Here is a 57537-nt window from a genome sequence, read left to right as displayed (position 1 = left end):
AGGTGTAAATGGATAATAAAAAATAAACCTATTTCAATTCACATAAAAAAAGCCCCAACCTTTCGGTTGGGGCTTTGAATTTCCCGATAGATAAGTATCGTGCTAGCGAAAACCTATCTCAAACTAATGCTTACTTATTATGCGTTAGCTTTTTCTTTTTTAGCTTTTGGTGCTGCTTTTTCTTCAGCTGGCTTTTGGTCAGCTTTCTTCAAAATTACAGTCGTACCTTCAAAAGTTTCACCTTCAACGTATGCTTTACCGAAGTAAGACGTTGTTAGAACTTCTTTAAGCTCAGTGATTAGAGGGTAACGTGGGTTAGCACCTGTACACTGGTCATCGAACGCTTCAACAGCTAGCTCGTCTAGTTTAGCGATGAAGTCAGACTCGTTAACACCCGCAGCCTGGATAGACAGTGGGATGTCTAGGTCAACTTTAAGCTCTTCTAACCAAGTCAGTAGACGTTCAATCTTCTGAGCAGTACGGTCACCAGCTTGGCTTAGGCCTAGGTGGTCAGCAACTTCAGCATAACGACGACGTGCTTGTGGGCGGTCGTACTGAGAGAATGCAGTCTGCTTAGTTGGGTTATCGTTCGCGTTGTAACGTACAACGTTTGAGATAAGTAGTGCGTTTGCAAGACCGTGTGGTAGGTGGAACTCAGCACCAATTTTGTGAGCCATTGAGTGACATACACCTAGGAATGCGTTCGCAAAGGCAATACCAGCAATCGTTGCAGCGTTGTGTACTTTCTCACGAGCGATTGGGTCTGCTGAACCGTTTTTGTAGCTTGATGGTAGGTATTCTTTAAGCATCTTAAGAGCTTGTAGAGCTTGACCATCTGAGTATTCGTTCGCAAGAACTGATACGTAAGCTTCAAGAGCGTGAGTTACTGCATCGTAACCACCGAACGCTGTTAGAGACTTAGGCATGTTCATTACTAGGTTAGCATCAACAACAGCCATGTTTGGCGTGATTTCGTAATCCGCTAGCGGGTACTTAGCACCTGTTTTGTCGTCAGTAACAACCGCGAATGGCGTAACTTCTGAACCCGTACCTGAAGTAGTAGTGATACATACTAGCTCAGCTTTTTTACCCATTTTAGGGAACTTGTAGATACGTTTACGGATATCCATAAAGCGCATTGCTAGTTCTTCGAAGTGAGTTTCTGGGTGCTCGTACATAACCCACATGATCTTAGCAGCATCCATTGGAGAACCGCCACCTAGAGCAAGGATTACGTCAGGTTGGAAGCTCTTCATTGCTTCAGCGCCTTTCTCAACAACAGACAGTGTTGGATCCGCTTCTACATCGAAGAATACTTGAACTTCAATACCTTGCGCTTTCAGAATTTGTACTACATCGTCTGCGTAACCGTTGTTGAATAGGAAACGGTCCGTTACTAGGAATGCGCGTTTCTTACCTTCTAGGTCGCTCATAGCGATTGGAAGGCTGCCACGACGGAAGTAGATAGACTTAGGTAGTTTGTGCCACAACATATTTTCAGCTCGCTTCGCTACAGTTTTCTTGTTGATAAGGTGCTTAGGACCTACGTTCTCAGAGATAGAGTTACCACCCCATGAACCACAACCAAGAGTTAGAGAAGGTGCAACGTTAAAGTTGTACAGGTCACCGATACCACCGTGAGTAGTCGGGATGTTGATTAGGATACGAGCCGTCTTCATCTTGTCACCGAAGTAACGGATGCGATCTGCGTTTACGTCTTGGTTAGTGTAAAGACCAGATGTGTGACCGATACCACCGATTTCAACCATAGTTACTGCTTGAGCAACAGCGTCTTCGAAATCGTCTGCGCGGAATAGACCTAGAGTTGGAGACAGTTTCTCGTGAGCAAATTCGTCATCGTAAGAAACTTTACCAAGGCCTTCACCTACAAGTACTTTTGTATCAGCAGGAACTTTAACACCCGCCATTTCAGCGATTGCTGGAGCAGGTTGACCTACGATTTTAGCGTTTAGGTTGCCGTCGATAAGAAGAACTTTACGTACTTTATCTGCGTCAGCTTTAGATAAAACGTGAGCTTTGTGAGAAGCAAAACGCTCTTTAACTTCGTCATATACTTCGCTAACTACGATTGCAGCTTGCTCAGAAGCACATACAACACCATTATCGAATGTTTTAGACATAAGGATAGATGCTACTGCACGTTTGATGTCAGCTGTTTCATCGATAACTACAGGAACGTTACCAGCACCAACACCGATAGCAGGCTTACCAGAAGAATATGCTGCTTTAACCATGCCTGGACCACCAGTAGCAAGGATAAGTGCGATACCGTCGTGCTTCATCAGCGCGTTAGAAAGCTCTACAGATGGTTGGTCGATCCAACCGATGATGTCTTTTGGTGCACCCGCTGCTACAGCTGCGTCTAGAACAAGCTTCGCTGCGTCGTTAGTTGAGTTCTTTGCACGTGGGTGTGGCGAGAAGATGATGCCGTTACGTGTTTTAAGAGAGATTAGAGATTTGAAGATCGCTGTAGAAGTTGGGTTCGTTGTTGGAACGATACCACAGATGATACCTACAGGCTCAGCGATAGTCATCGTGCCTAGGCTTTCATCTTCATCAAGAATGCCACATGTTTTTTCGTCTTTGTATTTGTTGTAGATAAATTCAGATGCAAAGTGGTTTTTGATAACCTTATCTTCAACAATACCCATTCCAGATTCAGCAACTGCTTGTTGTGCAAGTGGGATACGAGCGTGGTTAGCAGCAAGAGAAGCTGCGCGGAAGATTGCGTCTACTTTCTCTTGAGAGAATGTTGCAAACTCTTCTTGTGCTGCTTTAACGCGTGCTACTAGAGCATCAAGTTCCGCTAAGTTAGTTACAGGCATGGTGGATCTCCTAAAATAATAAATATTAAAAACTTTTTATTAATTTCGCTGCTTGCTTTTAACCTCAAACAACAACGTTCTTAGTAAATTGCTTTCAGGACTGAGTATATTATTTCACAGTGTGAAAAAAATTGACCCAGATCAGTTACCCAAAAAGAATTAACCAAAAAGTAGTAAGGCAATCGCAAAAACATGCTTAAGATGATGATTTATATAGATTAAAATCACACTTTTCGTTAGTTCAAAAAACAAGCAAACAGACAAACTTTTTCTACATAGAGTCATAAACTGTAAAAAAGTTTCATTTTTAGTCAGTTAAATTACATGTATACAGCCATATTCGTGCTACTGAGAGTATATCCATACCGTTGCACGGGCTAGATTTTGACATAATTTTTATTAAATTCGTGCGGCAGTTAACAGTTACTCGATAATAAATTACAAAATGAAACACTAACAACCAACTCGCAACACCGCCAATACAAAAGTGATATTCAATTAGTTTTTCTAAAAATAATCCCCTATTTCAGGTTAGTTTTTTTCATTCGTGCAAATCCGATTTGTCCCTTACATTACGCGCTCAGACTATTCACCGAATCAAACCTTCAACCTTAAAATTCGCTAACTGGAGATCGCTCTCATGCAAGGCTTAGAACTCGCAATTTTTATGCAATTCTTCCTTGGGCTTGTTGCTGCCGTAAACCCAATCGGCATCATGCCTGTTTTTGTTTCCCTTACTGCACATATGCCGCCAGAAGAGAGGAACAGGACAGCCTTACAAGCCAACATTGCTGTTGCCGTTATCCTGATTGTGTCGCTTGTCGCGGGGCAAATGCTGCTTGATATGTTTAGCATCTCCCTGGATTCATTTCGTGTTGCAGGTGGTTTGCTATTATTGAGCATCGCATTTTCGATGATGAGCGGTAAGCTCGGTGAAGATAAGCAGAATAAACAAGAGAAATCTGAATACATCAGCAAAGAGCAAATCGGTGTTGTTCCTCTTGCGATGCCATTAATGGCGGGCCCCGGGGCAATCAGCTCGACCATTGTTTACGGATCTCGTTACCCTGCAGCCATTGATACTGTGGGAATTGGCATTAGCATCATCGCGTTTGCAACCTGCTCTTGGCTTCTGTTCCGTTCAGCGCCGGTTATCGTTCGCTTTTTAGGTCAAACGGGTATCAATGTGATCACGCGTATCATGGGCTTGATTCTTGGCGCATTGGGCATCGAGTTCATCGCCAATGGCCTACGTAATTTGTTCCCAGGTTTGGCATAACGTTTAACGGTAATCCGGTTGCTCTATAAAAGGCAACAATATTGCAATATAGATGAGGCGAGTAAAGCAATTGGGCTTTCACTCGCCTCGTTATTATGAAGCTTGTATAATGACTGTTAATGCATTTAACAAAAGATGAATCTCTCCCTATGTCACGCAAGCCACTCAAGCATCATTTGTACGTCATTATCTTTGGTACTCACACACCAGCCGGACGTGCATTTGATATTTCTCTGATCGTTGCAATCTTGGCTTCGCTATTGGTTCTGATCTTAGAGTCCATCCCTAATGTGATGAGCGAATGGTCACAGCAGCTGCGTTATATTGAATACACTTTTACTGCTCTCTTCACTCTTGAGTATTTGTTGAGGCTCTATTGTTCTCCGAAACCAAAATCTTATGCCACCAGCTTTTATGGTGTCGTGGACCTATTGGCGATTCTTCCGACCTACCTAGCGATCATCTTCCCAGGCGCTTCATTTATGGGTGTGGTGAGACTGCTGCGTGTGATGCGTATCTTCCGAATCCTAAAACTGGTTCGCTACCTACAAGATTCAAACATTCTGTTACGTTCACTGTTAATGGCAAGACGAAAGATACTGATCTTTTTCAGCACAGTGGGCATCTTAGTTGTTATCTTCGGCGCGCTTATCTTTGTTATTGAAGGGCCAGAAAATGGCTTTACAAGTATTCCCCACAGTATTTATTGGGCAATCGTAACCATTACTACGGTTGGCTACGGTGACATGATCCCTCAAACCGCGTTAGGTAAAGCGATCGCTTCTCTGACCATGCTATTGGGTTACTCTATTTTAGCGGTGCCGACAGGGATTATTACCGCAGAGCTCAGCAATGAGATGAACTCGCACAAAGAGTTGGTAAAGTGTCCGAACTGTAACCGCGCCGGCCATGATTCGGATGCTATGTATTGCAAACACTGTGCGAGTGAATTGGCAGACCCCGACAAGCGTGTCGTTACTGAAGAGAAATAAAAGCAGACACGAGATGCGAAGAGATTTAAGGGCAGTTTCGAGGGCCGAATAACGAGATATCAATAAACTAAAAAGGGTTGACGTTTATCGTCAACCCTTTCGGTTTATCAGCTAATAGAATTTAAGCAATCTTGCCGATTACGCTTTCTCCGCAAGGATAATGCGTAAAGTACGGCGTAGTGGTTCTGCAGCACCCCAAAGTAATTGGTCACCTACCGTGAACGCATTCAGGAAATCGTTACCCATCGACATCTTACGCAGACGACCGACTGGTACAGACATTGTGCCTGTTACTTTCGCTGGTGTTAGCTCCTGCGCAGTGATGTCTCGGTCATTAGGAATCACTTTAACCCAATCATTGTGCGTCGCGATGATCTCTTCGATCTCGTCCATAGGCACGTCTTGCTTAAGCTTAATCGTTAGTGCTTGAGCGTGACAACGCATTGCACCGATTCGTACACAAGTACCATCAATTGGGATTGGCTGTCCATCTAGGCCAAGAATCTTGTTCGCTTCAACGCCGGCTTTCCACTCTTCTTTGCTTTGACCGTTTTCACGCTTCACATCGATCCAAGGAATCAGTGAGCCCGCAAGCGGAGCACCGAACTGATCGGTTGGAAATGAAGATGAACGAATGGTATCAGCGACTTTCTTATCGATATCTAGAATTGAACTTGAAGGGTTCGCTAACTCAGAACTTACGCTGTCGTTGATCACACCCATTTGTGAGATCAGTTCACGCATGTTCTTAGCGCCCGCACCTGAAGCGGCTTGGTAAGTCATGGCACTCATCCACTCAACCATGCCTTTCTCGTATAGACCACCCAAAGCCATAAGCATTAAGCTCACAGTACAGTTACCGCCTACGAAAGTGTTAGTCCCGCCGTGGATGCCTTGTTGGATTTGAGCCAAGTTAACAGGATCAAGAGTGATGATTGAATCCGCGTCCATACGTAAGGTAGAAGCCGCATCAATCCAGTAGCCTTTCCAACCTGCTTGACGCAGTGCTGGGTATACTTTTGAGGTGTAGTCTCCGCCTTGACAGGTAATCACCGCATCAAGCTGTTTTAGGCTATCAATATCAAAAGCGTCTTGAAGTAGACCCGCATCTTTACCACCCAAAACAGGGGCAGGAATACCAATCTGAGACGTACTGTAATAAACAGGTTCAATCAAGTCGAAATCTTTCTCTTCAACCATACGTTGCATCAATACAGAACCAACCATACCGCGCCAACCAACTAGACCTACTCTCATCGCTCACTCTCCATGTATAAATTAAAAATTGCTCTCCCCCATCTATAAGTTTTTCAGAAACAGAACTCAAGTGCTTTTTGTCAAAAAGTGTAACTTTTTCGTTTCTTTTAAGTGAACGCAATGAATCGTGCAGTTATCCCTGTATCGACATTTAATATCCACCTCATTGATAAAACGCCCATTATCCTCAAATTCAAACATTTGCATCGCCAAAGCAGCTTAATCCTACTCGCGTCACAAACAGTAAATCCCTCTTTTTAATCAATACTATCTAGAATAATACTTCACAAAACGAAAACAACGTGCGACAAGTTTCAACATGTAACAACCATGAACTTAACAATATTTCAGATAATGAAACCATAATTGACTGCGTTAACAGTCAAATATCACAACTTGGACGTATTTTTTCGATATAATAAACTAATTACTGTAGTGTCCGTTTTGCACCACACACCAAAACGAAGCACTATAAATGCTCGAAATCACAAGAGGCTTTTATGAAGCAGAGTAAAACTCGCCTACCGAACCTATTGCAGGTATTCATCGCGTTAGGACTATTTCTATCCCTTGCTTTTTCCTTTACTGCAAAACTTGACCTTCCAATTCAACTTGCCTTGTATATTGGCTGGTTCATTATCATGGTTCTCGGTATTCGCCTTGGCCACGAATACAAAGACTTAGAAAAAGCGGCACTCAAAGGAATATCCAATGGCTTAGGCGCAGTTTTAATACTTTTAGCCGTTGGCGCTCTTGTTGGTACTTGGATCTCAGGCGGGATCGTACCTACTATCATTTACTATGGTCTGAAAGCAATCCACCCTTCTATCTTCCTTTTAGCGACCATGATTATCTGTTCTCTAACCGCATTGGCAACTGGTACTTCTTGGGGCGCCGCGGGTACAGCAGGTATCGCGATGATGGGCATAGGCCAAGGTCTAGGAGTTCCAGCACCGATTACTGCAGGTGCAGTACTGTCAGGCTGTTACTTCGGTGACAAGATGTCTCCACTTTCGGATTCAGTGATTCTGGCTTCTTCAATGTCTGGTGTTGAAGTGGTTGAGCACATCAAGGGCATGCTGCCAGTTGCGTTAATCAGCTACGTGATTACTGGCATCATGTTTACTGCGTTTGGTTTCCACTACGCGGGCAACGTTGACATGAGCCAAGTAGATTCTGTCATCAAAGCAATGGAAGTTCAGTTCTACATCACACCTTACTCATTTGTCCCAGTACTGATCGTGCTTGGTCTGTTGGCTTTCCGCATGCCTTCATTCCCGGTAATCAGCTTCGGTTCTCTGCTAGGTATTATCTGGGCAGTCATGATCCAAGATATCGATTTCCTAACGGCATTCAATACTGCTTGGGCACCGTTCTCTATCTCCTCTGGCGTAGAGTTTATTGACTCGATTCTTAACCGTGGCGGCATGTCTTCAATGCTAGGTTCGGTAGCGGTGATTGTGTTTGGTTTAGGTTTTGGTGGCTTACTGGATAAAGTGGGCGTATTAGAGACGATTGCTAAGGTGTTCGAGCGCCGAGTAAATAGCGCTGGTTCTCTAGCAACAAGCACGATAGGCACGGCCTTCATGGGTAACGTATTCGGTTCTGCAATGTACGTATCGTTAATCCTAACGCCAAAAATCTGTGCGAAAAACTACGACCGTTTAGGTTATCAACGTAAAAATCTATCTCGTAACGCTGAGTTCGGTGGCACGTTAACTTCAGGCATGGTTCCTTGGAGTGATAACGGTATCTACATGGCGAGTATTCTTGGTGTCGCAACGCTCTCTTACGCTCCGTTCATGTGGTTGAGCTTCATCTGTATCCTCGTGACTATCGTAACGTCTTACATGGGTTGGTTCGTTGATAAATGTGAACCAACAGCACCAGCGCTTGAAACTGAAGAAGCAGCTGAACTGAGCAAGCAACAAGCTTAAGCTAAGGCTTTAGTGCTTAAGCACAAAAATGTTGATGATATAAATGCCAAAAGAGCGCTCTAGAGCGCTCTTTTTTGATCTACTTAATTACTGAATTTATTTGTTGGCGGTTCGTTTACCCAACCAATAACCGATGCCTAACGGTGCAAAGAACACCACCAAGATAAACAGGATGAAGTAAATAATCACACCTTTGATTAAGTCCATCAGTTTATCAATAGCGAGTACCACCACCTCTTGAGAGACGCGATCAAGATCTTGTGTAAACAGTTCCCTTTCAGAAGTCACAATGCCTGCAATTTCAAGACGCTCTTTCGCAATCATCGCGACCAGAGCTTCTCTCTCTCGTGTCACCATTTTTTCTAAGGCTACACGTTCTTCAGTGAGCATCGCCAATTTTTGATCTGTCTTATCACTTAGGTCGTTGAGCAGAGGCTGCATTTCTGTCGACATAATAGAAGCCAATGTTTGCATGTACTCAGGGTTATTCTCAATGAAGTCCTGCATGCTTGCTGATGTTTGACGAAGGCTTTCCAGCGTCATCGATAGGTCTTCACCCGTTAGCGAGCTATTCATCGCCACCAACTCAGCTTTCCACGTCATCAATTTCGGTGTTTGGTCAGCCATTAGGCTTAAGCGGTCTGATGCATCGCCCATCGCCTCCGGCATGGTACCTAGGCTTTGAACGATTTGAGATTCGTCTTTACCAAGGTAACTTAGCCATTCACGGTAAGCGGGTGTGCTTCTGAAGGTAAGATCTTTAAAAGGATTGCTCGCGGCGAACTCTGCGACGAATGCTTTGCTCTTTTTGAAATCACTTGAGCTCAATACACCCTTTGCTAGCTTCTCAGCTTCTTGGTCAAGAGAACGAGCCGTCTCTACCGCATTATCCGTCACGAACAGATCCGCACCATCGCCTTGGCTATAAAACTGATTCATTTGGGCTGTGAAAACCCATGAGTCAATTAATGCTGACATTGGGGAGGTTTGGTACGCTGCTTGTTGTAAGCCCTGCTCAGCATGGATCTTCCAAAGCAACACATAAGATTGATGTAAGGTGTCATCAGCAGGGTAAGATTGCGCAATGAGATCGGCCGAGTCTTCTACTCGTGTAAAAAACATCTTGGCGTATTCACGCGTCATGATCCGAGCCTGTAACTCTTGCTGAGTAAGAGGCGTCGTTTGACTATCTAGCTTAACTTCCAAGAGAGAACAACCACTTAGCACAATGCTAAGCACCAACACTATCCAATTTCGACTCGAAAATCGTGACATATAAACCTCTGACAAAGACTAAGGGCGCGGATTGTATGAGCGCTTCGTCAGAGTATTGTCAAAAAACCTGTAAAAGTTAACGTTGGGTATTTAAATAGTCATGAGCAGAATCTACAGAGGCTTTTATCGCTAGCTCTAGTTCAGCTAAATCGTGCTCGCTGATGGCTCTGGACTGCTTCATTGTCATTTCAATAGTCGCTGCAATGATCGCTAGTCGAGACGCTTTGATGCTGCCAGCCACACCTTTTAAACTGTGCACAATGCGAGCAGCAGAGGTTTCATCCTTGGTGAGCAGAGATTTGAATCTGGTATAGTCATCTGCGTGATCTTCGACAAAGACCCCTAGCAACAATTCAACAGACTCGGTATCGCCATCAAGAGTCTCTAGCATCTCTTCAATATCAATCGCTGGCTTTGAATCCGTCACACTGGCAATGTGCTTCTCTGGCTCTTGCACTTGTTCTGGTGTTCGCTGAGTTGGGGGGTGCTGAATAGAGTTTTGCTGAACCGGTACTTGTGGAATAGGTTCTTGCAAAATCGGTTCTTGTGAAATAGCTTTCGGGCTTGTCGCACAAACACTCTGCTGAGGTTGAGCCTCTTCCTGACTTGAAGAGATAACTGGTTCCGATCTGAGTTCTTGTCCTACTTCTTTCTTCGATTTTTGGGACCTAACACTCCACAACACTAACGCAATCATTGCCACTAAGCTTAAACCTAGCATGAACAATAATAGGTTGTATTGACGATCATGGAACTCAGCTTCAAGTTTAATGATCTGTTCGTTTACTGAATTCTTCTTAATTTTATCGACTAAATAATTGAGCTGAGCGTAATCACTCAGCAATGCTGAAGCATCAGCCAGTAATTGTTGGAGTGCATCTTGCTCTTCGGATTTTAATGAATAAGATTTTTCAAGTATAGAATCAAAGGCGCGATAAGTTGCTGATGAACTTTGGTTATCGGAATACATCGCTTCAAAAACGACGACACCAAATTCGTTGAGTAGCGGCTTTAACTTAGGGGAAAGCTCAGTATCTGTGCGCAACACTTTGATGTTATCGACAATATCTTGCACCTGACTTTCTATCGGAATGAATTCATCAAATTTTTCTAAAAATTGATCGGCAACGTAAAGCAGTTGGTTCACATCAGGACGAAACAAGGCGTGTTGGAAATCAGATTCAATCTGCAGTCGGATCGAATAAACCAACTGAGCATCGAGTGCCAAATCATTAATACGAGAGACTCGCAGCGGCTCAGAGAAATAAAGCGATTGCCTCAGTTCATTAACGCGAATACCGAGTTCTTCAATTTGAGCGAGTGAGTGAGAGTAAGAACGGCTTAGATTAAGGAGAGCCAGTGAAGGAAGTAGCCACAGAGCCAAGAGTGCAACCAAAAAAGTGGCTGGTCTTTTAAAGCGATTGGGCTTTGCTACTGATTGTTCCATCGATATTCCTTGTTCATGCGAACTCTAAACCATTATGTTGCTAAACATAAACAAGCGACAACAACCGGCTGTCGCTTGCTACCTAATAACTTCGGACTATGACTTATTGCGAGTCAGTTGATCACGTAAGTTCGGTGGCGTCCCTTTAATGGTTAGCGTGTCTGTCTCTGGATCGTAGAAGATACGCTCACCTAAAAGCAGACTATCAAAACTAACATTCAAACCGCCACCAGCACCAACAAATTTTGTTAGTTTACGCATAGTTGCGCGGTCTGCTGGGAAGCTGTCTTCTAACTCGTAGCCTTGCTCACTAGTATAGTCAAAGAAGCTTGTACCATCTGTGCTTGCTGGCAATTCTCCAGAAAGTTCACGAACTTGAACTTCATCACCCGCTTTAAGCTGTTCGTTACAGTAATCCGCAACTTGTTTTTTATAGCTGATTGCTTCTTCTTTCTCTAATTTAGAGTCAGAAACAAAGTCTTCTACCGCTTGCATCAATACTTGGTTTTGCTGCTTAGCATCCAAGCCTACTTCTGCTTGAAGGAAGTCTAAGAAGAAGTCAGCGACTTTACGACCAACGCGCCCTTTAATATAAGTAAGGTAACGGTTTGACTCTTTGTCTGTGTCGTATGTTGAAAGATCAAGGCGCGCAACAATATCCATCTTCGAGATATCAAGGTAATCCGTCGCACTAATATCTAGCCCTTCGGTCACTTTCAAACTTTGGTTTGAAGGCAGTAGTCCGATGAAAAGGTAGTCTGTCGCCAGTGATTGATATTCAGCCAGTACCAAAGTTCCTTCATCAGCAAAAGGATACTTTGAAAGCTCATCTTTTAGACGTAGCGCACTTTTTTGAGAGAAATCATAAAAACTTTGTTCTCCAGCTCGAAATTCATGCAACGACTGCTGGAATTCGCTGTCGGATTTGAAAGAACCAAATCCTTTACCTGCTTTTGAATTAAAAACTCGGTGAAGTTCAGCGACTAGGTTTTCAGATGCAGTATCGTTTTCTAGAGATTCAGCACGATAGTTAACAATCAGCTCTTCCTGATCGTTCTTGCTTAGCTGGTGTAAAATTACGTTGGAAAGGTGAAGGCTCATAGTGAAAATATTACCGTTCAGGTTTCAGTTGTTGTGCATAGTAGGTTATCATAAGCCGCTTTTACTATCATTATTAGAGTCCTTATGCCGATTATATCTAAATACACAGATGATCAAGTTGAAAAAATCCTAGCTGAAGTAGGTGCTGTACTGACTAAGCACAAAGCTTCACCTGAGCTTTCATTGATGATCGCTGGAAATATCGCAACCAATGTCTTAAATCAGAACGTTGCTGCTTCACAACGCAAAGGAATTGCTGAAAAATTTGCCGAAGCTTTAATTTCTTCTCTTGAAGATAAAAAGTCTCACTAAGTTTGATTGACGGAAAAAGAATTATAAATGGTAGACAGCGCAAACTCATATAGCGATCGTGTATCTCGACTGGTAGGTTGGGGCCACTGGTTTGCATTTTTCAACATCATTGCTGCGATGTTGATTGGTACTCGTTATATTACTCAATCTGCTTGGCCGGAAACCCTATTGGGTCAATTCTATTTGGCTGCATCATGGGTTGGTCATTTTGGATTTTTGGTGTTCGCGCTCTATCTATTAGTGCTGTTCCCACTCACTTTTATTCTTCCGTCGAGGAAGTTATTACGTTTGGTTGCCGTTATCTTCGCAACCATAGGTTTAACTGTCCTACTGATTGATACTCAAACGTATCAAAATATAAACCTCCACCTGACACCTGTCGTGTGGGAGGTTTTATTCAGTGGAGAGGAGTCTGCACTCACTTCTGATTTGCAGCACCTCTTCATTGTAATGCCACTAATCTTCTTATTGCAGCTAGGTCTGTCTGAGTGGGTTTGGCGTAAGCAACGTAAACTGTCTCATAAACACATTGGCCGTCCTATTACTGCCGTCTTCTTCTTGTGTTTCATCAGCAGCCACTTGACCTACATGTGGGCTGATGCGTATTTCTACAACCCAATTACAAGCCAGAAAGCGAATTTCCCACTGTCTTATCCTATGACAGCAAAAAGCTTTATGGAAAAGCATGGTCTATTAGACCGTGAAGAGTATTTACAGCGTTTAGAAGCGAACCAAGAGAACGTAAACTTAGTTAGCTATCCGCTAGAAAAAATTCAATACAACCGCCGCAGTGCTGATCTTAATATTCTGCTTGTGAGTGTGAATAATCTTCGCGCCGATGCACTCAATAGCACTGCAATGCCAAGCAGCTATGCCTATGCACAACAATCGATCAACTTCACCAATCACTACAGTTCAAGTAACGACATGTTTGGTATTTTCGGATTGTTCTATGGCCTTCCTAGCAGCTACGCAAGCAGCATCAAAGCACAAGGTTCGAGCGCAGTACTGCTCGATGTGCTAGATCATCACAATTATACACTTGCCGCTTTTAGCGGTGATGACTTTGACGACGCCCTTTACCCGGAAGTCATCTTCCGAGGCCGTGATGCGCTCCCAGAGCAAGCAACAGATGATGACCAAAGCGCAATACAAGCTTGGTCTGAATGGCTTCAATCACCACAAGCAAAAAGCCCTTGGTTTAACTTTATTGAACTAACAACGCTCGATAACTTCTCTAGTTACGAAACAGATGTAACGTTGACTACCGCTGAACGTTTTACTGCAGACTACCAAAAATCGACTCAAGCGGCTGATGTTCAGTTAGCGAAAATCTACGCAGAGTTGGAGCGCCTAGATCTTCAAGACAACACAGTGGTTATCATTACCTCTAACCATGGTACTGAATTTAACGAGACGAAAACCAACAGTTGGGGTGCAAACTCCAATTACAGTCGTTACCAACTACAAGTGCCTCTTTTCATCAAATGGCCAGGTAAGTCAGCATCTGAATATACTCACCGTTCTAGTCACCTAGATGTGTCAGTCACGCTAATGCAAGAGCTATTAGGTGTATCTTCGAACCCTACAGATTTCAGTAGTGGACGTAGCCTGTTTGATGAGCGTAGAAGAAAATGGATTCTTGCAGGAGACTCACGTGAACTTGCTCTTGTTACTGACCAACAAACAACGGTGTTAGATAAGTTTGGTAACTACAAATTGTACGATCAGAATTACAAACGTCTGAAAGATGTAAGCCCTCGCTTGCCAGTGTTGATGCAAGGCCTTACTGAGTTACAGCGGTTCTATACCAAAAATGACTAAATGATCATCAAAAAGAAAAGGGAAGCCAATGGCTTCCCTTTTTTATTGCCGTGAATGATTAGAAAACAAGCAACAAAACAAAATTATGAAAATTAAGGGTTTACAAGATCCTCTGCCCCTTATATTATTCACGCCACTGGAGGGATGGCTGAGTGGTCGAAAGCACCGGTCTTGAAAACCGGCAACCGTTAATAGCGGTTCTAGGGTTCAAATCCCTATCCCTCCACCACATTAAAGAAAGCCGCTGAGAAATCAGCGGCTTTTTTGTATCTAAAGAAAATTCGAGTTTACCGGTCAAGTATTCACTGCTAGTGCGGCTTTCAAAAGCTGCATATGTATCGGTACCAAATCTTGATGTTCAGTTCGATATCCGCCACCGACTACACACGCCATTGGAATAGACTCTGATTTCGCTAATTCAATCATGAAACAGTCGCGTTCAAATATCCCTTTTGTCGAAACATTCAAATAACCCAGTTCATCGTCTTGATGGATGTCGATCCCCGCGTCATAAATAATGAGATCAGGTTGGTGATGCGCAATCGCCAACTTGGTGACTTGTTCAAAACAACGTAAGAACTCTTCATCTTCTGTTTCACGACTTAATGGCACATCTAAATCAGATAACGGTTTACGCGCAGGGAAGTTCTTATCGCAGTGGAATGACAGAGTAATAATCTCATCGCTCTCTTGGCAAAGTGTCGCAGTACCATCGCCATGGTGAACATCACTGTCGACGATCAGCACTTTATCTATATGCTCAAAGGTTAATGCGTGCTTGGCCGCCAAGACCAGATCATTCAACAAACAGAAGCCACTGCCAAAATCTCGGTGCGCATGATGATAGCCACCGCTGAGATGAATCGCTAAACCACTCTCGATGGCCATTTCAGCGGCCAAGCAGGTTCCACCACTTGAATAGAGTGTCCTTTCTATAAGCTGTTCACTCCACGGAAAGCCGATACGTCTCATTTTTGCTGCTGGTAAATTTCCAGAAACTAGCAAATCGACATATTCACCATCGTGTACCTGCTTTACTTGTTCTACCGAAACAGGCATTGGCTGGAACATTGCGAATGCATTACCCCATTTTGGATCGCTATCCATGTGGTGCTTCACAGCACTGTGCAACAGTTGATATTTATTGATTGGATAACGATGCCCTTCTGGTAAAGGCAACTGAGAATAAATTGGATGGTAAATTAAAGGAGTCATAGATCGGGCGTATTACGTATCAATCTCAAAATCATAACAGTCTCAGACTTGGCGACAACCTTAATTAATGATAATAGTTATCATTACCTTTAATTAATTCCAGAGACAACAATGAAAAACGTAATACTCATCTGTGGTGTGATCTGTGGCTCGATGGCTGCAGTAATGATTTTTGTAAGAATGCTAATGGCCAGTTGGTGGACCGTTGATTTTCTCGTGTTAAGCCATCAAACTTAACTAATTGAACTGAAAAGGAATCACCATGAGCGTTATTTTTATTACTGGAGCGAACCGCGGCATAGGCTTAAGTCTGACTCAACAATACTTGAAAGGTAATCACAAGGTGTACGCAACTTACCGTGACGCCTCTTCAGCAACAGAACTGCTCTCACTCGCAGAGCACAGTAGCAACCTGACCTGCATTCAATTAGAAATAACCGATTATCAAGCAGTAGAACAACTCCCCTCGCAAATAGAGTCGATTGATATCTTGATCAACAACGCTGGCTACTATGGCCCTAAAGGTTACGGTCTGGGTAATACCGATGTCGAAGAGTGGCGTCGTGTATTTGAAATCAACACAATTGCCCCATTGAAGCTTGTCGAGACTCTATTACCTCTTATAGAAAGTAGTGACGTCAAAAAGATCGCCTGTCTTTCATCTAGAGTGGGTAGCATGTCTGAAAACACATCAGGCGGAGGCTACATCTATCGTTCATCTAAAGCGGCTCTTAACTCAGTTGTGAAGAGCTTAAGTAACGACTTAACCGATAATGGCTTTACAGTGTTGGCGTTACATCCAGGGTGGGTACAGACCGAAATGGGCGGCCCTAATGCTCTTACTGATACAGAGACTTCAGCTAAAGGCCTTGTGACTGTAATAGAGTCATCGAATACTGAAGTGAGTGGTCACTTCTTTAATTTCGATGGTAGCGAAATAGACTGGTAGCGATCACATGGATCGTCACGCTATCTCAAGCTTAATCGTACGTTCAACACTGTTGTGTCTGACCGTGGTGATCACTGGATGTTTCGATGACAGCCCACAGAACTACTTCGACGACTATCAGGCCAAAATCGCCAACGTGCAAGATGCTGACGAGATACAGGAAGACTGGGAGCTCGACAGCTTACCGAGAAAGCGAGAACTGTTTATTGAAGTTCCTTCGCTCTCTATCGGGCTTATCGACAGCTATCAACTTCGACAATGCGGATTATTCAACCTGATTGCAGAAAGAAACTCCGTACTTGGAAAAGTCGCCGACGAGTTCCGAAATTACGATTATCAAGTCGCTCTACTGGAAGGTGTTGGTCAATGTTTATCTAATAACGAATTATTACCAGAGATCGTAGAATTACTCAGAGAAATCGAGCAACAGAAACTCGCACAATTTCCACTGCACCAATGGAATCTCATCTATGCCAGTGAAGCGATGCAGTCTCAAATGCGTGGAAGTCAGTGGTTGCGTGCTGATATCGGCGAACAAGTCCGACAGACAAGGGACGCCCTAGAGCATATTAACCGAGCGTTAAACACACCGCTCGTCTCCGGCAAGACTACTGAAGTTCAAGAAGGATTAGAGAAGAGTTCGACGCTTGGGGATTTGTACTACTCACTATCTCGTGCCTCTGTTGAGCTTGATACCATTACCAAACAACTCTCAACTTTTGACGCCAACATAATTTGTGGTGAGCAGCGAGACACGACTAAGTTTCGTTACCTTAATAATGTGTTCGAACAGCAATACATTGACAAGGTTCAGCCGTACATGGCGCAATTAGATGGCTACTATCAGCAGTTAGCCCCGCAACTTGGTATGTTTGACGCGCAACCTGACCTACACAGTTATTACTTTCCCATCAAAGATGCGCATCACGCCTTTCGATCATCCACTCGCCGCCATGTTGATTATTGGCAGCGGCTGTTTAAACGTTGTGGGCGCAAGGTCGGGCGTTAATATTGATTCCCAATATCAATAATGGGTGTTGTTAGCTTTCAGTTTCTAACTGATTAACTTTTAGCGCCTTTCTTCGCGTAAGTCTTCTTCCTTGTCCCACCACCTTTACGGCGCTTGAATGCTGGTCTTTCAACTTTAGGAAGATGACGCAGAGATTCAGGGACTTCACCTGTTTTTACCTTACCCATTAAGCCATCGATCTTACTTTCTAGCTCTTGCATGAAGGGTTGATACGCTTGGTTTCGTTCAGCCATGCCTTGCAACTGATGCTCCCAGTGAGCAGTCATGTCGGGAAAGGTCGAGTCCTCAGGTAAAGCATTAATCAAACCTCTGCCGGCAGGGCTACTATGGATGCTTTTACCTTGTCGCGTTAACAGTTGTCTCTTGAACAAAGTATCTAGAATACCCGCTCGGGTTGCTTCCGTTCCAAGGCCATCGGTCTCTTTCAAAATGGCTTTAAGGTCTTTGTTCGCGACAAAGCGCGCGATACCGGTCATAGCTTGTAACAACGTCGCTTCCGTGAAGTGCTTTGGTGGCTCGGTTTTCTTATCACCAATAATACCTTCACGACACGTCAACACCGTTCCTTTATCCAATGGAGGAACCGTATCTGTACCATCGCCTTTCTCTTCGGTGTCCGTTTTCCCCATCAACACCTTCCAACCTGGGCTAATAAGTTGTCGCCCTTTTGCGATGAACACACCACCAGCGATATCAAAAACCAACTTAGCATCCGCAAAAACAGCCGGTGGGTAGAACTGCATCAGATATTGGCGGGCGATTTGCTGATAGATTTTCATCTCATTAGCAGATAGGCCATTCACCGCTGATTTCTTCGGCGTTGGGATTATCGCGTGGTGAGCATCGACCTTACTGTCATTCCATGCTTTGGATTTAAGAGAAAGATCCGCGCCTTGCGCACCACTTTGCAGCTCTTTCGCATTGTTGGCGATAGCATCGACTACTGACTCTCGTTGCGAATAATGATCTTTAGGTAGATAGCGGCTGTCAGAACGCGGGTAAGTGATGAGTTTGTGTTTCTCATACAATGACTGACAAGTGTCGAGAACCTGCTGAGCACTCATACCAAAACGCTTAGACGCGTCAATTTGCAAAGCTGACAACGAATAAGGCAGTGGCGCAGCTTGTTTACTTTGCTTTTGCTCTGATTCTGTCACCGTCGCGGGTTGATTCGCAATTCGGTTAGCAACGTTCTCAACCAGTTTTCGATTGAGCACTCGGCCTTCTTCATCTTGCCATGGCTTACATGCTTCGCTTGGTTTCCAACGCGCTCGAATATCAAAGCTCTGGCCGTTGTTTTGGTAAGGGATCAGCGCATGCAGAGTGAAGTAATCTTTCGGAATGAAGTTTTCGATCTCTTCATCACGCCTTACGACCAAACCAAGTACCGGCGTTTGTACTCGCCCGACCGACAATACGCCTTGGTAACCGGCTTTTTGACCAAGCAAAGTATAAGCACGAGTCATGTTCATGCCATACAGCCAATCGGCTCTAGAGCGTGCCAATGCAGAAATAGACAGTGGAATAAAGTCTCGGTTACTGCGCATCTGAGAGAGCGCACGCTTTACCGCTGGTAAGTTCAAATCGCTGATCAGTAGCCTGTCCATCGACTCTTTCTTAGCCTTGGATACTTTGCAGTAATCAATCACTTCATCAACTAGCAACTGCCCTTCTCTATCCGGGTCACCCGCATGGACAATTTGGGTCGCGTCCTTCAATAGCTTTCGGATCACCGTGAGCTGTTTGCTTGACGTCTTACGCGGTCTTAGCTGCCATTGCTCCGGCACGATAGGAAGATCGGCTAAGTTCCACTTCTTATAACGGTCGTCATAAGCGTCTGGCTCAACCTGCTCCAATAAGTGTCCAATACACCAAGTCACCACATCCCCATTGCCACATTTGATAAACCCTTGGTCTTTCTTCTGTGGATTAGGCAATGCAGCGGCGATCGCACGGCCGAGGCTTGGTTTTTCAGCAATAATAAGACGAGACATGTTTTTCCAGATGCTACAAACAATTAGGGCCACATTATCTAATGTGGCCCCTAGAAATCAAGGAAAACTGGTTGTTTATACAGTTAACATTCAACAATTCGTTGTATAGCTATTTTCCTGACGAGATCTATAAGAACTCGACGAACTTTGAGAAATCACGCTCTGGTACTTTCATTGGCGTACAGCCCGGAGTACCTAGGTATAGGAAACCAACAATTTCATCGTCGCCTTCTAGGCCGAAAGCTTGGTGCACTTCAGGGTGGAACATCCATTTGCCTGAACGCCAAAAGCCTTGAAAACCTTGTGCAACTGCCGCCATTTGCATAGCTTGTGCAGCGCAACCCGCAGACAAGTGCTGTTCGAACGCAGGCACTTTCTCGTGCTCAGTTACCTTTGCGATGATAGTGATCACCATTGGAGCTCGGAACGGCGCTTTTTTTACTTTCTCGATAACCGCTTCTTCGCTTTTATCCGCTTCGGCAGCACGAACCAAGATGTCAGAGAGCTTTTGTAACCCTGAGCCTTGTGCGATAACAAAGCGCCACGGTGTCAGTGCACCGTGGTCTGGAGCTCGTAAACCTGCTTTGATGATGTTTTCTAACGCGACACCTTCAGGTGCCGGATCAGAGAGTTTTGCGATAGAGCGTCTGTTGAGCAATAGATCCAAAGCATCCATTTGAAGTCCTTACTAATTTTTATTGTTTGTATAGTTGAACTGTAGCACAGAATACAAACGATAATAAATCTCAACGGCTGTCCAATTGACACAATAGTTCAAACAATACTGGAAACAATAAAGGCTCCTAAATCTATGACTTAGGAGCCTTATTTATCTGTCTAGTCCAAGCTTAGTTACCCGTCTAGTTCAGCTTATTGAACTTTCTGATTCAAACTTATCAAACGAGAACATTCTGTTTGTTGTTAGAGCTTAATCGCCAGCTCAACACCTTGTCGAATCGCACGCACGGCATCCAGTTCACCTGCGTAATCGGCACCGCCTATCACGTGTAGTTTGCCACCAAACTCTTGCCACATGTCTTCGAATGGACGAACTGAAACCTGACCCGCACACACGATAACGGAATCGGCATCGAGTACCTGATCTTTCTTACCAACGCTGATATGTAGACCTTGGTCGTCAATCTTGTTGTAGCTCACGCCACCAAGTAAGTTCACACCACGTTTTTCTAGAGTACGTTTATGAATCCAGCCAGTAGTTTTACCTGGGCCTTTACCCACTCGACCGGCTTTACGCTGCATCACCCAAACCGTTTTATCACTGAACGAATCAGGGTAAGGATAAAGTCCACCTGGGTGCTCCATATTCTTATCAATGCCCCACTCATGCAGCCAGTCGTCCAAGCTATGAGAAGTCGGCTCTGTCAGCATAGTTGCCACATCAATACCAATACCACCGGCACCAACAATCGCGACTTTTTCGCCTACTGGTGTCTTTTCACGAATCAAGGTTTGGTAGTCGACTACGTTTTCTTGATCTATCCCTTCAATATCAAGCTTTCTTGGCTCAACACCGGCAGCCATCACGACTTCATCGTACTTCAACAACATCTCAAACGTCGCTTCAGTATCCAGTTTTAAGTTCACGCCTGATGCATCTATTTGATTAGCAAAGTAACGAATCGTTTCTCTGAACTCTTCTTTACCCGGAATCTGCATTGCCAATCTAAATTGTCCACCGATACGGTCATTTTTCTCAATAAGATCAACCTTATGCCCACGCTGTGCCAACGTCGTCGCGCAGGCTAAACCAGCAGGCCCAGCACCAACCACGGCAATGGTTTTGGTCGCTTGGGCAGGCTGAACAACAATTTCAGTCTCGTAACAAGCACGAGGGTTCACCAAACAGCTCGCTCTTTTGCCTTTGAATACGTTATCAAGACAAGCTTGGTTACAACCGATACAGGTGTTAATGAACTGAGCTTGGTCTTGAGCCGCTTTATTAACGAAATCAGGGTCAGCCAAGAATGGACGAGCCATTGATACCATGTCGGCCTGTCCTGAACTGAGGATACGTTCGGCCTCTTCTGGCGTGTTGATTCGGTTACATGTCACCACTGGGATCGACACGTATGGTTTTACTTTTTCCGTCACCCAAGAGAATGCCCCTCTTGGTACTTGTGTCGCAATCGTAGGAACACGAGCTTCATGCCAACCAATACCAGTATTGATAATGGTCACGCCCGCTTCTTCTAGCTTCTGAGCCAGAAGTACAACATCTTCGAACGTGCTGCCTTGCTCAACCAAATCCAGCATCGATAAGCGGAAAATAATGATGAAATCTTTACCCACCGCTTCGCGAATCGATTTAACGATCTCTAGTGGGAAACGCATACGCTTCTCATAAGAACCGCCCCATTCGTCATAACGCATGTTAGTACGTTTACAGATAAATTGGTTAATCAAGTAACCTTCAGAGCCCATAATCTCAATGCCGTCATAGCCAGCAACCTGAGCTAGTTCTGCACTGTTGGCAAAGGCACCGATGGTTTTTTTAATTTGACGAGGGCTCATCTCACTCGGTGCAAACTTAGCGATTGGCGCTTTGATGCCCGAAGCACTTTGCGCGAACGGGTGCATGGCATAGCGGCCAGCATGTAACAACTGAAGGGCAATTTTACCGCCATGCTTATGCACGGCCTCGGTAACAACTTGGTGAGCTTTTGCGTGCTTAACTTTACTGAACTCAGCACTAAATGGGGTCAATCTGCCACGTAAATTAGGAGAGAAACCACCGGTAACAATAAGGCCAACGCCTCCTTTTGCTCGCTCTTCATAAAACGCGGCAAGCTTGTGGAGGCCTTCTTTATTTTCTTCTAAACCCGTGTGCATTGATCCCATCAATACACGGTTACGTAACTGAGTAAATCCAAGATCGAGTGGTTCGAGTAAATGTGGGTACATGGCAGACATCACTTCTATTATTATATCCTTGTGGTCTGACCACAATATAACTCAATTACCAAAAGTTCAAACAACCGTTTACATTTTTGTAACACCGATCATAATGCAGGACGCATTAATCGTTCAAAAGTCCTTAATCTGTCTACACTTAATGAGAATATATATCGATTAACAATTCTTGGTGTAGTTTGAGCTAGGGAATTATCGTAGGATACTAAGCAGTTCATATTATTGAGATTAATAGTACTGTTGCTTGTTAAAGCCACGTGATCTCACTGCGGAGACATAATGAAAAAGATATTCAAATTTATAGGTATGATCTTTAAAGGGATTTGGAAGCTCATCACGTTTGTGCGTCTTGCGCTGGTTAACCTTTTCTTTTTACTCAGTATCGCCATCATCTACTTTGTATACTTCCACTCAGACACAACTCAACCCACTGTTCCACAGGAATCGGCTTTAGTGCTTAACCTGTCTGGTCCTATCGTGGAGCAAAGTCGCTATATCAATCCGATGGATTCAGTCACGGGTTCACTGCTTGGCAAAGACCTTCCAAAAGAGAACGTCCTGTTTGATATTGTTGAAACGATTCGCTACGCCAAAGACGATGACAAGGTAACTGGTATCGTTTTAGCACTCAAAGAACTGCCAGAAACCAATCTGACCAAGCTTCGCTACATTGCTAAAGCGCTCAACGAGTTCAAAGCAACTGGCAAACCAATTTATGCGGTGGGTGACTTTTACAACCAAAGCCAATACTACCTAGCCAGCTACGCAACTAAAGTCTTCCTATCACCAGATGGTGGGGTTCTTCTTAAAGGCTACAGTGCTTACTCGCTATTCTACAAAACTCTATTAGAGAAGCTTGACGTAAATACACATGTATTCCGCGTCGGTACTTATAAGTCTGCAATCGAACCTTTCATTCGCGACGATATGTCAGACGCAGCGAAAGAGTCAGCTTCTCGTTGGTTGGGTCAACTGTGGGGAGCATACGTTGATGACGTAAGCAACAACCGCCAGATCGATGCTAAAACCTTGAACCCAAGCATGGACTCTTTCTTAAAAGACCTTGAGTCGGTTGATGGCGATATCGCAAAACTGGCAGAGAAGCTTGGTTTAGTTGACGAACTGGCAACTCGCCAACAAGTTCGTCTAGAGCTCGCAGACGTCTTCGGCAGTGACGGTCAAGACAGCTATAACGCGTTGGGGTACTACGAGTACCGTACAACTATGCTTCCAGACCTTACAAGTGAATCGCACGATGTCGCTGTAATTGTTGCTAGCGGCGCAATTATGGATGGCAAACAGCCACGTGGCACCGTTGGTGGTGATACCACGGCCGCACTACTCCGCCAAGCGCGCAACGACGACAAAGTAAAAGCGGTTGTACTTCGTGTAGACAGCCCAGGTGGTAGCGCGTTTGCTTCAGAAGTTATCCGCAATGAAATAGAAGCGATCAAGCAAGCAGGTAAACCTGTTGTGGTTTCTATGTCTAGCCTGGCTGCTTCTGGTGGTTATTGGATCTCGATGGGCGCAGACAAGATTTTGGCTCAACCAACCACACTAACGGGTTCAATTGGTATCTTCAGTGTTATCACAACCTTCGAAAAAGGACTGAACGATATTGGTGTTTACACTGATGGCGTTGGTACGTCGCCTTTCTCTGGCCTTGGTATTACAACAGGGCTTAGCGAAGGCGCGAAAGATGCGTTCCAAATGGGCATTGAAAACGGTTACCGCCGATTCATCAGCCTAGTTGGAGAAAACCGTGGCATGGAAGTCGATGCTGTCGACAAGATTGCTCAAGGCCGAGTATGGACAGGCCAAGATGCAATCGAGAAAGGTCTAGTCGATGAAATTGGTGATTTTGATGATGCGATTACAGCTGCGGCTTCACTTGCAGAGCTTGAAACCTACAACATTTACTGGGTAGAAGAGCCTCTTTCAGCCACTGAACTATTTATTCAAGAATTTATGAACCAAGTTCAGATGTCGATAGGCCTTGATATTCAGTCAATGATTCCAAGCAGTTTACAGCCTGTTACTCAACAGTTAGCTCAAGATAGCCAACTGTTAGGTAACTTTAACGACCCACAAGGTCGATATGCTTTTTGCTTAAACTGCCAAGTTCAATAAGATAAGCTCAACGCTTTGTTATCAAGAGGCGCCTCTGTGTGAGGCGCCTCTTTTTATTGCATGATAATTCGCTATAATCGCCCCCCTGTTCCCTATATCACACTAAGTATTAATCGCCATGGAAAGAAAACACATCTATATCGCGTATACCGGCGGCACAATTGGCATGCAGAAGTCTTTGGACCACGGCTATGTCCCAGTCGCAGGTTTTATGGATAAGCAGCTAGCTGGCATGCCTGAATTCCATCGCCCAGAAATGCCTGAGTACACCATTCATGAATACTCTCCATTAATGGACTCTTCAGATATGACGCCACTTGATTGGCAGACTATCGCTGATGATATTCGCGCGAACTACGATAAGTACGATGGTTTCGTTATCCTGCACGGTACAGACACTATGGCTTACACCGCCTCAGCTCTGTCATTCATGTTAGAAAACCTCGGCAAACCTGTGATTGTTACGGGCTCTCAGATCCCATTAGCAGAATTACGTTCAGACGGACAAGCAAACCTGCTTAATGCTCTGCACATTGCAGCAAACTACCCGATCAACGAAGTGACACTGTTCTTCAACAACAAGTTGATGCGCGGTAACCGCAGTACAAAATCACACGCTGATGGCTTCAATGCGTTTACCTCTCCAAACCTAACTCCATTGCTAGAAGCGGGTATCAATATCCAGATCAGCAATAACGTTAAGGTAAACGAACAACCTGAAGGTGCTTTCAAGGTTCATAACATTACTCCGCAACCCATCGGTGTAATTACAATGTACCCAGGAATCTCGCATGAAGTGATTCGCAACACGCTACTACAGCCTGTAAATGCAATGATTCTGCTTACTTTTGGTGTTGGTAACGCACCGCAAAATCAAGAGCTACTTCAACACTTAAAAGATGCCTCAGAACGAGGTGTGATTGTGGTGAACCTAACTCAGTGTTTGGCAGGTAAAGTCAACATGGGTGGTTACGCGACGGGTTGTGCACTAGCAGAATCGGGCGTTATCAGTGGTTACGATATGACACCAGAAGCAGCACTGGCGAAATTACATTATCTATTGAGCCAAGATTTAAGCTACGAAGAAGTGAAGGCTCAAATGCAACAAGTGTTACGCGGTGAGATGAGCTTATAAGCCTATCCTGCGATTCGTTTAGCCGAGGGCTTACCTTTAATCAAGCCCCTCACGTAAACCTGAACTAAATCGTATTATTGTTTATAAATAAACAGCTTAACAGTAAAAAAGGGGTGGCACTGTGCCACCCCTTTGTTGTAATTTAAGCCTAATGATTAGGATTAACTCTAACAATATCTTCTTGGTCGGACTTAAACTGCTTCTTTAGTTCAGACTTTGATTTAAAGCTAATTTCTCCGCCGGCTGCAATTGTCATATGTTGAGCTTCAGAGTTATGTTTCGATTGATACAACATAACCGCCTGCATACACGAGTCGCGCTGTTCTTTAGAGAGCGCCGTTCCTTCTGGCCATTTCCCCGTTTCAACTGCATAGTTTAAACGTTCGTAGACCTCGGGGGTCATTGCGCTAAGAAGTTGTTCTGCATCCATGGTAAGGCCTTAGTTTTAACAATTTTCACCAGAAAATAACCCGTATCAGAATTGAGTCAAGAACCTGACTGAAAATAAGTGTATTTGATCACAAGTGAAGGAATATGAAAATTATGAAATGGTTGGTACTAAGCCTATTGCCTTTCACTCTGGTTGGGTGTTTTGACGGGAACAAAAATACCGCTCAATTGTGCGAAAGCAACCCGTGGCTTCAGTGTGAAAAGTTAAATATGAACGACGGACAGTGCCGTGTCGCACGTACCGACCTCGTCTGGCATCGATTTGAAGCAAAAGAAAACCCCAGCGATACCAATAAGATTAAAGAATTCGAATTAGTCACTACTTACAAAAAGTGTCTAGAGCTTGCTGCACAGATCGAAACGATTGATCAATCCAAACTTCAAGAACGTCGCTTCATCTCCTTAATGAATAGTATCGAAGAGTCTGAACGTATTGTTGACGAACTCTCGCGATCAAATACCCCGGAAACGCTTTATTTTATGTGGTCACAAACTGGGGATACCAACGCAAGACGCAGTTTCCTGCAATTAGAAGGGACAGATGCATTAAACACAGCAGAGATGCAATATGCGCTAGCCACTTTTTATACTACCCGTGACCATGAAAAGACGCTTAAGCTACTCAACAATGCGTTAACACTTTCTAATGGTTCGAAGGTCAACACCGAGATCTTCAAATCGATGGCGAGTATCAACCACAGCCTAGGTCATATGGAAAAAGCGTACGTCTGGGCAATGGTTGCCAAGAACTTTGATGTGCCTATTGCTTCTGAAGCAGAACTTACCGTGTTGTACCGTTTCGATGAGTCAACATACGAACAACTGAATCAAGACGCGGACAATATAGTAGAAGCTATTGAAGATGAGGTTTACAGCTCTTCAATCGTCCCTCGTTACTGATCGCACAGTTCTCGTTTTCTAGTCCAAACGTTCTATTCACGAGCTTTCAAAAAAACAGCTACCATGATGGTAGCTGTTTTCGTTTGTGCTAGAAATAACTCTGAAATACTGAGCTACTGGGCAGTTCAGTACCACTCAATCAACAAATACGCCTGTAAGGATTAGACAATTGTGACAAGTTATTTGGTAGTTTCGTCATTTTTGTTGAAAATTAACGACACAGAATTAACACAGAACCGTTCACCGGTTGTCTTCGGACCATCAGGAAAAACGTGACCTAAATGGCTATCACAAGCGGTACAACGGATCTCTACACGCTTCATTCCGTGACTTAGATCTTCTATATAGCGTACTGCTTCATCATTCACTGGGGCATCAAAGCTTGGCCAACCGCACCCTGAATCATATTTGTTATCCGACAGAAACAAAGGGCTTTCACAGCATGTGCAGCTATAGACACCCGTCTTATGGTTGTGCAGTAACTTACCGCTATATGGGGCTTCGGTACCACGTTGACGACACACAGAAAATTCATCGTCCGTTAGGCGTTCACGCCAGTATTCATCAGGCTTTATCATATTTCCTCCCTTTTGAATCACGTTAATATCTCTCCACATTATCAGTTATTATATTTACTTTTTTCTATAAAGGCTTGCATATGAGTCGTTTTGTAGCACATACTTTCTCACCAGGAAACATTGTACATATACACTCATAAGTGAATCATCATTTAGAGGTATTTTACCCAACTGGAAGGGTACAGAGCCACTCGCAATGGTCAATTTTCAACCACTTACACCCAATTGTTAAGAAAAGCGTCGCTTTTTTTTGACATTAAACAAGTTAAGTCGGATTATCTATTGCAGATGTATACTGGATTCTGTAATTTTACTACCAGTTATCTTTAATCAGAAATTAAGTTGTGGAGCAACTACAATGACTATCAAAGTAGGTATTAACGGTTTTGGCCGTATCGGCCGTTTCGTATTCCGCGCAGCTCAAGAGCGTGCAGACATCGAAGTAGTAGGTATTAACGATCTAATCGACGTAGAGTACATGGCATACATGCTTAAGTACGACTCAACTCACGGCCGTTTCAACGGTACTGTTGAAGTTGAAGGCGGTAACCTAATCGTTAACGGTAAAACTGTACGTGTTACAGCTGAGCGTAACCCAGAAGACCTTAAGTGGGATGCTATCGAAGTAGACGTAGTTGCTGAAGCAACTGGTCTTTTCCTAACTGACGAGACTGCACGTAAGCACATCACTGCTGGCGCTAAGAAAGTAGTTCTTACTGGTCCTTCTAAAGATGCAACTCCAATGTTCGTAATGGGCGTTAACCAAGCATCTTACGCTGGTCAAGACATCGTTTCTAACGCTTCTTGTACTACTAACTGTCTTGCACCTATCGCTAAAGTACTTAACGATAAGTGGGGCATTGAGTCTGGTCTTATGACTACAGTTCACGCTACTACAGCAACTCAAAAAACTGTAGATGGCCCTTCTGCTAAAGACTGGCGCGGTGGCCGTGGTGCTTCTCAAAACATCATCCCATCTTCAACTGGTGCTGCTAAAGCTGTAGGCGTTGTTCTTCCAGAACTAAACGGCCTTCTAACTGGTATGGCTTTCCGTGTACCAACTGCTAACGTATCTGTAGTTGACCTAACTGTTAACCTAAAAGAAGCTGCATCTTACGAAGAAATTTGTGCTGCAATGAAAGAAGCTTCTGAAGGCGAAATGGCTGGCGTTCTTGGTTACACTGAAGACCAAGTAGTATCACAAGATTTCATCGGTGAAGTTCAAACTTCAGTATTCGATGCTAAAGCTGGTGTTGCTCTAACTGACAAATTCGTTAAAGTTGTATCTTGGTACGACAACGAAATCGGTTACTCAAACAAAGTTCTAGACCTAATCGCTCACATCTCTAAGTAATTTCTTTTTAGAAATAGCTTTAGATAAGCATTAGCGAAGACTGTTTTGAGCAGACTTTGAAAAAGGCGACCTTAGTGTCGCCTTTTTAATACCCGCTATCTTTTAAACGGCTTCGCCCCCGATCGCCAAAATGCCTCGGCTAGTTACACACTAAAACTTAAGCTAAACCTAAAACTTAAGTCAAAACGCAAAATTTAATTCCAATACTGGCTCTGCTTGTCACTCATAAAATCACAAGCACTGTTCTAGCCAGCATTTGAATTCAATTTCCTTAGAAGGATCATGTAATGGATTTATCTACTCTACCTACACTGACAGTACTTTCTGACAACGTGACTATCGTTGAACACGAAGGTGTAAAATTGGTTCGCGTTATCCACGATAAAGCAAACGCAGCCATTTCATTGTTTGGAGGCCATGTGGTGTCATTCCAACCACAAGGTCAACAAGACCTTATTTGGATGAGCCAACAAGCTAAATTCGATGGAAAAACAGCCTTACGTGGTGGTATTCCAGTATGTTGGCCTTGGTTTGGTCGCATTGCAGCACCGGCACATGGCTTTGCACGTTCAAGCGAATGGCAATTAGTTGAGCACCGTGAAAGCGAAGCTGGCGTGATTGTAAGCCTAGGCCTAAAGCCGAATGAAGAAACTCTGGCAGTATGGCCGCATCAGTTCGATGCACGTTTAAATGTTGAGATTGGTGACCAACTAAAAGTAACTTTGGATGTGAAAAACACAGATTCGCAACCATGGACTTTCTCTGGCGCGCTGCACACTTACCTAAATGTTGGCGATATTCACAACACAACCACAACCGGTATGGGTGCTGAGTACATTGATAGCCTGCAAGGTGGCAAGATCTGCCAAGGTGGTGCTGAACTGGTACTGACTGACACGATTGACCGCGTTTACACGCAACCAGAAGCGCAAATCTTTGTTGCTGACAAAAAGCTGGATCGCACGCTAACGGTTGAAAACCACGGTCATAACTCCGCAGTACTGTGGAACCCGTGGGCGGAAGGGGCTGCAGGTATGGGCGACATGCAAGACGACGGTTACCTAACTATGATGTGTGTAGAGTCAACACTGCACGCACCAAGCCTAGAAGCAGGCAAAACGTTACAGCCTGGTGAAAGCCACCAGCTGATTACGGTAATTTCTTCGAAATAAGCTTAAAGTTAGGCCAATTAGATACGAAAATGCAGCCCATGAGCTGCATTTTTATTGCCCTAACCATCTCTATCTCTATCTCTATCTCTATCTCTATTCCCATGACCAGTTTGTAAGTTAACGCAGACAAAATTTATCTACTCTGATTCAAATACATTCCAAATTTCATTTCATATCTCATACACCATAATTTATAAATATAACTATCAATTCATTAATTCTTATCAATTACTGCCTATGAATAAGTTCTTATGATAGGAGGCTCAATAACAAACTTATCTAAAACCACTGAACAACACCTCAATGAAGACAGGATAATGAATTCATGTTCGAGAAATACAAAAATCAAAGTGTTGGCTTCCAACTTAAGTTGGTCATTTTGCTGTGCTTACTTATCGCCTTTGGCTCTATCGCAACGCTCGTGTATCGCAATGCCTCACAAGTATTATTAGACAACACGTTAAGGGAACACCAATCCAAAGTAGAAGCGATGGCCAAAACCATATCTGGCCAATTCGATGCCTACCTACATACCGCCAAAGTTTTAGAATCCACCTTTCGTAACGGTTACCTTGCAGGTGTTTATGTTGAGAATTACGACGTTGAGTTCAACGGTCATTCCATTCCTAACCTGACTCAATATGGTGAGAGCCTAATCAACGACACTAAACTCGTTGATAGCTTTACTCGCGACACCGGCGCTGTAGCAACCCTATTTGCCCCATTTGGCGATGACTTTATTCGCGTGTCTACTTCTCTTAAAAAACCGTCAGGGGAACGTGTTGTTGCCACAACGTTAGGCAAGGATCATCCTGGCTATAACAAACTCAAAAATGGCGAAGCTTATTACGCGCAAGTGAAGCTCTTCGGCCAACGCTACATTACCTACTACGCGCCTTTAACGAATGCACAAGGCAAAGTTAACGGTGTCTCTTTCATTGGTCTACCCGTAGAAGAGGCGACACAAAACCTGTTCGAGTCATTGCGTTCTGTCTCATGGGGCGATACTGGCTATACCATCATCGTTGACAATGAAGAAGAGCATCAAGGCCAGTACTTACTGCACCCTACTAATGCTGGAGGTGATAAATCTATTGTGGATGTTGCCGACTACGACGGTAACAAACCTTTCTATCAGCTCTTTGAGCAGCCATCCGGCTTGATTCTCTACCCTTTTGAGTATCAAGGAACAGTGGGCGAAAAATACCTCGTCTATACCGAAGTCCCGGGGTGGAATTGGAAACTACTTGGCGGCACATTTATTAATGAAGTCACTAAAGGCAGCGACGAACTGCTGAAACTTATCGCGATAATCGCGACCTTGATTGCCGCCGCTACCATCGTCGTGTTAACGCTCGTATTGAATCGCACGTTGACGCCGTTAACGACTTTAAACGAATACATGATGCGCTTAGGAAAAGGCGAAGTCAGCTTACATATTCCAAACAACGGCAAACAGACTAAGAATGAAATCAGCAACCTAAATACCGGCGTTGCGAATATGGCTGCTCAATTGAATACACTCGTTGGAGAAATTCGTACGACCAGTGATCAAGTACAAAACAGCTCTAGCAGTGTGTCACAGGATGCTAGCCACAATCTGAGCCAATCTGACCGCCAGCAAGCACAGGTTGAGCAAGTCGTTACCGCTATTGAAGAGATGGCTACCTCGGCAGAATCTGTAGCGCAGCAAGTGAATAGCATTGCTGAAAATGTTCGCCTTGCAAATGAAGACAGCCAGAAAGGTTTAGAAGTCGTTGAAGGTGTGTGTATTGATGTTGCCCAGCTAAATGATCAATTAGACAAATCAGCATCGGCCATCGAGCAAGTGAGTTCTGATAGCGAAAGCATTCAAACCGTCACCAAGATGATTGATGACATCGCAGAACAAACCAACTTACTTGCGTTGAACGCTGCAATAGAAGCAGCGCGAGCGGGGGATCAGGGTCGTGGTTTTGCCGTGGTCGCTGACGAAGTAAGAACATTGGCTCATCGTACACAAACGTCAGTACAAGACGTAGTGAGCATCATCGAGAAGTTGAAATCTTCAACTAACAATGCCGTGAACCTGATGACACAAAGCCAATCGAATGCCAACCAAGTACTTGATAAAGCGCAAGAAGCAGGCACAGCCCTAGAGTCGATTGCCTCTCAAGTTGAATCTATTGCTTCTCAAGCTGAAACCATTGCTGCGACATCAGAAGAGCAAGCTCAGGTTTCTCAAGAAATAGCAGCGAACGCGCATGCGATCAGCGATTTGAACCAGCAAAGCCGTGAAACCAGCGCTAAGACTTCTCACAGTGCTGATGAACTTCAAAAACAAGCTGAGTCGTTAAAGAACCAAGTTAACTTCTTTAGCTAAAAACCGAGTTCACTGTTTCTATCAGTGACTTGCTCATAACCAATAGAGCCAACCATACGTTGGCTCTATCTCTTCACTGACAGCCTCTGTATCTTCACTAATTGCCGTAAACCAAGACAGCTGCGTTTATTCTAGCGCCCCACTATGCTTCCTGTTAAAATTTTGGACTTGAAATTTCTACCTCGAGTTCGCAATGACTTACCAATGCCCTTTGTGTCACCAACCTTTATCTCAAAACGATCGTACGTTTAAGTGTGAAAAGAACCATCAGTTCGACCTAGCGAAAGAAGGCTATGTTAATTTGATGCCAGCACACCACAAACGCTCAAAAGATCCAGGTGACAACAAAGAGATGATGCAGGCTCGTCGCCGCTTCCTTGAAGGCAACCACTACGATCCAATGCGTCAAGCCGTTGTTGGTTTATGCGCTAGCTATCTGCCAGCAACCGCCCCTAGCCTATTAGATATCGGTTGTGGTGAAGGTTATTACACCAATGAAATTGCGGTAAACCTTCAAGAAAAGAATGGTGCGACTTTTGGCCTAGACATTTCTAAGATTGCTATCAAATACGCAGCTAAACGCTACCCTGCTGTCGACTTCTCAGTCGCTTCGAGCCATCGCCTGCCCTTTGCGGAAAACAGCTTAGACGGCATTCTACGCATTTATGCGCCTTGCAAGGCTGAAGAACTGCAGCGCACCATCAAAGACAATGGCGTGGTGATCACCGTGACACCGGCTAGCCGACACCTGTATCAGCTGCGTGATGCAATTTATGATGGTGTTCGCTTGCACGACGAAGATCCAGAAATGATTGAAGGTTTTACTCTTGATCACCAAGAGCAACTAAACTATATGATGGAACTATCGGGGTCAGACGCATTCGACCTGCTACAGATGACGCCGTTTGCTTGGAAAGCGAGTGAAGAGTTTAAACAACAACTCATTGATGCTGAGCAATTCAACTGTGAAGCGGACTTTATGCTGCGAGTGTACCGCAAACAGATTTAATTGATATTGATTATCGTTTGCATTGAAATATCATCTTGCCTCCTTTAGTATGCGTGTTCTTCAAGGAGGCATTTCATGCAACGTATTATTCTTATCGGATTAGCAACCCTGCTCACGGCTTGTACTAATCAACCTTCAAACAACACTTCTCAAAAAGTGGCTAACACGCAAACGGAAACCGTTTCCACATTCTATGATTACCAGTTTGCTTCTCCACAAGGCGAAACGCTTTCTCTCGATGCATTTCCTAAACAGCTGATTGACGCTGATGTGGTTCTTATTGGCGAATGGCACACTCACTCAGCAATCCATCGATTCCAAACCGATTTCTTAAAAGCACGTCGCAACGCCACATCAAACATCGCGCTTTCAATGGAACAATTCACTCGAGAACATCAAGACACATTAAACCAATATCTCAATGATGAAATTGGCGAACAAATTCTTATGTCTCAAGCGGCTGCTTGGCCAAACTACGAAAGTGATTATCGCGCACTGGTTGAGTTTGCTAAAGCCAATGACGTCGATATCATTGCGGCAAACGCACCAAAACCCTTCGTACAATGCATTGGCCGTAAGGGGTTACCCTATCTAGATCAGCTAACGACGGAACAACGTCAATGGATTGCTTCAGAAGTGGATACTGGCGATAGCCCTTACAAAGACAAATTCATGGCTTCGATGCATCACGGCACGCCAGAGCAAACAGAAAAGCAGTTTGCCGCTCAAGTAACATGGGATGAAACCATGGCGGAGTCGATTGTCGGTTACCTAACATCCAACCCAGATCAGCAAGTGATTCATGTTGCTGGCAAGTTCCATACAGAAGATGGTTTAGGCACAGCTGCATCGATTCTGCGTCGCAATCCCAATCTAAAAATTGCGATTATCAGCCCAGTTAAGGAAATCGCTTCAGATAGCAGTGACTACCAGCTCAAAGTGCTTTCTCCACCCGCTCGCTTTATTAAAAAAGAGAACAGAATGAAGGCATACAAACACCTATCTAAGCGCGGCGCTAGCCTAGAGTGCGACTAAACCATCCTTATCCATTCTTATAAGAGAACGAAACGATGGGCTAATTCTAGATAACTAGCCCATCGACAGAGCTTCATTGGCTCCTATCATCCACTCTAACTCTATATAACATTCAAATTCCTTATCGGCACAAGATTTGCTTAATAACTAGACGGTTTGACTAAGCAGACGAAAAAACAATGTGCGAATAAAAAAACATCACCACGGTGATTAAATGCACAAGTTTTTCACACCTCTGCCGATACTATATTTAAGGATAGGTAAGGAGAGCGATATGACACCAGTAGGAACGAGTAATACTCAGCTGTATTCACCTGCGAAAATGAACGCACAGAATAAAAGCACCGAGGCTGAAAAGCCTGCTCCACTCAAGGTGGAACAAAATACCGTTAAGCTTTCCGATGAAGGAAAAGCGCTATTATCTGCTCTTAAACAAATCGATAAAGAATCAAAAAAATTCGAAGCGGAAAATGCAACCGTTACCGATAAAGTTGAATCGTTCGCTCACGGCGCATTAGGCATGGACCACCCAGACAAGGTTGAAGAAGAGGATGATGGCTCTTATTCAGCGGGGCAATTCTTGTCCGCGGCACTTACCGTAGGTGGCATTCTTATCGCTTTAGTCTAACTTTTTGCTTTAACCTAATTTCGCTTTAGCCTAACTTTACAGCTCTGCTTCTCTATTCTTTCATTACCTACCTTTTATTGAATAGAAGCAATTTGTCGTCACGACAACAGACCTGATTTGGTCTAAAAAACGAGTTCATTCCATAATTCCGCTCTCATTTTAATGGAATAATACTCGTGAAAAACACTTTTGAGCTTATTGATAAGCCTACCTTCTTTGGTGCTATTGCACTCCTACTCACGATAGTTTTCCCGCTCATTTTGTTCCCAGCACAGGGCGCAGACTGGATTGCGGTTGCGAAAACATTCATGACGGATCAACTTGGATTTCTATATCTTGCTCTAGGCCTAGCTGCTTGTGCCTTCATGGTTTACGTTGTGTTCAGTGACATGGGACAAATTAAACTGGGTGAAGCTGATGAAGAACCTGAGTTCAAAACTGCATCATGGGCAGCAATGCTTTTCTGTGGTGGTATCGGCGCAAGTATCTTGTACTGGGGCTGTATTGAGTGGGCTTACTACTACCAATCACCGCCTTTCCAACTAGAACCCGGAAGTGAAGAAGCGGTTCGTTGGGCGGCAACTTATGGTTTGTTTCACTGGGGACCAATCGCTTGGTCTATCTACCTGATCCCAGCGATTCCTATCGCTTACTTCTTTTATGTGCGTAAACAGCCTGTTCTAAAGATTTCTAGTGCGTTAATGCCTGTTCTTGGTGAACACCGCAGTAAAGGCGTACCTGGAAAAATCGTCGATATCCTATTCATTTTCGGTCTACTGGGTGGCGCTGCGACAACACTAGGTTTAGCAGCACCTCTCATCACTGAAGGCCTGAATCACCTATTCGGTCTACCTAAAAACAACCTTACGCAAGCAATGGTTCTTTTAGTTTGTACGGCAATTTTTGCTTACTCTTCTTATGCTGGCTTGGAAAAAGGCATCAAGATCCTGAGTAACATCAATTTCTGGGGTGCAATGGGTCTACTGACTTTCGTTCTGATCGCCGGTCCAACAATCTTCATGCTAGAAACAGGTTTAGACTCGATTGGTCGTCTACTGTCTAACTTCTTCGTGATGGCAACGTGGGCTGAACCATTTGGTGGTTACGGTACCTTTGAGAACACTCACTTCCCACAAGACTGGACCATTTTCTACTGGGCATGGTGGCTAGTATTTGCACCAAGTATGGGCCTGTTTGTTGCGCGTATCTCTCGCGGAAGAACCATTAAACAAATGGTGTCAGGTTCAATTTTCTTTGGCTCTCTAGGTTGTTTCTTGTTCTTCATGATCTTAGGTAACTACGGTTTATCCCTACAGTTATCTGGTGAGCTAGATGTCGTTGCAATCCTAAACGAAGAAGGCGCAACCAAAGCGATTTTCTCAATGCTGGCACAACTGCCAATGAGCACGTTAGTGATCGCCGTATTTACACTGTTGTGTATTATTTTCACTGCGACAACGTTCGACTCGATTTCTTACATTTTGGCTTCTGTGGTTCAGAACAACGTGACCGAAGAGCCAATGCGTTGGAACCGTATGTTCTGGGCATTCACACTGTCGTTCTTGCCAACGATTCTGATGTTCTTGGGTGGTCTAAGTACGCTACAAACGGCAGCAATAGTTGGTGGCTTACCGCTACTGGTGATCTCTGTGATGCTGATGATTTCAGCGGTTCGTGCAACGAGCCTCGACCTACGCCATCAAGACGCGTACATCGAGCCAACGATCAACATCGAAGAACTACCAGATATGGACCCTTGGTCTGCAGAAGGTATGGCGCTGGCTCAATTTGAGAAAGAAAAAGATGCTGCGCAAGAGGCCGCAGAACTTGAGCGAGTTGCTTACACAGAACTTGCCGCAGTGAAGAAAGAAATTCGCGCTTATGTGTTAGAACAAGGTTCACAAATGGAAACTCACGAGTTACCAGAGAACCTACAACAAGCACTTGAGCAGGCCGAGAGTAATCTTAGTGCCGCACAAGCGAAAAAAATCGAGTTATCTGAGCAAGCTCAGAATGCTCGTATCACGTTCAACCAGGTGGTTGCAGACTTACCGCTTGCTTGACATTAGCCATGACACAGTCCATTGATTTGGACCCTCCTAAATACGACAAAGGCTCACAGAAATGTGAGCCTTTTTTTATGCTTTTCAAAAAATTGGAGTTATTGCTCAATTTCACATTGATGAAATAAATATGAAACGACTTTGACACAAATCGATGTTCTAATCATCCCGCTTATATAAAAAGGGATAACCAATGAAGCACATTATAAAACCAATCATTGCCGCAGTGGCAACCTCAACACTTTCATTCAACGTACTTTCAGCAGAAATCAAAAACGTCATTCTGATGATTGGCGATGGAATGGGACCTCAACAAGTTGGCCTGTTAGAAACCTACGCAAACCAAGCACCAAACTCGATCTATAAAGGGAACAAAACCGCCCTTTATCAACTTGCTCAAGAAGGGGTTATTGGTTCATCCCTGACTCACCCAGAAGATGCAATTGTGGTCGATTCTGCTTGTTCAGCCACCATGCTTGCAACCGGTATCTACAGTGGCTCAGAAGTGATTGGCATTGATTCTCAGGGCAATCATGTTGAGACGGTTCTTGAGAAAGCTAAAAAGGCAGGTAAAGCAACAGGACTCGTGTCCGATACGCGCTTAACTCACGCCACGCCTGCTGCATTTGCTGCTCACCAACCTCACCGTTCGCTAGAAAACCAAATTGCTAACGACATGCTAGAAACTGGTGTTGATGTAATGCTTTCGGGAGGGCTACGTCATTGGCTCCCTAAATCGACCAACGACAAAGGTGAAACCTATAAGCAACTTGAAAAGCTGACTCAAGGTGATGTTTACCTAAAATCAAAACGTAAAGACGACCGTAACCTTCTTGCAGAGGCAGAGAAAGACGGCTACCAACTGGCATTTAACCGCAGCATGTTAGAAGATGCTAAAGGCGATAAGCTACTTGGCCTGTTCGCCTACTCAGGCATGGATGACGGCATCGCTTACAGCAACAAGGAAAAAAGTGACGAGCGAACTCAGCCAAGCTTAAAAGAGATGACACAAAAAGCACTCAACATCCTATCCAAAGATGAAGATGGCTTTTTCCTAATGGTCGAAGGTGGCCAAATAGATTGGGCAGGCCACAGTAACGATGCCGGCACTATGCTGCATGAACTGCTCAAGTTTGATGAAGCGATCCAAACTGTGTATGAATGGGCAAAAGATCGTGAAGACACGATCGTGATTGTGACCGCAGACCACGAAACAGGATCTTTTGGCTTCAGCTACTCTTCTAACGACCTACCAAAACCACAGAAACGTTCTGGTGAAGCCTTCGTCGACCGCAACTATGCACCTAACTTTAACTTTGGCGCATTCGATATTCTTGATGGTTTATATAATCAAAAGCAAAGCTACTACGGCATGATCAGCGAATTTCAGAAGCTGGATAAAGCGCAGCAAACACCTGAAAAACTGGCTGAGATCGTCAACAAGAATAGTGAGTTCCCTATTACAGCTGAACAAGCGAAAAACGTATTAGCGAGTAAGCCGAATCCATACCGATTGGCTCAACACAAATACTTATCGGCAGAAGAAGTGCCTGCTATCAACGATTTCGATGCATTCTTCCCTTATAACGACCGCGGTAACTTGCTTGCTCGTGAACAGGCAACAAGTCAAAACATCGTTTGGGGTACAGGTACACATACTCACACACCAGTGAACGTGTTTGCTTGGGGGCCAGCAGAGAAAATACTGCCCGTTTCAAAAATCATGCACCACTCAGAGCTAGGTGAGTACATTAAACAACAAGTAAACTAGCCTGAATCTTTTTTACTCGTTTTACTTAGCGCCCTACGGGGCGTTTTTTGTTTTAAGCCTTTAAGTTAAGTAATTAAGTAAATTTAGGCGACGCCAAATAGCAAAACAGCCGCTCAAGAGCGGCTGTTTTTAGAATAACTAGCGATTTGGGTGATTCAAGATGTGGTCTTCCCAATCGACAACATCGATTTCGTATACCACTTTGTTACGAACACTTTCACCTGCAGCATGCATCTCTGATTTAGAACCCGTAATCAATGGGTGCCACTCAGGAATCGGCTTAGATTCAGATAGAAGACGGTAAGCACAAGTATCTGGTAGCCAGTGAAACTCATCGATTTTGTCACGAGTCAGCTTCAAACACTCTTCACCTGAAGTGAATCGGTTCGGGTAATCTTTACACGAACATGTTTTGTCGTTTAACCAGCTACACGCCACATTAGTGTAGTAAACTTCATCGCTATCTTCATCCATTAGTTTATGTAGGCAACACTTACCACAACCGTCACACAGTGATTCCCACTCGTTCTCGGTCATTTGCTCTAGTGTCTTTTCTTGCCAAAATGGAATCGTCATAGGATTACTTCTTACTCTTTTACTGGGGTGCGTGTTATACCGCTAGCCGAATATAAGTTCAAGAATAAAATCAGCTAACGCTCTTTCGCTATGCGGTAGAACTTTCTAAATCCGTGAGTATTTGAATAGCTTCGCTTGTCGTAGCCCCACATACCCAGCTTTCAGCTTTAAAGTCAAAACAGACCTGAGGCCTCTCTTTTTTACCAAATAGTTTACATAGGTTATCAACAGTAAGCTGCTTACAACGCTCACCAGACTTCTTTCCATGAGGATGAAGGGGGAATGAAGATGTAATACTAGGCGCTGTACAGCAAGCACCACAATGAAGACGGCATTCCATAATTGGACCTTAAATAGAATCAAAGGAAAGAAGGTGGGCGATTCTATCCTAAAAATGAAATTAGCCAAGTGAAGTTATTTAATATGTACAAAAAAAGCACCTTATAAAAGGTGCTTCCAATTCATCAAAGACAGAATCTACTTTAAAATATCATGTGGCTTTGAAGACAAAAATTGCGGTGTCATTTCTGCTAAAGCCGCTTTATAGCGAGTCGATGACAATAAATCTCTAGCATCTTGCACTGTGAATTTAGCCTTCTGTCCTTGATCAACAATAGGCCCAAGCGCCATAATATGTTGAGCGCTTGCTTTTAGCTTAGGAGAAGTAACAGAAACTGTTTTGTTATTCCCGTCTTTAAATGATGCAATCACTTTCTTTGTATGGCCAGGATCAACTTGGTCACAGTTTGTAATTGGTGGGTGCGTCATAACGCCTGTTGATGATAAAAGTTGAACTACAGGCTTACCTTCTGCTATCGCTTTGATTTGACAATAAGTTGGGCTTTCACCTATCAAATTGTTTGTATTGTTAAACATGTACATAGTCCAGTCACCTGCACCACTACCTTGATCAGTTTTGTCGACATCAACGCGAGTCCAGCTATCTACCGCACCACTAAAGTCTTTTTTGACGACTAAATTTTGTGTGTCCGAAACGGCGTAAACTTTTTTACCTCCAATTTCGTATTGACCCACGTAATCTTGGTTAAACCAATTAAACCAACCTTTCGAATCAATATGCCTTCCACGGTAAGGGCCATCAAACTGGTGAAGACTTGAAAATTTAGTCTTCGTTATATGGACAGATTTACCGGTAGAGTCGAGATCTGTGACTTCATCTGTGATAAAAAACGGTTGTTCAGTAAAGCTAATTGATGTGTTCGGAGAAACACCTTTCGATGATGAGATATTGTAATCTCGGTAAGCGATGACATCGTAAGTATCAACATCCGTACTATTGATTTGCGCCTTACCTTTTACTACCTTAACCGCTTCACCAATCCATTTTCCACCATGTTTATTAAAGTAGCCTAAACGAACTGTTTCATCACTAGAGGTTGCATCAACCTTATAAGTTAAGGTTTGAAAATAACCTTGACTGTATGAACGGAAGAATCGCAGTTCATCGCCTTTCTTCGCTAGTGCTAATGCAGCCTTTTCATACTTGTCCGCTGCACACTGTTCTCCGTTTTCCGCACTATATGCCAGAACAGTACCATTGCTATTGATGCGGCAAACATATTGACCAGATAAGGCTTTAGAGTTAACTCGGCTGAGCAAAGCAGTCGCGTCACTACTGCTTACGGAACTGTTTGTCGAGAATTCCCCCAATACAGTATTAAAAGGAACCAGTTGAGCTTGTGAAGCTGCAGGTAATTTAGCTACAGCATAATCTAGGGCTATAAAGTCTACTTTTGCTTTTTGTAAACTTCCTGCCGCATAATTTACCAATTCACGAGCTTGAAAATAACCTTCTAGATTTGGCGACGCATAAACAGAAGTACCAAGAGTGGCAAGGATAATCCCTATAGATAATTTCTTCAAAACTTGACTCCTACTACTTCGCTTTAAAATTGCTTGGAGACTCAAATCCTTTACCATCAACGGATAGGAATTTGTAGCCTTTCAATGTTTGAATATCGGCATCACTTACGCCTATGTCCGTATTCAGTTTCTGAGCGCTAGAACCACCACTAGTAGCAGCGCTACCGCCACCGCTGTCACCACCTCCGCATGCAGTGAGTAATAATGTCGTTACTACTAAAATCGCTAACTTTTTCATGAATCGCAGGCTCCAATAAGAATTAATAATATCTTCAACCAGTTTTATTTATTGAACAACACAATAGATCGCACTTTAGTCAGTTTCTGGAGCTTGTCGTTAAACAGTTATGGCATTTCGTTTAAAAATCACTGCAATCTCTGTCGGCTATTTGCTACCCAAAACACTCCCTTTCTGTCGCTTATATGCCCAAGATTTCACAAACTTGCGAAATCTAAACTATCTTGTTGATACTGGTACAGATTAATAAGGATCGTTATGAATAGGTATATTGCAGAAATGTTTGGTACGTTTTGGTTGGTGTTAGGCGGTTGTGGTAGTGCCGTCTTAGCCGCGGCTTTCCCTGATGTGGGAATTGGTCTACTCGGAGTTTCCCTCGCTTTTGGTTTAACCGTTCTCACCATGGCTTTTGCTATTGGCCATATATCCGGCTGTCATCTCAACCCTGCTGTTACTATTGGACTGTGGAGCGGTGGTCGCTTTGATGCCAAAGATGTCGCACCTTATATTATTGCCCAAGTGATTGGCGGTATTATCGCAGGTGGCGTGTTATTTGTGATTGCTTCAGGCCAAGCTGGCTTTGATGCAGCTGCCTCTGGCTTTGCTTCCAATGGTTATGGTGAACACTCACCGGGCGGTTACTCACTTACCGCTGCACTCGTTTGTGAAGTGGTCATGACCATGGTGTTCCTATTCGTGATCATGGGCGCGACAGATTCGAAAGCACCTGCTGGATTTGCTCCTATCGCAATTGGTCTCTGTTTAACCTTAATCCACCTTATCAGTATCCCTGTAACGAACACCTCTGTTAACCCCGCTCGAAGTACCGGCGTGGCTGTATTTGTTGGTGATTGGGCTGTTTCTCAGTTATGGCTATTCTGGATTGCACCGATTATTGGTGCCGTGATTGGCGCAATGATATACAAAGCGGTGAGAGGTTCAGATTAAGCTCAGAGAAGTGTTTTGGAATAGAAACCTTTGAGAACCATAAAAGAAAAAGCCGCTTGGAGATGGTTCACCAAGCGGCTTTTTTAGATTTTATGACGACCGAGTAACGAGTGTGAAAGCGTGGTGCCATCCACCAGCTCGAGCTCACCACCAACAGGAACACCATGGGCGATACGGCTAGCGTTCACTTCATGGGCATTACATAGCTCAGCAATGTAATGTGCTGTCGCCTCCCCTTCTACTGTCGGGTTAGTCGCTAAAATAACTTCAGTGATATCACCACGACGTAAGCGGTAATCCAAGACATCGAGACCGATGTCACTTGGACCAATACCATCAAGTGGTGAAAGATGCCCCATAAGCACAAAGTAACGACCGGAATATTGACCCGTTGCTTCAATGGCTGCGATGTCTGCAGGGCTCTCTACTACACAAATTTGACCGTTATCCTGACGTTTAGGATTGGTACAAATGTGGCAGGTCTCTTCTTCGGTAAAAGTACGGCACTCATTACAATGACCAATTTCTGTCATTGCTTGGCTAAGAGCTTCAGCCAACTGTAGGCCGCCTTTTCTATCGCGCTGTAACAAATGAAAGGCCATACGCTGCGCCGACTTGGGGCCAACCCCAGGTAGACAACGTAAGGCCTCCATCAAATGCTCCAGCATATGACTGGTACGCATATATAACCGTTCTGATTTTCAAGTAATGGCCAGTTCAACACAAGCTACTACGAGAATTAACCTTTAAGAATGAGTTACTTAGAAAGGCATCTTCATACCTGGTGGAAGTTGCATTCCGCCAGTTACGCCAGCCATTTTCTCTTTTTGAGTTTCTTCAACGCGACGAGCCGCATCGTTGAAAGCAGCAGCGATAAGATCTTCAAGCATCTCTTTATCGTCTTCCATTAGGCTTTCATCGATATCAACACGGCGAACGCTGTGGCTACCAGTGATCGTTACTTTTACAAGGCCAGCACCTGACTCACCTGTAACTTCCATATTTGCGATTTCTTCTTGAAGCTTTTGCATGCGCTCTTGCATTTGCTGGGCTTGCTTCATCATGTTGCCCATACCGCCTTTACCAAACATGTTAATACTCTCTGGTCTAATTGGTTTATTAAAATTAATTAAGCTATACGTGCCTAAATGGGGGTTAAAACAGTGTGATTCAACCCCTCGGTGTTCAGTTCTCAGATTTGCTTGTCTGGGATGATACGCCGGTCACTAAACGTGAAAAAGTTCTAGATAGGACGAACGCTGTCTCTGTCGAGTTCTGCAGCAAAACGTCTTTCAATAAACTGTACGTTGGCATCGTTTTCCAAAGCGGTAAACGCGTCTTTCAACTTACCTTGATACAATCTTTCTCGTAGTTCTAGTGGCGTTTCTCCACCATCGCCGATTTCAACACTCAAATGACACTCTTCTCCCAACACGGTATTGAGCGACTGTAATAGTTCGCTCTGTGCGCGATCCGTATTCAAGTGAGCTTGGCTCGCTCTTAACGTTAAAGTGATTGATGTGTCGTTTTTAGCAAACACTGAGTTCAATGCTAACTGTTCAACAAGCTTGGCTGTCTCTAGCTTTTGAATCGTGGCAGACCATTCATCTTGAGCAATCGACTCTTGAAGCAATTTATCGACCATTTCTGGTGTCTTAATATGCTCTAACGCACGCTTGATCTGAGTAGGTGTAAGCTCTTTGCTCACCTCTTTCACTACAGGTTTAGACGGTTTCCAGCGATAAGGTTCATTATCGTTGGTCACATTTTCTGTCGAAGAGGCGGTTAAAGAAGCTGGCGACACCCGCTCAGAACCACCGTGTTGCTGAGCAACTCGGTCAAGAACTGAAGTTTTAGCTGGTGTCGCTTTAGCCTTTTTTGGCGCCGAACCTTTGTTTTCTGTTGCTGCACCACCTCTACGTTGAGAACGCAATTGGTGGCGTAAACCACTCACCGGTGAAGTTGCACGCGCGGGTTGCTCTTGTGAAACAGGAGGAGCAGAAGGCGCAGCGCTTGGCTGTTGAACCGGACTCTGGCTCTGATAATTCGTTTGTTGCTGCTGAGGCTGATCTGCACCGTAACTTGGACGCTCATCATAAGCAGGTGGTACATCATACTGGCTATGCGGGTAATCCTGTTCTGGATAACCTTGGTTGCCTGAGTGATCAACGTAACCTTGCGAATCTGAATATTGGCTCTGATTCTGCTGCGGTTGCTGTTGTGCCGACTGTTGCGGTATAGCTTGCTGCTGAGGCGCCTGTTGTTGCACTTGAGGCTGTGAAACCGCAGGAGCCTGAACTGGCTGTCTCGGCTCTGGCACAGGTTGACTCATTGGCTGAGCAACACTCAGAACCTGGTTCTGAACCGGATTCTGAGCTGCAGGAGCTGGCGCTGGGCTTGTCGACTGAGTCGAGATTGCCGTAGCAACAGTTTGCTCAGCAGGCCTAAATGCCAACATACGCAGAACCACCATCTCAATACCAACACGAGCGGTTGGCGATAATGGTAAGTCTTGACGACCTTTTAGCACTATCTGGTAGTAGAGTTGGATGTCTTGAGGGCTTAACGTTTTGCTCAGCAGTTCCAGCCTTTCAGCATCAGGCTGGGCCTTGTCTAAAGTAGACGGCAAAGCTTGATACATCGCCAAACGGTGTAATTGAGTCGCAAGTTGACTCAGCAATCCATCCCACTCAACGCCATTTTCAGCAAGAGCTTGAATACAAGCCATCGCCTGCTGAGGCTGTTTACTGCTAATCGCTTCAAGTAGGTGAATCGCTTGGTCTGTATCCAGCGTTCCAAGCATATGAGCAACAGTGTCTGTTACGACATTACCGTTACCCAATGCGATAGCTTGGTCACTCAGGCTTAGCGCATCACGCATACTGCCATCAGCAGCATGAGCAATCATCCCAAGCGCACGAGGTTCAGATGTCACATTTTCTTGTTCAAGAATATGATCGAGCTGCTCGTGGATATTATCGACACTGATCGGCTTAAGATGGAACTGCAAACAACGTGAAAGAATCGTAACCGGAAGCTTTTGTGGATCCGTCGTTGCGAGCAAGAACTTCACATACTCAGGCGGCTCTTCTAAGGTCTTTAGAAGCGCGTTAAAACTGTGCCTAGACAGCATGTGTACTTCATCGATTAGGTAAACCTTGAAGCGACCACGTGCAGGCTTGTACTGAACATTGTCCAGAAGCTCGCGGGTATCTTCTACCTTAGTACGTGAGGCAGCATCGATCTCGAGCAGGTCAACAAAACGACCTTCATCGATCTCTTTACAGGTTGCACACTCACCACAAGGGGTTGAAGTAATGCCTGTTTCACAGTTGAGTCCCTTCGCAAACAAACGGCCGATGGTCGTTTTACCGACACCTCGTGTACCGCTGAATAGGTAAGCGTGATGCAACCTATTTTGGCTAAGGGCATTCTCTAATGCTGTTAAAACATGGGCTTGACCAACCACTTCTTTGAATTTGGTTGGTCGCCATTTTCGCGCTAACGCAAGATAGCTCATGAATAATTCCGAAAAGGATTAGTGACCGTCGAATTCGCAGATGCTAAACACTTCTAGACCTAAGCCTTGTAAGCGCTTATCACCACCGATTTCTGGAAGGTTAATAACAAATGCAGCGTGTTCAACCACACCACCAAGCTGACGAATCAGCTTCGTTGTCGCTTCAATCGTACCGCCTGTTGCTAACAAGTCATCAACCATCAGCACTTTATCGCCTTCAACGATAGCATCGGTATGAATTTCTAGCGTATCAGTGCCGTACTCAAGCTCATAAGATTGTGCCACAGTTTGACGAGGCAACTTGCCCGGTTTACGAACAGGAATGAAGCCAACACCTAGCTCTAGTGCCAAAGGCGCACCAAATAAGAAACCACGAGCTTCAGTACCAACGATCTTAGTAAAGCCCATGCCCTTGTATGTGTCCACCAACAGATCGATTGTCGCTTTGTAAGCGGCAGGATCTTCCATCAAGCTTGTTACGTCACGGAACAAAATACCCGCTTTAGGGTAATCAGGAATGCTTTTGATGCTTGCTTTGATCAGAGAGATTTTTTCTGTGTTCATAATCTTATGCACTTCATTAGGCCGCTTTCCAAACTCTCGTTAACGAATCAAACATCAACGCTCGGAATTAAGGAAAGGTACGATTGGTATTCATTGCAACGAGAGTCATAACTCAAATTGCTGAAATAATAAACGCCCGCTATACAAGCAGGCACACTGGCTTAATGGTAGTGATTTTCTTTGCTGTCAGCAACCAACTCATGGGTTGGAAGTCGCATAAACCATGCGAGAAGAATAACAAGTACACAAATTAGGAAAGCCTTGACCCAAATGATCGGGGCAAAGTAGATCGATAACGCAAAACTTAACAAGATAAAAAACACGCCACGCGTTTTTACTTGCTTGGTAACGGCACCATGTTGATACCAATTGTTCAACAAGGGACCCAGCGTTTTATGCTCATGCATCCATTTGTGAACTTTGGGGTTGCTTCGCATGAAACATGCACTGGCAAGAAGGAGGAAAGGCGTGGTTGGCAGTACGGGTAAAGCTATCCCTAAAACTGCGAGAAATATGCAAAGGCCACCAGCAATATTGAGGCTTAAAACTCGAACGCTAATTGTGGCCTCCTTGAGTTAGCTATCACCAATCGGCGACGATAACTTAACTAGAATGTTGCGTAACCATTGAATACACGGATCAACGTAAGTGTTGCTGGTAATAATGGAATCACTAAAAATGCGGCTAAAAATCCTAAAAAGTAGAATACATTAAACGGGTCTTGAAAGTCTTTGTTATCTGCCATGATTGCTTCTTGTTTTTGTTAGTAAAGGTAAGTATCTGGCGAACCAAACCCGCTTTGCTAAATCGACATTTAACAAAAAAGGCATAGCCACACCATTTGCGCAACTATACCTTAATCAATTATTCACAAAAACCGAGGAAATATAGGGTTAATCGGTGGACCCTTGGTGTATGTCTAAACTAAAACTGGCCGATCCAAGCAGGCTCAATGATAACTGGCAGCCTTGTTCAATCGGAAGATCCCGTGTAATGAAGTTCTTCTTACAGTTCTCACCCAAGCGCTCGCCCGCCGCAATATGTTGATTCAATTCGCCATTCGACCATTGTCCATCTAAACCCGCAGGTAAAATAGAGATAGTTCCCACAGCAAGGTCAGCAACACCAAACAAAGCATTCACAGGGGTTGAACATTTAGAGCAACGAATCCCCTTCTCCAAAATTTCCGCAATATCTTTGAGATCAACGTTAAAATCTTTTCTATTTCTGATGTAATCGTGGAATAACGCTCTCACCAACAATGTGGCCGCTGAGCCGCCGTTATCAGAAGACGACGAATCGACGAGGTAGAAAGCAAACTGCCCGTTCATCATCCACGCATAGTCGAACACAAGTGGCATCATCTCTGTTGATTGTAGTAGGCGGTAACTGCAACGCCATGAGCCTTGTCGTGTGTCTTTGTCAGGAAGCAGCGCGTGCAATAAGTCTCTTGCCGCACTAGGGTTATCTTGCAAGTGATTTAGGTGCCAATGCAGCTCTTGGTCTTCAGGGATCTCTCCGCCGTCATCCACGCAAAACCATTGGCTTGAAAAATCTCGTTGGTCTGAAATGTTATCGAACGAATCTGTTAATGTATTCGCAATCGCACTGCCTAAATGACCGTGATCCTCCAGAGGTTTGACTAAAAAGTCTTTGATACCAAATCGTAATGCTTTCGCCACATCAGACATATCATCGGTGCCAGACACAACGATCATAGGCAGTGACGGATACTCTAAACTGAGCTCTTCTACAAGCTCAATGCCATCCAGAATAGGCATTGATAAGTCACACACAATTAAATCTGGCGCCGAGTCTCTAAGCTTTTGCAGAGCGTCCAGCCCATTTTCAGCCTCAACCACTTTATAACCAATCTTGTCTAAATACGCGCTGGTTATCCGGCGAAAAATAGGATCATCATCAACCAACATAACGCATTTTTGATTGAGAACTTCCTGAGCCGAGGTCATAACTGGCTGACTGTGAGTTTTGTACATAATCTCTAACCTCACAAAACTAAGTCGAATTATTATTGTTATCTGTTCCAAGAACTAATATAAAACTTAGTAACAAATTGCTAAATACACAAATACGTACTCTTTACTGGAAATTCGTGACAAGGGTTGGAATACTGGTAAATAGTGCAACGAATTGACGTAACGCAAACATTGATCTCACTATTACGTATAAATTAGATGAGATTGTAAACAAATGTGTCTGGATTTATGAAATTAGATGATTTAAACCTCTTTCGACTTGTCGTTGAAAATGGGAGCTACACCGCAACATCACGCAAAACTATGATTCCGGTTGCGACCATTACACGACGCATCCAAGCCTTAGAAGATTCACTAAACCTAAGACTTCTCAATAGACACGCGCGTAAACTCTCTTTAACAGAGGCAGGCGAACGTTTCTTCAACGAATGCTCTCCGTTACTGCAACGTCTATCTTCTACTGCAGAAGAACTGACTGACGTTTGTAAAGGAGCTTCCGGTAAGATTCGCATTACGGCACCCTCCAACCTGACCAAGCGCATGATGATGCCGATGTTCAGTGAATTCATGACTCAATATCCTGATATTAATATTGAGCTGATGATGAACAACCAAGCCGATCAGCTTGATCCAACCGAGTGGGACGTGATTTTCAGAGTAGGTCCACAACGTGATTCAAGCCTAATCGCTCGAAAAATCAGTGAAGTAAAAGATATTCTTATCGCAAGTCCTGACTACCTAGCGAAGAACCCGGCACCAAGTCATGCAGAAGAGCTCGCGAATCATTCGCTACTTAAAGGCTATCCGCTGATTAAGTGGCAGCTGAGTAATTCGAATGAAGAGACGGTGGTGAATAGCGAGAAAGGCCGTTTCAACGCGAATGCGCTCAATGTCGTGAGACAAGCCTGTTCAGAAGGCCTTGGTATCACCCTAATGCCCGACGTTATGATCCGCGAATACATTGAAGATGGCAGCTTAGTGCAAGTCTTAGAGGACTGGAGCGCTAACCCTCGTGATATTTACATGCTTTACAACCACAAAGACCACCTGCCAGAGAAGGTTAGATTGTTTATCGATTTTGTCATCGCATATCACATTCACTAAGATTCAATCCCCTTCCCCGCAAACAAAAAACCAGAGTCGATGCTCTGGTTTTTTTATTACTCATTTTTATGAGTACGCTAAGCGCCTTCGTTATGTAGCTCTAGGTTCGCGAGATCTTGTTGGATTTCACGCTCAACCTTTGAATCGTCATTACGTAAAGAGTCTAAGAAATCTAGGTACGCTTGGTCGATATCGCCCGTTACATACTCACCGTTGAATACGGATGTATCAAAACGAGAGATGTCTTGATTACCCATACCTACTGCAGAGATTAAGTCTGGTAAGGTTTGGAAAATCAAAGCATCTGCACCAATCTGCTTACAAATCGTTTCGTTATCACGACCATGAGCAATTAACTCAGTCGCGCTCGGCATATCAATGCCGTAAACGTTCGGGAAGCGAACCTCCGGAGCGGCAGAAACCATGAAGACTTTGTTTGCACCAGAATCACGAGCCATCTCAATGATCTGCTCTGATGTTGTACCACGAACAATCGAGTCATCAACCAGTAGAACGTTCTTACCTTTAAACTCAGAACGAATCGCGTTGAGTTTACGGCGAACCGACTTCTTACGTTGTTGCTGACCAGGCATGATAAACGTGCGGCCAACGTAACGGTTTTTCACGAAACCTTGACGATATGGCTTATCAATCGCTTGAGCAATTCGTAGAGCAATATCATTTGATGTTTCAGGAATTGGAATAACCACGTCAATGTCTAGGTCTGCGTACTCTTCTTTAATACGCTTACCTAACATCTCACCCATCTCAACGCGTGCGCTGTAAACCGAAATTTTATCGATGAATGAATCAGGACGAGCAAAATAAACAAACTCAAAAATACATGGGTTTAGTTGTGGGTTGTCTGCGCATTGTTTAGTGAAAAGCTCACCATCGAATGTTGCATAGATAGCTTCACCAGGAGCAACATCGCGCATAAAATCAAAACCAACAGCGTCTAACGCTACTGACTCAGACGCAACCATGTACTCTGTTTTACCGTTAATTTCACGCTTACCAAGACACAGTGGACGAATACCATGTGGGTCACGGAATGCGATCATGCCGTGGCCGATGATCATCGCTGTCACTGCGTAAGCACCACGAATAGTGCGGTGCACGTTTGCAACTGCGCGGAAAACGTCGTCTGAAGTCACGTTACCTTTTACGGTATCGATCTCATGAGCCAATACGTTTAGTAGAACTTCAGAGTCAGAGGTTGTGTTGACATGACGGCGGTCTTTTTCGAACAACTTCTCACGAACTTCACTTGCATTCGTTAAGTTACCGTTGTGCGCCAGCGTGATGCCAAATGGAGAGTTTACGTAGAAAGGTTGAGCTTCAGAAGCACTCGAACTTCCCGCTGTAGGATAACGAACATGACCAATACCCACGTTGCCTTGGAGGCGTTGCATGTGTTTTGCTTCAAAAACATCTTTAACTAAACCGTTCGCCTTACGCAGACGGAAACGATTGCTTTCTATGGTACAAATACCAGCGGCATCTTGGCCACGATGCTGCAATACCGTTAAAGCGTCATAAATAGACTGGTTTACAGGTGTTGAACCCACGATTCCAACAATACCACACATGTCCTAATCCTCGATTTTCGACATTAACTGGCGCTAGAGCGCGCCAGATAAGAAACTAGATGTTGCTTGTAAATGCTCGAAGAATGGCGCAATGATTCGGCTAAACTCCGGAACCAATTGCGAATTCTTCCACCACTCAGAACTTGGGAATGCAGTAAACGCATCCATGAAAAACAACACTGCAGAAACAATCAAAACACCACGTAAGCCACCAAAGACGACACCGAGGATTCTGTCTGTACCCGACAGGCCTGTTTTCTGAACTAGCTGCCCGATGACATAGTTAACTAAGGCACCAACAACTAACGTTGCAACAAACAATGCTGCTATCGCAGTTCCGTTTCGAAACATCTCATCTTCAATATTGGTGAAGTACATGGCTAATTTAGCGTAGTACTGGCTAGCAATAAAAAATGCTCCAAACCAAATAACAAGTGACAACGCTTCTTTAGCGAAACCGCGAACTAAACTGATCACGGCAGAGAAGCCGATCACGCCTAAAATGACAAAATCTAACCAATTCATGAATTCTTCATCTTAAGTTGGCGCGCATTTTAACAGAAAAAATGCTGACGCAAACGTTTTCTTATGGATTTAACGGTTTAAATTTGAGCAATTGGCCTTTTGAACCCGTAATTTTTTCTAATTCCTTAATTTGTCGCTCAAGTTTGGATTTAGAAACATCCGGGCCAATAATTACTCGCGTAAATGTTTTTTCTTGCTTGGTATGAGCCTGATAACCACGCTTCTGTAAATCCTTAACAACGTTTTTTGCGTTGTCAGCATTCTTCAAAGCCATCAATTGAATAATCCAAGCACTGTCTTGGTATTCATTTTTTTCAGGTACCGGCTTAACCACCACCGCCACTTTATCCGCTTCTTTGTTACTGGAAGCCGACGCAGTTTGCGTATTTGAATTATCAGTACGACCACTTTCAACCACTTGCTCAACCGGAGAGTCCGGCAGTGCAATCTGATCTTCAACAGGATCGAGCACTTCAAACACTTCAACATTACTATCAAGCTCAGGCTTAATCGGAATGCTTGCAAACTCTTCTTTATAGTGGAGCTTCTTACCATCCAGCACATCGGGCAATACAATCACGCCAATGGCCACTAAAATGATGGTGCCGACTAATCGGCTTTGGAATTTACTTGCCATTTAGTTTCCTTTTTTCTGCCAATGCTCCAACACTTCACCCACGGTATGGAAAGAACCGACAACCAACACAACATCGTCATCTATAACAGAAGCTAAAGCCGCTTCAAACGCTACAACAGGGTTTGAATACTGCTCTACACCTTCAGGTAAGCTTTGACACAATTCAGCGGCTGTTGCGGCTCGTGGGCCTTTCAGCGAAGCTGGGTACCAATGTGTTGTTATTGGAGCTAATACTTCCAATGTCGCGGGGATATCTTTGTCATGAAGCATGGCGACTACAACGTGTAAATTTTTGCCTGCATACTTCTTCGCGACTTGCTGCGCAAAGTACTCAGCAGAATGCGGGTTGTGTGCTACATCAAGCACAATCACCGGTTGTTCGCTAATTTGCTGCATACGCCCAGGAAGCTGCGCATTCTTCATACCGTTAACAACATTCACATCACTAATGCTTAGTTCTGAAGTACCTAATGCCATCAGTGCGGTGGCTGCGTTCGGCAACGGTAAGCTTGGGATAGGTAGCGATTCTAACTGGAATGCGCCACTGCGCCAGTTCCAAGTATCACCATCTACATCATAGGTGTATTGAATCCCTACTTGGTAGAACTCAGCGTTAATATCATCAGCGTGTGCCGCAACCGTAGCTGGTGGCTTGGGTTGACCACAGATAGCGGGTTTACCGCTACGATAAATGCCCGCTTTCTCAAAACCAATCACATTAATGTCATCACCTAGCCAGTCAACATGGTCGACAGCCAAACTAGTAATCACAGAAACGTCATGTTCAACGATATTGGTCGCGTCTAAACGTCCGCCTAGACCCACTTCTAACAATACAACGTCAACCGCTTCGGTTTGAAAAGCACGTAACGCTGCTAAAGTGCCATATTCAAAAAAGCTAAGGCTGATTTCACCACGTTCTTTCTCAATGAAATCGAAAGACTGAACCATCTTTTGATCAGACAGATCTTTGCCATTGATACGAACACGTTCGTTATAGCGAATTAAGTGAGGGGAGCTGTAGACACCAACAGAGTAACCAGCATCCAATAGAATAGCTTCCATGAGTGCACATGTTGAGCCCTTGCCGTTGGTTCCAGCAACAGTAATAACATGTTGAGCAGGTTTGGTGAGGTTTGCCTTAGAGGCGACAGCTTGAACTCGGTCTAAACCAAGATCAATAGCGCTTGCGTGGATGTTTGATAAATAATCAAGCCACATCTCCAAAGAGGATGTGGCTTGAGGAATAGGTTGTTGACTCATCTAACTCATAACCATAATTAAGTAGGTTTGTTAGAAGGTACTTTACCCTTTTTCTGGCGCTTCTGGTACTTCATAAGCAGCTTCATTCGGTGAATCGTTCACAGAAACTACTAATGGTGAAGGCTGATTGGTCATTTTAGCAACAAGGCTTGCAACGCGCTGACGCATCTCACGACGGTCAACGATCATGTCGATAGCACCGTGGTCTAGTAGGAACTCACTGCGTTGGAAACCTTCAGGAAGATCTTCACGTACAGTTTGCTCGATTACACGACGTCCAGCAAAACCGATAAGCGCTTTTGGTTCACCGATATTGATATCGCCAAGCATTGCTAAACTTGCAGAAACGCCACCCATTGTTGGATCAGTCATTACTGAAACAAACGGTAGGCCTTTCGCAGATAGACGCTCTAGAGCAGCACTGGTTTTTGCCATTTGCATGAGAGACATCAATGCCTCTTGCATACGAGCACCACCACTTGCAGAGAAACAAACTAAACCACAGTTGTTCTCAATAGCTGCATCTACCGCTTTCACAAAACGAGCACCAACAACAGAACCCATTGAGCCGCCCATAAATGAGAACTCAAACGCACACGCAACGATAGGTAAACCAAGCAGTTCGCCTTTCATTGCAACTAATGCGTCTGTTTCACCACTGTTCTTTTGAGCAACAGAGATACGTTCTTTGTAACGCTTAGAGTCTTTAAACTTCAGTTTGTCTTGTGGCTCAAGATCAGTACCTAGTTCAACACGCTCACCTTTGTCTAGGAATGTATCCAGACGGCGACGTGCTTTCATACGCATGTGATGGTCACATTTTGGACATACTTCTAGGTTACGCTCTAGTTCAGCATGGTAAAGAACCTGCTCACAAGAAGTACATTTAGTCCAAACACCCTCAGGGATTGACGCTTTACGAGATGTTACGATGTTGCTTTTTTCTAAAATCTTTTCAAGCCAACTCATGGAAGACCTTTTTGTTTCGATTCCTCCGCTTGATTGCGAAAGAAATAAATTTGGGAATTATGCCGGGAATTAAAGCACATAAAACAGCGACTGTAGATAAAAAACTGGTTGTACCTATTTTCCGTGACTATTTTACGCACGAAACCGTAATACTTTTTGAACCTAAGTCTCACATTTAGTTCAAATTATCCGGCAAAAATAGAGGGCCAATAGGCTCTCTTGGTAGTCCAAAATGTTCAGGATAATCAACATCTACTAAGTATAAGCCTTCCGCTTTCGCTGTCGCGCCTGCCACTTTTCGATCTTTAGCCTCTAAAAGCCACTGAATCCACTCTGGTTTTTGATCACCTTTACCTACCGCAATTAGGCTACCAGTAATATTCCTCACCATATGGTGAACAAACGCATTCGCTTTAATATCGATCACTATGTAATGCCCATGACGAGTCACGTTTAAGTGAATCATGTTTCTCCATGGGCTACGAGATTGACAATGTGTTGCCCTGAACGAAGTAAAATCATTCTCACCAAGTAAGTACTGACCCGCTTCATGCATCTTTTTCTCATCAAGGTGACCATGATAATGGCTCACACCTGAATTCAAAATGCCAGGACGTAGAGCATGGTTAAAGATAATGTAGCGATAACGGCGTGCTGTTGCAGAAAAACGAGCATGGAAATCCTCATTCACTTCTGTTGCCCAACGAACGGCAATATCTTTTGGCATGTTGGCATTTGCGCCCATTGTCCATGCAACCATTTTACGATCGACATTAGTTTCAAAGTGAACGACTTGTCCCGTACCGTGAACACCGGCATCTGTGCGACCAGCACACATAACTTCTACAGGGTGATTCGCGACAACTGAAAGAGCCTTTTCCAATTCTTCTTGGACACTTTTCACGTCTCGTTGGCGCTGCCAACCAAAGTAGTGGGTACCGTTATATTCAATACCTAAAGCAATTTTCATGTTCTTGTTCTCTTTGAAAATGGGCGAGAAGTATATACGGAAATGAGTGCTAGCCCAAATAGGATGGGGCTAAAACTTCAATAAACAATCACTACCGCCTAGACGGTGGTTTTAGCAAGCTAAATAAAATAGACGCTAACTGTATCGCCCTAAAATAAAGGGTAGCCAACGCTACCCTTTATAATTTTTTGAATTTATCGACCGTTTAACGTATCGATAAGATTCTTTGCCTCTCGACGAATATCATCACTGCCGTCAACGATAGCCTCTTCTAGAAGCTTAATTGCACCTTGTGAGTCACTCATCTCGATGTAGATTTTAGCCAAATCGAGCTTACCAGCAGCTTCTGCATTGCTGTCGACATCGTAATTACCAATGTCACCGATAACGTCTGGGAATTCATTTAGGCCAACATCTAGCTTCAACTCTTCGTCATCTGGATTAATCGCGTCTTCGCCTTCTTGCTCAACTTGAGCCATCAGCTCATCAATAGTCATGTATTGCTTATCACGACCTTTGTCTGACTCGGTTAGGTTGTCTTGTTGAGCCCAATTCTCTTGTTTGATTTTTGGTTCAGCTTGTTGATCTGCCGACGCCCAAATCTCCTGTTGATCATCAGGCACATCATTATGCATGCTCGATTGCTGCTCAGGAGCAAGGTTGAAGCCTTTCCAATCTTCACCACCGACTTCAAGCATCGCATCAATATCTAGCCCTGCACTATCAATCGATGTTGCATCCAATGGTTTATCGAACATGTTGTCGACAGAATCTTGAACATCTTCAGAAAGTAACTCAGCCAGCGCTGTTTCATCAAAATCATCAAACCCTTCTAGAGGTTCGTCTTGCACCGCAGTCGGTACTGAGTTTGATTCTGCAGGCGCTAATTTTGAAGCCGAATCAGGTAACTCATCTGATTGTCCGAAAGCCGGCAGTTCAAACTCTTTTGCATCTGATAAGTCGTCTACGTCTGAGAAATCTTCTGTATCCGAAAAGTCATCACCATGACTAAAACTCTGCGGGTTTGAAAATAAATCATGCAGCGCATCTTGTTCTTCACCCTGTGGGCTGAAAGAAGTCAGTGGCGTTGGTTTCTCAGCAAACGCATCAGAGATAGCTTCATCTTCACCGTATTCTGGCAAATCAAACTCATCGAGCTCTACGCCTTGCTCTTCCGCTACAGGCTCAGCACTGCTTTGTTCGATGTCATCTAAGACTGAATCCGCTTTTGCGCTCTCTTCATCGTATTCAGGCAGGTCAAGGTCATCGAACTCAAACTTTTCGGACTCTGGAGCAAGATCTTGCTCTAACTGCGCTTCATCCGGTTCGCTAACCACTTCCGCCAACGCATCTTCTTCGCCAAACTCTGGAAGCTCTAAATCATCAAACGAGAACTCATCTTCGCCTTCTTGCCCTAGAATTTCTGCTTGTTTCGTTTCTTCAACTTTAGGAGCCGTTTCAGCTTGATGCTCTACTTCGGCTTGCAGCTCAGGTGTTGATTCTGATTCTGGGTCTAATTGAGCATCAACAACAGGGACGTCTGACTCCGTTGTTACTTCAGCATCCGCTTCTGCCAAGGCATCTTCTTCACCAAACTCTGGAAGATCAAAATCATCAATCGAGAACTCATCTTCGCCTTCTTGTCCTAGAGATTCAGCATCTAACTGAGGTTCAACAACCGGTGTTACTGGCTCTGGGGTTACTTCGGCGTCGGCTTCCGCCAAGGCATCTTCTTCACCAAACTCTGGAAGATCAAAATCATCAATCGAGAACT

48 protein-coding genes, 1 tRNA gene and 1 pseudogene are annotated in these 57537 nt (G+C 44.2%); 21 read left to right on the top strand and 29 right to left on the bottom strand.

Annotated elements, in window-relative coordinates; all coding sequences use genetic code 11:
* Positions 1–137 precede the first annotated feature (137 nt).
* A complete protein-coding gene (adhE, locus tag ACED59_RS05330; RefSeq protein ID WP_017098217.1) occupies positions 138–2846 on the bottom strand; it encodes a bifunctional acetaldehyde-CoA/alcohol dehydrogenase in 2709 nt (902 codons plus the stop codon).
* Positions 2847–3486: 640 nt separating this feature from the next.
* On the opposite strand from adhE, the gene ACED59_RS05325 reads away from it, so the two are divergent.
* Entirely contained in the window at positions 3487–4125 is a 639-nt protein-coding gene (locus ACED59_RS05325; RefSeq protein ID WP_004734056.1) for a YchE family NAAT transporter, read from the top strand.
* 149 nt (positions 4126–4274) lie between these two features.
* Positions 4275–5117 carry an ion transporter gene (locus tag ACED59_RS05320; RefSeq protein WP_032498918.1) on the top strand — a complete coding sequence of 281 codons (843 nt, stop codon included), beginning with the start codon at positions 4275–4277 and terminating at the stop codon, positions 5115–5117.
* Between the two features lie 138 nt (positions 5118–5255).
* On the opposite strand, the gene asd is transcribed toward ACED59_RS05320, so the two are convergent.
* Positions 5256–6374 carry an aspartate-semialdehyde dehydrogenase gene (gene asd / locus ACED59_RS05315; protein ID WP_012603520.1) on the bottom strand — a complete coding sequence of 373 codons (1119 nt, stop codon included), beginning with the start codon at positions 6372–6374 and terminating at the stop codon, positions 5256–5258.
* Positions 6375–6853: 479 nt separating this feature from the next.
* On the opposite strand from asd, the pseudogene nhaC reads away from it, so the two are divergent.
* Positions 6854–8311: pseudogene (gene nhaC, locus ACED59_RS05310) on the top strand (Na+/H+ antiporter NhaC); the annotation flags it as partial.
* A gap of 96 nt (positions 8312–8407) precedes the next feature.
* Here nhaC and ACED59_RS05305 read toward each other — a convergent pair.
* The 3 genes from ACED59_RS05305 to yejK form a co-directional block, all read right to left on the bottom strand.
* Positions 8408–9586, bottom strand: coding sequence for a hypothetical protein (locus ACED59_RS05305; RefSeq protein WP_017098220.1), 1179 nt, complete (start codon positions 9584–9586; stop codon positions 8408–8410).
* A 76-nt stretch (positions 9587–9662) separates the two neighbouring features.
* On the bottom strand, positions 9663–11033 hold the full coding sequence (locus ACED59_RS05300) for an Hpt domain-containing protein (RefSeq protein WP_017098221.1): 1371 nt from the start codon (positions 11031–11033) through the stop codon (positions 9663–9665).
* Between the two features lie 96 nt (positions 11034–11129).
* Positions 11130–12134: a nucleoid-associated protein YejK gene (gene yejK, locus ACED59_RS05295; RefSeq protein ID WP_009848690.1), complete on the bottom strand. Its 1005-nt coding sequence runs from the start codon at positions 12132–12134 to the stop codon at positions 11130–11132.
* Between the two features lie 84 nt (positions 12135–12218).
* Between yejK and ACED59_RS05290 the strand changes: the two genes are divergently transcribed.
* The 3 genes from ACED59_RS05290 to ACED59_RS05280 all read left to right on the top strand — a co-directional run bounded on the left by ACED59_RS05290 (position 12219) and on the right by ACED59_RS05280 (position 14499).
* Complete coding sequence (locus ACED59_RS05290) at positions 12219–12446, top strand: YejL family protein (RefSeq protein WP_004734063.1); 228 nt, start codon at positions 12219–12221, stop codon at positions 12444–12446.
* A 27-nt stretch (positions 12447–12473) separates the two neighbouring features.
* Positions 12474–14270 carry a DUF3413 domain-containing protein gene (locus ACED59_RS05285; RefSeq protein WP_017098222.1) on the top strand — a complete coding sequence of 599 codons (1797 nt, stop codon included), beginning with the start codon at positions 12474–12476 and terminating at the stop codon, positions 14268–14270.
* Between the two features lie 138 nt (positions 14271–14408).
* Positions 14409–14499, top strand: a tRNA-Ser gene (locus tag ACED59_RS05280).
* A 65-nt stretch (positions 14500–14564) separates the two neighbouring features.
* Here the strand turns inward: ACED59_RS05280 and ACED59_RS05275 are convergent.
* Positions 14565–15485 carry a histone deacetylase gene (locus ACED59_RS05275; RefSeq protein ID WP_017099219.1) on the bottom strand — a complete coding sequence of 307 codons (921 nt, stop codon included), beginning with the start codon at positions 15483–15485 and terminating at the stop codon, positions 14565–14567.
* 262 nt (positions 15486–15747) lie between these two features.
* Between ACED59_RS05275 and ACED59_RS05270 the strand changes: the two genes are divergently transcribed.
* Entirely contained in the window at positions 15748–16434 is a 687-nt protein-coding gene (locus ACED59_RS05270) for an SDR family oxidoreductase (RefSeq protein ID WP_017099218.1), read from the top strand.
* Positions 16435–16441: 7 nt separating this feature from the next.
* Positions 16442–17443, top strand: coding sequence for a DUF3080 domain-containing protein (locus tag ACED59_RS05265; RefSeq protein WP_017099217.1), 1002 nt, complete (start codon positions 16442–16444; stop codon positions 17441–17443).
* 53 nt (positions 17444–17496) lie between these two features.
* On the opposite strand, the gene ACED59_RS05260 is transcribed toward ACED59_RS05265, so the two are convergent.
* The 3 genes from ACED59_RS05260 to ACED59_RS05250 form a co-directional block, all read right to left on the bottom strand.
* A complete protein-coding gene (locus ACED59_RS05260; protein ID WP_017099216.1) occupies positions 17497–19458 on the bottom strand; it encodes a DNA topoisomerase III in 1962 nt (653 codons plus the stop codon).
* A gap of 127 nt (positions 19459–19585) precedes the next feature.
* The gene (locus ACED59_RS05255) at positions 19586–20134 is read right to left on the bottom strand and encodes an NAD(P)H nitroreductase (RefSeq protein WP_012603510.1); all 549 of its coding nucleotides are present in this window, start codon (positions 20132–20134) and stop codon (positions 19586–19588) included.
* A 245-nt stretch (positions 20135–20379) separates the two neighbouring features.
* The gene (locus tag ACED59_RS05250) at positions 20380–22389 is read right to left on the bottom strand and encodes an NADPH-dependent 2,4-dienoyl-CoA reductase (protein ID WP_029224084.1); all 2010 of its coding nucleotides are present in this window, start codon (positions 22387–22389) and stop codon (positions 20380–20382) included.
* Positions 22390–22668: 279 nt separating this feature from the next.
* On the opposite strand from ACED59_RS05250, the gene sppA reads away from it, so the two are divergent.
* Positions 22669–24519: a signal peptide peptidase SppA gene (gene sppA, locus ACED59_RS05245; protein ID WP_012603508.1), complete on the top strand. Its 1851-nt coding sequence runs from the start codon at positions 22669–22671 to the stop codon at positions 24517–24519.
* A 118-nt stretch (positions 24520–24637) separates the two neighbouring features.
* Complete coding sequence (ansA, locus tag ACED59_RS05240) at positions 24638–25654, top strand: asparaginase (RefSeq protein WP_012603507.1); 1017 nt, start codon at positions 24638–24640, stop codon at positions 25652–25654.
* A 148-nt stretch (positions 25655–25802) separates the two neighbouring features.
* Here ansA and ACED59_RS05235 read toward each other — a convergent pair whose 3' ends face one another.
* The gene (locus ACED59_RS05235; RefSeq protein ID WP_009848655.1) at positions 25803–26084 is read right to left on the bottom strand and encodes a YeaC family protein; all 282 of its coding nucleotides are present in this window, start codon (positions 26082–26084) and stop codon (positions 25803–25805) included.
* 113 nt (positions 26085–26197) lie between these two features.
* Between ACED59_RS05235 and ACED59_RS05230 the strand changes: the two genes are divergently transcribed.
* Positions 26198–27004, top strand: coding sequence for a DUF2989 domain-containing protein (locus ACED59_RS05230; RefSeq protein WP_017099215.1), 807 nt, complete (start codon positions 26198–26200; stop codon positions 27002–27004).
* Positions 27005–27183: 179 nt separating this feature from the next.
* Here ACED59_RS05230 and msrB read toward each other — a convergent pair whose 3' ends face one another.
* Positions 27184–27582: a peptide-methionine (R)-S-oxide reductase MsrB gene (gene msrB, locus ACED59_RS05225; protein ID WP_009848657.1), complete on the bottom strand. Its 399-nt coding sequence runs from the start codon at positions 27580–27582 to the stop codon at positions 27184–27186.
* A gap of 358 nt (positions 27583–27940) precedes the next feature.
* Here msrB and gap point away from each other — a divergent pair, with 358 nt between their 5' ends.
* From gap to ACED59_RS05185, 8 genes are all read left to right on the top strand, one after another.
* Positions 27941–28936, top strand: coding sequence for a type I glyceraldehyde-3-phosphate dehydrogenase (gap, locus tag ACED59_RS05220; protein WP_009848658.1), 996 nt, complete (start codon positions 27941–27943; stop codon positions 28934–28936).
* A gap of 287 nt (positions 28937–29223) precedes the next feature.
* Entirely contained in the window at positions 29224–30108 is an 885-nt protein-coding gene (locus tag ACED59_RS05215) for a D-hexose-6-phosphate mutarotase (RefSeq protein WP_017099213.1), read from the top strand.
* A 325-nt stretch (positions 30109–30433) separates the two neighbouring features.
* Positions 30434–32470 (top strand): methyl-accepting chemotaxis protein, encoded by a 2037-nt coding sequence (locus tag ACED59_RS05210; RefSeq protein ID WP_009848661.1) that lies wholly within the window; start codon positions 30434–30436, stop codon positions 32468–32470.
* A 193-nt stretch (positions 32471–32663) separates the two neighbouring features.
* Positions 32664–33479, top strand: a complete 816-nt coding sequence (rlmA, locus tag ACED59_RS05205; RefSeq protein ID WP_017099212.1) for a 23S rRNA (guanine(745)-N(1))-methyltransferase — start codon at positions 32664–32666, stop codon at positions 33477–33479.
* A 75-nt stretch (positions 33480–33554) separates the two neighbouring features.
* Positions 33555–34514 (top strand): ChaN family lipoprotein, encoded by a 960-nt coding sequence (locus tag ACED59_RS05200; RefSeq protein WP_017099211.1) that lies wholly within the window; start codon positions 33555–33557, stop codon positions 34512–34514.
* A gap of 274 nt (positions 34515–34788) precedes the next feature.
* Positions 34789–35142, top strand: a complete 354-nt coding sequence (locus ACED59_RS05195) for a hypothetical protein (protein ID WP_009848664.1) — start codon at positions 34789–34791, stop codon at positions 35140–35142.
* A gap of 176 nt (positions 35143–35318) precedes the next feature.
* A complete protein-coding gene (locus tag ACED59_RS05190) occupies positions 35319–37205 on the top strand; it encodes a BCCT family transporter (RefSeq protein ID WP_017099210.1) in 1887 nt (628 codons plus the stop codon).
* Between the two features lie 193 nt (positions 37206–37398).
* A complete protein-coding gene (locus ACED59_RS05185) occupies positions 37399–38976 on the top strand; it encodes an alkaline phosphatase (RefSeq protein WP_017099209.1) in 1578 nt (525 codons plus the stop codon).
* Between the two features lie 138 nt (positions 38977–39114).
* Here the strand turns inward: ACED59_RS05185 and ACED59_RS05180 are convergent, their stop codons facing one another.
* The 4 genes from ACED59_RS05180 to ACED59_RS05165 form a co-directional block, all read right to left on the bottom strand.
* Positions 39115–39552, bottom strand: coding sequence for a YcgN family cysteine cluster protein (locus tag ACED59_RS05180; RefSeq protein ID WP_009848667.1), 438 nt, complete (start codon positions 39550–39552; stop codon positions 39115–39117).
* Positions 39553–39640: 88 nt separating this feature from the next.
* Positions 39641–39892 carry a hypothetical protein gene (locus ACED59_RS05175; RefSeq protein ID WP_009848668.1) on the bottom strand — a complete coding sequence of 84 codons (252 nt, stop codon included), beginning with the start codon at positions 39890–39892 and terminating at the stop codon, positions 39641–39643.
* Between the two features lie 137 nt (positions 39893–40029).
* Complete coding sequence (locus ACED59_RS05170) at positions 40030–41436, bottom strand: hypothetical protein (RefSeq protein ID WP_017099208.1); 1407 nt, start codon at positions 41434–41436, stop codon at positions 40030–40032.
* 13 nt (positions 41437–41449) lie between these two features.
* The gene (locus tag ACED59_RS05165; RefSeq protein WP_009848670.1) at positions 41450–41674 is read right to left on the bottom strand and encodes a hypothetical protein; all 225 of its coding nucleotides are present in this window, start codon (positions 41672–41674) and stop codon (positions 41450–41452) included.
* A 258-nt stretch (positions 41675–41932) separates the two neighbouring features.
* Here ACED59_RS05165 and aqpZ point away from each other — a divergent pair, with 258 nt between their 5' ends.
* Positions 41933–42622 (top strand): aquaporin Z, encoded by a 690-nt coding sequence (aqpZ, locus tag ACED59_RS05160; protein WP_017099207.1) that lies wholly within the window; start codon positions 41933–41935, stop codon positions 42620–42622.
* An 83-nt stretch (positions 42623–42705) separates the two neighbouring features.
* On the opposite strand, the gene recR is transcribed toward aqpZ, so the two are convergent.
* The 7 genes from recR to ACED59_RS05125 all read right to left on the bottom strand — a co-directional run bounded on the left by recR (position 42706) and on the right by ACED59_RS05125 (position 48703).
* A complete protein-coding gene (gene recR, locus ACED59_RS05155) occupies positions 42706–43305 on the bottom strand; it encodes a recombination mediator RecR (protein ID WP_004734155.1) in 600 nt (199 codons plus the stop codon).
* 78 nt (positions 43306–43383) lie between these two features.
* Entirely contained in the window at positions 43384–43713 is a 330-nt protein-coding gene (locus ACED59_RS05150; RefSeq protein ID WP_009848672.1) for a YbaB/EbfC family nucleoid-associated protein, read from the bottom strand.
* Between the two features lie 152 nt (positions 43714–43865).
* Positions 43866–46142, bottom strand: coding sequence for a DNA polymerase III subunit gamma/tau (gene dnaX / locus ACED59_RS05145; RefSeq protein WP_017099206.1), 2277 nt, complete (start codon positions 46140–46142; stop codon positions 43866–43868).
* Between the two features lie 18 nt (positions 46143–46160).
* Positions 46161–46706 carry an adenine phosphoribosyltransferase gene (apt, locus tag ACED59_RS05140; RefSeq protein WP_004734171.1) on the bottom strand — a complete coding sequence of 182 codons (546 nt, stop codon included), beginning with the start codon at positions 46704–46706 and terminating at the stop codon, positions 46161–46163.
* Between the two features lie 161 nt (positions 46707–46867).
* Entirely contained in the window at positions 46868–47239 is a 372-nt protein-coding gene (locus ACED59_RS05135) for a YbaN family protein (protein WP_029224083.1), read from the bottom strand.
* 74 nt (positions 47240–47313) lie between these two features.
* Positions 47314–47451 (bottom strand): hypothetical protein, encoded by a 138-nt coding sequence (locus ACED59_RS05130; RefSeq protein WP_017099204.1) that lies wholly within the window; start codon positions 47449–47451, stop codon positions 47314–47316.
* 148 nt (positions 47452–47599) lie between these two features.
* Positions 47600–48703 (bottom strand): response regulator, encoded by a 1104-nt coding sequence (locus tag ACED59_RS05125; protein ID WP_017099203.1) that lies wholly within the window; start codon positions 48701–48703, stop codon positions 47600–47602.
* A 228-nt stretch (positions 48704–48931) separates the two neighbouring features.
* Here ACED59_RS05125 and ACED59_RS05120 point away from each other — a divergent pair, with 228 nt between their 5' ends.
* On the top strand, positions 48932–49807 hold the full coding sequence (locus ACED59_RS05120) for a LysR family transcriptional regulator (RefSeq protein ID WP_004734167.1): 876 nt from the start codon (positions 48932–48934) through the stop codon (positions 49805–49807).
* Between the two features lie 77 nt (positions 49808–49884).
* Here ACED59_RS05120 and purF read toward each other — a convergent pair whose 3' ends face one another.
* The 7 genes from purF to ACED59_RS05085 form a co-directional block, all read right to left on the bottom strand.
* Entirely contained in the window at positions 49885–51399 is a 1515-nt protein-coding gene (purF, locus tag ACED59_RS05115; protein WP_012603488.1) for an amidophosphoribosyltransferase, read from the bottom strand.
* 33 nt (positions 51400–51432) lie between these two features.
* Positions 51433–51924, bottom strand: coding sequence for a CvpA family protein (locus ACED59_RS05110; RefSeq protein ID WP_009848678.1), 492 nt, complete (start codon positions 51922–51924; stop codon positions 51433–51435).
* A 61-nt stretch (positions 51925–51985) separates the two neighbouring features.
* Complete coding sequence (locus ACED59_RS05105) at positions 51986–52561, bottom strand: SPOR domain-containing protein (protein WP_012603487.1); 576 nt, start codon at positions 52559–52561, stop codon at positions 51986–51988.
* Entirely contained in the window at positions 52562–53824 is a 1263-nt protein-coding gene (gene folC / locus ACED59_RS05100; RefSeq protein ID WP_017099202.1) for a bifunctional tetrahydrofolate synthase/dihydrofolate synthase, read from the bottom strand.
* 42 nt (positions 53825–53866) lie between these two features.
* Entirely contained in the window at positions 53867–54793 is a 927-nt protein-coding gene (accD, locus tag ACED59_RS05095) for an acetyl-CoA carboxylase, carboxyltransferase subunit beta (protein WP_009848681.1), read from the bottom strand.
* Positions 54794–54968: 175 nt separating this feature from the next.
* The gene (gene truA / locus ACED59_RS05090) at positions 54969–55763 is read right to left on the bottom strand and encodes a tRNA pseudouridine(38-40) synthase TruA (RefSeq protein ID WP_009848683.1); all 795 of its coding nucleotides are present in this window, start codon (positions 55761–55763) and stop codon (positions 54969–54971) included.
* 194 nt (positions 55764–55957) lie between these two features.
* On the bottom strand, positions 55958–57537 hold a 1580-nt coding region (locus ACED59_RS05085), incomplete at its 5' end, for a FimV/HubP family polar landmark protein (protein WP_371731358.1).

The sequence above is a fragment of the Vibrio sp. FF266 genome, from assembly GCF_041439695.1.
GTDB lineage: Bacteria > Pseudomonadota > Gammaproteobacteria > Enterobacterales > Vibrionaceae > Vibrio > Vibrio tasmaniensis_A.
Note: the sequence above shows the minus strand (reverse complement) of the source record. Positions and strands in the feature narration are given on the sequence as shown.

What these genes read in the sequence shown, in the direction of transcription:
- adhE (WP_017098217.1), bottom strand. Translation starts at nt 2,846, where the DNA reads ATGCCTGTAACTAACTTAGCGGAACTTGATGCTCTAGTAGCACGCGTT.
- ACED59_RS05150 (WP_009848672.1), bottom strand. Translation starts at nt 43,713, where the DNA reads ATGTTTGGTAAAGGCGGTATGGGCAACATGATGAAGCAAGCCCAGCAA.
- ACED59_RS05275 (WP_017099219.1), bottom strand. Translation starts at nt 15,485, where the DNA reads ATGACTCCTTTAATTTACCATCCAATTTATTCTCAGTTGCCTTTACCA.
- ACED59_RS05270 (WP_017099218.1), top strand. Translation starts at nt 15,748, where the DNA reads ATGAGCGTTATTTTTATTACTGGAGCGAACCGCGGCATAGGCTTAAGT.
- ACED59_RS05215 (WP_017099213.1), top strand. Translation starts at nt 29,224, where the DNA reads ATGGATTTATCTACTCTACCTACACTGACAGTACTTTCTGACAACGTG.
- ACED59_RS05235 (WP_009848655.1), bottom strand. Translation starts at nt 26,084, where the DNA reads ATGGATGCAGAACAACTTCTTAGCGCAATGACCCCCGAGGTCTACGAA.
- purF (WP_012603488.1), bottom strand. Translation starts at nt 51,399, where the DNA reads ATGTGTGGTATTGTTGGAATCGTGGGTTCAACACCTGTAAACCAGTCT.
- ACED59_RS05105 (WP_012603487.1), bottom strand. Translation starts at nt 52,561, where the DNA reads ATGGCAAGTAAATTCCAAAGCCGATTAGTCGGCACCATCATTTTAGTG.
- ACED59_RS05125 (WP_017099203.1), bottom strand. Translation starts at nt 48,703, where the DNA reads ATGTACAAAACTCACAGTCAGCCAGTTATGACCTCGGCTCAGGAAGTT.
- folC (WP_017099202.1), bottom strand. Translation starts at nt 53,824, where the DNA reads ATGAGTCAACAACCTATTCCTCAAGCCACATCCTCTTTGGAGATGTGG.
- msrB (WP_009848657.1), bottom strand. Translation starts at nt 27,582, where the DNA reads ATGATAAAGCCTGATGAATACTGGCGTGAACGCCTAACGGACGATGAA.
- ACED59_RS05180 (WP_009848667.1), bottom strand. Translation starts at nt 39,552, where the DNA reads ATGACGATTCCATTTTGGCAAGAAAAGACACTAGAGCAAATGACCGAG.
- apt (WP_004734171.1), bottom strand. Translation starts at nt 46,706, where the DNA reads ATGAACACAGAAAAAATCTCTCTGATCAAAGCAAGCATCAAAAGCATT.
- recR (WP_004734155.1), bottom strand. Translation starts at nt 43,305, where the DNA reads ATGCGTACCAGTCATATGCTGGAGCATTTGATGGAGGCCTTACGTTGT.
- ACED59_RS05130 (WP_017099204.1), bottom strand. Translation starts at nt 47,451, where the DNA reads ATGGCAGATAACAAAGACTTTCAAGACCCGTTTAATGTATTCTACTTT.
- gap (WP_009848658.1), top strand. Translation starts at nt 27,941, where the DNA reads ATGACTATCAAAGTAGGTATTAACGGTTTTGGCCGTATCGGCCGTTTC.
- ACED59_RS05195 (WP_009848664.1), top strand. Translation starts at nt 34,789, where the DNA reads ATGACACCAGTAGGAACGAGTAATACTCAGCTGTATTCACCTGCGAAA.
- truA (WP_009848683.1), bottom strand. Translation starts at nt 55,763, where the DNA reads ATGAAAATTGCTTTAGGTATTGAATATAACGGTACCCACTACTTTGGT.
- ACED59_RS05260 (WP_017099216.1), bottom strand. Translation starts at nt 19,458, where the DNA reads ATGTCTCGTCTTATTATTGCTGAAAAACCAAGCCTCGGCCGTGCGATC.
- yejK (WP_009848690.1), bottom strand. Translation starts at nt 12,134, where the DNA reads ATGAGCCTTCACCTTTCCAACGTAATTTTACACCAGCTAAGCAAGAAC.
- ansA (WP_012603507.1), top strand. Translation starts at nt 24,638, where the DNA reads ATGGAAAGAAAACACATCTATATCGCGTATACCGGCGGCACAATTGGC.
- ACED59_RS05325 (WP_004734056.1), top strand. Translation starts at nt 3,487, where the DNA reads ATGCAAGGCTTAGAACTCGCAATTTTTATGCAATTCTTCCTTGGGCTT.
- ACED59_RS05250 (WP_029224084.1), bottom strand. Translation starts at nt 22,389, where the DNA reads ATGTCTGCCATGTACCCACATTTACTCGAACCACTCGATCTTGGATTT.
- aqpZ (WP_017099207.1), top strand. Translation starts at nt 41,933, where the DNA reads ATGAATAGGTATATTGCAGAAATGTTTGGTACGTTTTGGTTGGTGTTA.
- ACED59_RS05305 (WP_017098220.1), bottom strand. Translation starts at nt 9,586, where the DNA reads ATGTCACGATTTTCGAGTCGAAATTGGATAGTGTTGGTGCTTAGCATT.
- dnaX (WP_017099206.1), bottom strand. Translation starts at nt 46,142, where the DNA reads ATGAGCTATCTTGCGTTAGCGCGAAAATGGCGACCAACCAAATTCAAA.
- asd (WP_012603520.1), bottom strand. Translation starts at nt 6,374, where the DNA reads ATGAGAGTAGGTCTAGTTGGTTGGCGCGGTATGGTTGGTTCTGTATTG.
- ACED59_RS05120 (WP_004734167.1), top strand. Translation starts at nt 48,932, where the DNA reads ATGAAATTAGATGATTTAAACCTCTTTCGACTTGTCGTTGAAAATGGG.
- ACED59_RS05290 (WP_004734063.1), top strand. Translation starts at nt 12,219, where the DNA reads ATGCCGATTATATCTAAATACACAGATGATCAAGTTGAAAAAATCCTA.
- ACED59_RS05265 (WP_017099217.1), top strand. Translation starts at nt 16,442, where the DNA reads ATGGATCGTCACGCTATCTCAAGCTTAATCGTACGTTCAACACTGTTG.
- rlmA (WP_017099212.1), top strand. Translation starts at nt 32,664, where the DNA reads ATGACTTACCAATGCCCTTTGTGTCACCAACCTTTATCTCAAAACGAT.
- ACED59_RS05185 (WP_017099209.1), top strand. Translation starts at nt 37,399, where the DNA reads ATGAAGCACATTATAAAACCAATCATTGCCGCAGTGGCAACCTCAACA.
- ACED59_RS05110 (WP_009848678.1), bottom strand. Translation starts at nt 51,924, where the DNA reads ATGAATTGGTTAGATTTTGTCATTTTAGGCGTGATCGGCTTCTCTGCC.
- accD (WP_009848681.1), bottom strand. Translation starts at nt 54,793, where the DNA reads ATGAGTTGGCTTGAAAAGATTTTAGAAAAAAGCAACATCGTAACATCT.
- ACED59_RS05320 (WP_032498918.1), top strand. Translation starts at nt 4,275, where the DNA reads ATGTCACGCAAGCCACTCAAGCATCATTTGTACGTCATTATCTTTGGT.
- ACED59_RS05165 (WP_009848670.1), bottom strand. Translation starts at nt 41,674, where the DNA reads ATGAAAAAGTTAGCGATTTTAGTAGTAACGACATTATTACTCACTGCA.
- ACED59_RS05210 (WP_009848661.1), top strand. Translation starts at nt 30,434, where the DNA reads ATGTTCGAGAAATACAAAAATCAAAGTGTTGGCTTCCAACTTAAGTTG.
- ACED59_RS05255 (WP_012603510.1), bottom strand. Translation starts at nt 20,134, where the DNA reads ATGGATGCTTTGGATCTATTGCTCAACAGACGCTCTATCGCAAAACTC.
- sppA (WP_012603508.1), top strand. Translation starts at nt 22,669, where the DNA reads ATGAAAAAGATATTCAAATTTATAGGTATGATCTTTAAAGGGATTTGG.
- ACED59_RS05200 (WP_017099211.1), top strand. Translation starts at nt 33,555, where the DNA reads ATGCAACGTATTATTCTTATCGGATTAGCAACCCTGCTCACGGCTTGT.
- ACED59_RS05175 (WP_009848668.1), bottom strand. Translation starts at nt 39,892, where the DNA reads ATGGAATGCCGTCTTCATTGTGGTGCTTGCTGTACAGCGCCTAGTATT.
- ACED59_RS05285 (WP_017098222.1), top strand. Translation starts at nt 12,474, where the DNA reads ATGGTAGACAGCGCAAACTCATATAGCGATCGTGTATCTCGACTGGTA.
- ACED59_RS05300 (WP_017098221.1), bottom strand. Translation starts at nt 11,033, where the DNA reads ATGGAACAATCAGTAGCAAAGCCCAATCGCTTTAAAAGACCAGCCACT.
- ACED59_RS05230 (WP_017099215.1), top strand. Translation starts at nt 26,198, where the DNA reads ATGAAATGGTTGGTACTAAGCCTATTGCCTTTCACTCTGGTTGGGTGT.